The 57671-nt window shown below is 61.4% G+C and carries 52 protein-coding genes (1 of these 52 running past the window's edge); 26 read left to right on the plus strand and 26 right to left on the minus strand.

The window, feature by feature from the left end:
* Positions 1-66: 66 nt before the first annotated feature.
* From QMX89_RS08425 to QMX89_RS08440, 4 genes are all read right to left on the minus strand, one after another.
* The gene (locus QMX89_RS08425; RefSeq protein ID WP_282347785.1) at positions 67-2913 is read right to left on the minus strand and encodes a valine--tRNA ligase; all 2847 of its coding nucleotides are present in this window, start codon (positions 2911-2913) and stop codon (positions 67-69) included.
* 220 nt (positions 2914-3133) lie between these two features.
* On the minus strand, positions 3134-3511 hold the full coding sequence (locus QMX89_RS08430; RefSeq protein ID WP_049861827.1) for a hypothetical protein: 378 nt from the start codon (positions 3509-3511) through the stop codon (positions 3134-3136).
* Between the two features lie 7 nt (positions 3512-3518).
* The gene (locus tag QMX89_RS08435; RefSeq protein WP_056844948.1) at positions 3519-3947 is read right to left on the minus strand and encodes a DNA polymerase III subunit chi; all 429 of its coding nucleotides are present in this window, start codon (positions 3945-3947) and stop codon (positions 3519-3521) included.
* Positions 3948-4070: 123 nt separating this feature from the next.
* Positions 4071-5561: a leucyl aminopeptidase gene (locus QMX89_RS08440; protein WP_122741391.1), complete on the minus strand. Its 1491-nt coding sequence runs from the start codon at positions 5559-5561 to the stop codon at positions 4071-4073.
* Positions 5562-5824: 263 nt separating this feature from the next.
* On the opposite strand from QMX89_RS08440, the gene lptF reads away from it, so the two are divergent.
* Positions 5825-6943 (plus strand): LPS export ABC transporter permease LptF, encoded by a 1119-nt coding sequence (gene lptF, locus QMX89_RS08445; protein ID WP_090356332.1) that lies wholly within the window; start codon positions 5825-5827, stop codon positions 6941-6943.
* Positions 6936-7997, plus strand: a complete 1062-nt coding sequence (gene lptG / locus QMX89_RS08450; protein WP_282347792.1) for an LPS export ABC transporter permease LptG — start codon at positions 6936-6938, stop codon at positions 7995-7997. Before lptF ends, lptG begins: the two co-directional genes overlap by 8 nt.
* A gap of 30 nt (positions 7998-8027) precedes the next feature.
* On the opposite strand, the gene QMX89_RS08455 is transcribed toward lptG, so the two are convergent.
* From QMX89_RS08455 to gap, 12 genes are all read right to left on the minus strand, one after another.
* The gene (locus QMX89_RS08455) at positions 8028-8522 is read right to left on the minus strand and encodes an RDD family protein (protein WP_282347793.1); all 495 of its coding nucleotides are present in this window, start codon (positions 8520-8522) and stop codon (positions 8028-8030) included.
* 95 nt (positions 8523-8617) lie between these two features.
* Positions 8618-8830 carry a cold-shock protein gene (locus QMX89_RS08460; protein ID WP_049861833.1) on the minus strand — a complete coding sequence of 71 codons (213 nt, stop codon included), beginning with the start codon at positions 8828-8830 and terminating at the stop codon, positions 8618-8620.
* Between the two features lie 420 nt (positions 8831-9250).
* On the minus strand, positions 9251-10375 hold the full coding sequence (gcvT, locus tag QMX89_RS08465; RefSeq protein ID WP_282347794.1) for a glycine cleavage system aminomethyltransferase GcvT: 1125 nt from the start codon (positions 10373-10375) through the stop codon (positions 9251-9253).
* Positions 10376-10429: 54 nt separating this feature from the next.
* On the minus strand, positions 10430-13291 hold the full coding sequence (gene gcvP, locus QMX89_RS08470) for an aminomethyl-transferring glycine dehydrogenase (RefSeq protein ID WP_282347795.1): 2862 nt from the start codon (positions 13289-13291) through the stop codon (positions 10430-10432).
* 9 nt (positions 13292-13300) lie between these two features.
* The gene (gene gcvH / locus QMX89_RS08475) at positions 13301-13678 is read right to left on the minus strand and encodes a glycine cleavage system protein GcvH (RefSeq protein ID WP_056844953.1); all 378 of its coding nucleotides are present in this window, start codon (positions 13676-13678) and stop codon (positions 13301-13303) included.
* Between the two features lie 337 nt (positions 13679-14015).
* The gene (locus QMX89_RS08480; RefSeq protein WP_056844954.1) at positions 14016-15524 is read right to left on the minus strand and encodes a sigma-54-dependent transcriptional regulator; all 1509 of its coding nucleotides are present in this window, start codon (positions 15522-15524) and stop codon (positions 14016-14018) included.
* A gap of 78 nt (positions 15525-15602) precedes the next feature.
* Positions 15603-16004, minus strand: a complete 402-nt coding sequence (locus tag QMX89_RS08485) for a YbaN family protein (protein ID WP_282347796.1) — start codon at positions 16002-16004, stop codon at positions 15603-15605.
* A 20-nt stretch (positions 16005-16024) separates the two neighbouring features.
* Positions 16025-16642, minus strand: a complete 618-nt coding sequence (locus tag QMX89_RS08490) for a biliverdin-producing heme oxygenase (protein WP_282347797.1) — start codon at positions 16640-16642, stop codon at positions 16025-16027.
* A 113-nt stretch (positions 16643-16755) separates the two neighbouring features.
* A complete protein-coding gene (locus tag QMX89_RS08495) occupies positions 16756-19314 on the minus strand; it encodes a TonB-dependent receptor (RefSeq protein ID WP_282347798.1) in 2559 nt (852 codons plus the stop codon).
* A 153-nt stretch (positions 19315-19467) separates the two neighbouring features.
* A complete protein-coding gene (locus QMX89_RS08500; RefSeq protein ID WP_282347854.1) occupies positions 19468-20361 on the minus strand; it encodes a FecR domain-containing protein in 894 nt (297 codons plus the stop codon).
* 41 nt (positions 20362-20402) lie between these two features.
* Complete coding sequence (locus QMX89_RS08505; RefSeq protein WP_282347799.1) at positions 20403-20924, minus strand: sigma-70 family RNA polymerase sigma factor; 522 nt, start codon at positions 20922-20924, stop codon at positions 20403-20405.
* Between the two features lie 126 nt (positions 20925-21050).
* Positions 21051-22052, minus strand: coding sequence for a type I glyceraldehyde-3-phosphate dehydrogenase (gene gap, locus QMX89_RS08510; protein WP_049861843.1), 1002 nt, complete (start codon positions 22050-22052; stop codon positions 21051-21053).
* Between the two features lie 273 nt (positions 22053-22325).
* Here gap and edd point away from each other — a divergent pair, with 273 nt between their 5' ends.
* The 9 genes from edd to QMX89_RS08555 all read left to right on the plus strand — a co-directional run bounded on the left by edd (position 22326) and on the right by QMX89_RS08555 (position 33233).
* A complete protein-coding gene (gene edd / locus QMX89_RS08515; protein ID WP_282347801.1) occupies positions 22326-24152 on the plus strand; it encodes a phosphogluconate dehydratase in 1827 nt (608 codons plus the stop codon).
* Complete coding sequence (locus tag QMX89_RS08520) at positions 24149-25102, plus strand: glucokinase (RefSeq protein WP_090356355.1); 954 nt, start codon at positions 24149-24151, stop codon at positions 25100-25102. The genes edd and QMX89_RS08520 overlap by 4 nt, the downstream gene beginning before the upstream one ends.
* A 65-nt stretch (positions 25103-25167) precedes the next feature.
* Positions 25168-25899 (plus strand): response regulator transcription factor, encoded by a 732-nt coding sequence (locus QMX89_RS08525; protein ID WP_090356358.1) that lies wholly within the window; start codon positions 25168-25170, stop codon positions 25897-25899.
* Between the two features lie 22 nt (positions 25900-25921).
* Positions 25922-27328 carry an ATP-binding protein gene (locus tag QMX89_RS08530; RefSeq protein ID WP_282347856.1) on the plus strand — a complete coding sequence of 469 codons (1407 nt, stop codon included), beginning with the start codon at positions 25922-25924 and terminating at the stop codon, positions 27326-27328.
* A gap of 167 nt (positions 27329-27495) precedes the next feature.
* Positions 27496-28782: an ABC transporter substrate-binding protein gene (locus QMX89_RS08535; protein WP_043186421.1), complete on the plus strand. Its 1287-nt coding sequence runs from the start codon at positions 27496-27498 to the stop codon at positions 28780-28782.
* A 107-nt stretch (positions 28783-28889) separates the two neighbouring features.
* Positions 28890-29798 (plus strand): sugar ABC transporter permease, encoded by a 909-nt coding sequence (locus tag QMX89_RS08540; protein WP_049861849.1) that lies wholly within the window; start codon positions 28890-28892, stop codon positions 29796-29798.
* Positions 29791-30636: a carbohydrate ABC transporter permease gene (locus QMX89_RS08545; RefSeq protein ID WP_056844962.1), complete on the plus strand. Its 846-nt coding sequence runs from the start codon at positions 29791-29793 to the stop codon at positions 30634-30636. The genes QMX89_RS08540 and QMX89_RS08545 overlap by 8 nt, the downstream gene beginning before the upstream one ends.
* A 2-nt stretch (positions 30637-30638) precedes the next feature.
* The gene (gene ugpC, locus QMX89_RS08550; RefSeq protein ID WP_282347806.1) at positions 30639-31799 is read left to right on the plus strand and encodes a sn-glycerol-3-phosphate ABC transporter ATP-binding protein UgpC; all 1161 of its coding nucleotides are present in this window, start codon (positions 30639-30641) and stop codon (positions 31797-31799) included.
* A gap of 81 nt (positions 31800-31880) precedes the next feature.
* Positions 31881-33233 carry a carbohydrate porin gene (locus QMX89_RS08555; RefSeq protein ID WP_049861852.1) on the plus strand — a complete coding sequence of 451 codons (1353 nt, stop codon included), beginning with the start codon at positions 31881-31883 and terminating at the stop codon, positions 33231-33233.
* Positions 33234-33513: 280 nt separating this feature from the next.
* Here the strand turns inward: QMX89_RS08555 and hexR are convergent, their stop codons facing one another.
* Positions 33514-34374 (minus strand): DNA-binding transcriptional regulator HexR, encoded by an 861-nt coding sequence (gene hexR / locus QMX89_RS08560; protein WP_177327977.1) that lies wholly within the window; start codon positions 34372-34374, stop codon positions 33514-33516.
* Between the two features lie 211 nt (positions 34375-34585).
* Here hexR and zwf point away from each other — a divergent pair, with 211 nt between their 5' ends.
* From zwf to QMX89_RS08575, 3 genes are read left to right on the plus strand one after another with little or no spacing between them, the layout of a single operon-like run.
* Positions 34586-36055: a glucose-6-phosphate dehydrogenase gene (gene zwf, locus QMX89_RS08565; RefSeq protein ID WP_056844964.1), complete on the plus strand. Its 1470-nt coding sequence runs from the start codon at positions 34586-34588 to the stop codon at positions 36053-36055.
* Positions 36042-36755, plus strand: a complete 714-nt coding sequence (gene pgl / locus QMX89_RS08570; RefSeq protein WP_282347807.1) for a 6-phosphogluconolactonase — start codon at positions 36042-36044, stop codon at positions 36753-36755. The genes zwf and pgl overlap by 14 nt, the downstream gene beginning before the upstream one ends.
* Positions 36752-37438 carry a bifunctional 4-hydroxy-2-oxoglutarate aldolase/2-dehydro-3-deoxy-phosphogluconate aldolase gene (locus QMX89_RS08575; RefSeq protein ID WP_282347808.1) on the plus strand — a complete coding sequence of 229 codons (687 nt, stop codon included), beginning with the start codon at positions 36752-36754 and terminating at the stop codon, positions 37436-37438. The genes pgl and QMX89_RS08575 overlap by 4 nt, the downstream gene beginning before the upstream one ends.
* 86 nt (positions 37439-37524) lie before the next feature.
* On the opposite strand, the gene QMX89_RS08580 is transcribed toward QMX89_RS08575, so the two are convergent.
* Positions 37525-37767 (minus strand): DUF3820 family protein, encoded by a 243-nt coding sequence (locus tag QMX89_RS08580; protein ID WP_049861856.1) that lies wholly within the window; start codon positions 37765-37767, stop codon positions 37525-37527.
* 232 nt (positions 37768-37999) lie between these two features.
* On the opposite strand from QMX89_RS08580, the gene QMX89_RS08585 reads away from it, so the two are divergent.
* Complete coding sequence (locus QMX89_RS08585) at positions 38000-38458, plus strand: PA2169 family four-helix-bundle protein (RefSeq protein WP_049861857.1); 459 nt, start codon at positions 38000-38002, stop codon at positions 38456-38458.
* A 57-nt stretch (positions 38459-38515) separates the two neighbouring features.
* Here the strand turns inward: QMX89_RS08585 and QMX89_RS08590 are convergent, their stop codons facing one another.
* Together QMX89_RS08590 and QMX89_RS08595 are read right to left on the minus strand one after the other, a co-directional pair.
* Positions 38516-41611, minus strand: coding sequence for a multidrug efflux RND transporter permease subunit (locus QMX89_RS08590; RefSeq protein ID WP_282347812.1), 3096 nt, complete (start codon positions 41609-41611; stop codon positions 38516-38518).
* Entirely contained in the window at positions 41608-42756 is a 1149-nt protein-coding gene (locus tag QMX89_RS08595) for an efflux RND transporter periplasmic adaptor subunit (protein ID WP_282347813.1), read from the minus strand. Before QMX89_RS08595 ends, QMX89_RS08590 begins: the two co-directional genes overlap by 4 nt.
* Before the next feature lie 275 nt (positions 42757-43031).
* Between QMX89_RS08595 and QMX89_RS08600 the strand changes: the two genes are divergently transcribed.
* Positions 43032-43322, plus strand: coding sequence for a hypothetical protein (locus QMX89_RS08600; RefSeq protein ID WP_282347814.1), 291 nt, complete (start codon positions 43032-43034; stop codon positions 43320-43322).
* 2 nt (positions 43323-43324) lie between these two features.
* Here QMX89_RS08600 and QMX89_RS08605 read toward each other — a convergent pair whose 3' ends face one another.
* Positions 43325-43639, minus strand: a complete 315-nt coding sequence (locus QMX89_RS08605) for a hypothetical protein (RefSeq protein WP_282347816.1) — start codon at positions 43637-43639, stop codon at positions 43325-43327.
* Positions 43640-43767: 128 nt separating this feature from the next.
* The gene (locus QMX89_RS08610) at positions 43768-44667 is read right to left on the minus strand and encodes a chemotaxis protein (RefSeq protein WP_049861862.1); all 900 of its coding nucleotides are present in this window, start codon (positions 44665-44667) and stop codon (positions 43768-43770) included.
* Between the two features lie 288 nt (positions 44668-44955).
* Here QMX89_RS08610 and QMX89_RS08615 point away from each other — a divergent pair, with 288 nt between their 5' ends.
* The 7 genes from QMX89_RS08615 to alaC all read left to right on the plus strand — a co-directional run bounded on the left by QMX89_RS08615 (position 44956) and on the right by alaC (position 52387).
* Entirely contained in the window at positions 44956-45462 is a 507-nt protein-coding gene (locus QMX89_RS08615; RefSeq protein ID WP_049861863.1) for a disulfide bond formation protein B, read from the plus strand.
* A 573-nt stretch (positions 45463-46035) separates the two neighbouring features.
* Entirely contained in the window at positions 46036-46971 is a 936-nt protein-coding gene (cyoA, locus tag QMX89_RS08620; RefSeq protein WP_049861864.1) for a ubiquinol oxidase subunit II, read from the plus strand.
* Between the two features lie 3 nt (positions 46972-46974).
* Positions 46975-48990, plus strand: coding sequence for a cytochrome o ubiquinol oxidase subunit I (gene cyoB / locus QMX89_RS08625; RefSeq protein WP_282347818.1), 2016 nt, complete (start codon positions 46975-46977; stop codon positions 48988-48990).
* A 3-nt stretch (positions 48991-48993) separates the two neighbouring features.
* Positions 48994-49623 (plus strand): cytochrome o ubiquinol oxidase subunit III, encoded by a 630-nt coding sequence (locus tag QMX89_RS08630; protein WP_282347819.1) that lies wholly within the window; start codon positions 48994-48996, stop codon positions 49621-49623.
* Positions 49624-49956 carry a cytochrome o ubiquinol oxidase subunit IV gene (gene cyoD, locus QMX89_RS08635; RefSeq protein WP_049861867.1) on the plus strand — a complete coding sequence of 111 codons (333 nt, stop codon included), beginning with the start codon at positions 49624-49626 and terminating at the stop codon, positions 49954-49956. It begins immediately after the preceding gene.
* A gap of 10 nt (positions 49957-49966) precedes the next feature.
* Positions 49967-50854 (plus strand): heme o synthase, encoded by an 888-nt coding sequence (gene cyoE, locus QMX89_RS08640; RefSeq protein ID WP_282347820.1) that lies wholly within the window; start codon positions 49967-49969, stop codon positions 50852-50854.
* Between the two features lie 324 nt (positions 50855-51178).
* Positions 51179-52387 (plus strand): alanine transaminase, encoded by a 1209-nt coding sequence (alaC, locus tag QMX89_RS08645; protein ID WP_049861869.1) that lies wholly within the window; start codon positions 51179-51181, stop codon positions 52385-52387.
* Here the strand turns inward: alaC and QMX89_RS08650 are convergent.
* Entirely contained in the window at positions 52384-53031 is a 648-nt protein-coding gene (locus QMX89_RS08650) for a DJ-1/PfpI family protein (protein ID WP_056844973.1), read from the minus strand. The two genes, alaC and QMX89_RS08650, sit on opposite strands and share 4 nt — an antisense overlap.
* A gap of 314 nt (positions 53032-53345) precedes the next feature.
* Between QMX89_RS08650 and QMX89_RS08655 the strand changes: the two genes are divergently transcribed.
* Complete coding sequence (locus QMX89_RS08655; RefSeq protein ID WP_049861871.1) at positions 53346-54131, plus strand: substrate-binding domain-containing protein; 786 nt, start codon at positions 53346-53348, stop codon at positions 54129-54131.
* Between the two features lie 26 nt (positions 54132-54157).
* Here QMX89_RS08655 and QMX89_RS08660 read toward each other — a convergent pair whose 3' ends face one another.
* Positions 54158-55072 (minus strand): class I SAM-dependent methyltransferase, encoded by a 915-nt coding sequence (locus QMX89_RS08660; RefSeq protein ID WP_349012256.1) that lies wholly within the window; start codon positions 55070-55072, stop codon positions 54158-54160.
* Between the two features lie 90 nt (positions 55073-55162).
* A complete protein-coding gene (locus QMX89_RS08665; protein ID WP_282347824.1) occupies positions 55163-56065 on the minus strand; it encodes a LysR substrate-binding domain-containing protein in 903 nt (300 codons plus the stop codon).
* 124 nt (positions 56066-56189) lie between these two features.
* On the opposite strand from QMX89_RS08665, the gene QMX89_RS08670 reads away from it, so the two are divergent.
* A complete protein-coding gene (locus tag QMX89_RS08670) occupies positions 56190-56966 on the plus strand; it encodes a 2OG-Fe dioxygenase family protein (RefSeq protein WP_122741417.1) in 777 nt (258 codons plus the stop codon).
* 12 nt (positions 56967-56978) lie between these two features.
* On the plus strand, positions 56979-57596 hold the full coding sequence (locus QMX89_RS08675; RefSeq protein WP_056844975.1) for a LysE family translocator: 618 nt from the start codon (positions 56979-56981) through the stop codon (positions 57594-57596).
* A 47-nt stretch (positions 57597-57643) separates the two neighbouring features.
* Here QMX89_RS08675 and QMX89_RS08680 read toward each other — a convergent pair whose 3' ends face one another.
* Positions 57644-57671, minus strand: partial view of an alkaline phosphatase D family protein gene (locus QMX89_RS08680; RefSeq protein WP_122741418.1) — the 3' portion only. The gene runs 1526 nt beyond the window's last position; 28 of the gene's 1554 nt are visible here — the last part of the coding sequence; the start codon falls outside the window, past its right edge; the stop codon is at positions 57644-57646.

The raw sequence follows: 57671 nt of genomic DNA on the forward strand, positions 1-57671 counted from the left end.
GGCAGAGCCCGCTCCCATAACGACCTGTGGGAGCGGGCTCTGCCCGCGAAGAGGCCAGCAGACGGATTACAGGCTGGCGATCCGCGCGTGCTGTTCGGCCAGCTTGGTCAGTGCCTGTTCGGCTTCGGCCAGTTTGGCGCGCTCTTTGTCGATGACGGCGGGGGGGGCCTTGTCGACGAAGGCTGCATTGGACAGCTTGCCGCCCACGCGAGCGACTTCACCGTTCAGGCGCTGGATTTCCTTGTCCAGGCGAGCCAGTTCGGCGTCCTTGTCGATCAGCCCGGCCATCGGCACCAGCACTTCCATTTCACCGACCAGCGCAGTAGCGCTCAGAGGCGCTTCCTGGCCATCGTCCAGCACGGTGATGGACTCCAGCTTGGCGAGCTTCTTGAGCAAGGCATCGTTTTCCTGCAGACGACGCTGATCCTGGCTGCCGGTGTTGTTGAGGAACAACGCCAGTGGCTTGCCCGGACCGATGTTCATCTCGCCGCGAATGTTGCGCACGCCGAGCATCAGGCCCTTGAGCCACTCGATATCGTCTTCGGCGGCGGTGTCGATACGGCTTTCATTGGCCACCGGCCAAGGCTGCAGCATGATCGTCTTGCCCTGCACACCGGCGAGCGGCGCCAGGCGCTGCCAGATTTCTTCGGTGATGAACGGCATGAACGGATGCGCCAGGCGCAACGCCACTTCCAGCACGCGCACCAGGGTACGACGGGTACCGCGCTGGCGCTCCACCGGAGCGTTCTCGTCCCACAGCACCGGCTTGGACAGCTCCAGGTACCAGTCGCAATACTGGTTCCAGATGAACTCGTAGAGCGCCTGGGCGGCCAGGTCGAAACGGAACTGGTCCAGGTGACGGGTCACTTCGGCTTCGGTGCGCTGCAACTGCGAGATGATCCAGCGATCAGCCAGCGAGAGCTCGTAGGCCTCACCGTTCTGGCCGCAGTCCTCGCCCTTGTCGAGCACATAGCGCGCGGCGTTCCAGATCTTGTTACAGAAGTTGCGATAGCCCTCGACACGGCCCATGTCGAACTTGATGTCGCGGCCGGTGGACGCCAGCGAACAGAAGGTGAAGCGCAGGGCGTCGGTGCCGTAGCTGGCGATGCCGCCTTCGAACTCGTCGCGGGTCTGCTTCTCGATCTTCTTCGCCAGCTTGGGCTGCATCATGCCGCTGGTGCGCTTTTCAACCAGGGCTTCGAGCTCGATACCGTCGATGATGTCCAGCGGGTCGAGCACGTTGCCCTTGGACTTGGACATCTTCTGACCCTGGCCATCACGCACCAGGCCATGCACGTAGACCGTCTTGAACGGTACCTGCGGCGTGCCGTTCTCGTCCTTGACCAGGTGCATGGTCAACATGATCATCCGGGCGACCCAGAAGAAGATGATGTCGAAGCCGGTGACCAGCACGTCGGTGCTGTGGAATTTCTTCAGGAACTCGGTCTGCTCCGGCCAGCCCAGGGTGGAGAAGGTCCACAGGCCCGAGCTGAACCAGGTGTCCAGCACGTCGTTGTCCTGATTGAGCGTCACCTCGTCGCCCAAGCCGTGCTTGCTGCGCACTTCGGCTTCGCTGCGGCCGACGTAGACCTTGCCGGACTCGTCGTACCAGGCCGGGATGCGATGGCCCCACCAGAGCTGACGGCTGATGCACCAGTCCTGGATATCGCGCATCCAGGAGAAGTACATGTTTTCGTACTGCTTGGGCACGAAGGCGATGCGGCCGTCTTCCACAGCGGCGATGGCAGGTTCGGCCAACGGCTTGGTGGACACGTACCACTGGTCGGTCAGCCAGGGCTCGATGACGGTGCCGGAGCGATCGCCCTTCGGCACTTTCAAAGCGTGGTCATCGACGCTGACCAGCAGGCCGGCGGCGTCGAACGCGGCGACGATCTGCTTGCGGGCCTCGAAGCGCTCCAGGCCGGCGTATTCGCCAGGCAAGGTGCCATCGACGCTGTCGTTCAGGGTACCGTCGAGGTTGAACACCTGAGCGCTGGGCAGAACGTTGGCATTCTTGTCGAAGATGTTGAGCAACGGCAGGTTGTGCCGCTTGCCGACTTCGTAGTCGTTGAAATCGTGGGCCGGGGTGATCTTCACGCAGCCGGTGCCGAACTCGGGGTCGCAATAATCATCGGCGATGATCGGAATGCGACGGCCTACCAAGGGCAGTTCGACGAACTTGCCGATCAATGCCTGGTAACGCTCGTCGTTCGGGTTCACCGCGACCGCGGCGTCGCCGAGCATGGTTTCCGGACGTGTGGTGGCGACGATCAGGTAGTCGTTGCCTTCGGCGGTTTTCGCGCCGTCTGCCAGCGGGTACTTGAGGTTCCAGAGGAAACCTTTTTCATCGTGGTTTTCCACTTCCAGGTCGGAGATGGCCGTGTGCAGCTTGGTGTCCCAGTTGACCAGGCGCTTGCCGCGGTAGATCAGGCCGTCTTCGTGCAGGCGCACGAAGGCTTCCTTGACCGCTTCGGACAGGCCGTCATCCATGGTGAAACGTTCGCGGCTCCAGTCGACCGACGAGCCGAGGCGACGGATCTGGCGGCTGATGTTGCCACCGGACTGGTCTTTCCATTCCCAGATCTTTTCCAGGAATTTTTCCCGGCCCAGATCATGGCGATTCAGGCCCTGGGCTTCGATCTGGCGCTCGACCAGCATCTGCGTGGCGATACCGGCGTGGTCGGTACCCGGCTGCCACAGGGTGTTGCGACCCTGCATGCGGCGGAAACGGATCAGGGCGTCCATGATCGCGTTGTTGAAGCCGTGGCCCATATGCAGGCTGCCGGTAACGTTCGGCGGCGGGATCATGATGGTGTAGGAGTCGCCGGCACCTTGCGGGGCGAAGTAGTTCTCGGTCTCCCAGGTCTGGTACCAGGAAGTTTCGATAGCGTGCGGCTGGTAGGTCTTATCCATGCGCGGCGGGACCCTATAAGGCATTTATTCAAAGAAAGCCGGGAAGTATAGCGGGGATATGGCGGCTATGGGAGGGAGGCGGGCTGCGTAGGAGCGGTCCGTGGCCGCGATGGGCGCAATTCGGTATGGCTGACACACCGTAGCGCCTGTTTCGCGGCCGAGGACCGCTCCTACGGTGGTAGGCGAGCGGTCTGTGGCTGCGAAGGGCGGGGGAAGGGGATCAGGGCTGGTTCAGCAACCGTTCCATGCGGGCCTCGAGGCGGCGCTTGATTTCGGTTTCGATGTGCGGTGCGAAATCGTCGATCACATCCTGCATGATCAACTGAGCGGCGGCGCGCAGTTCGGCGTCCAGGTGCAGCAGGGTGTCCTGGCGGTTCTGCGCGGGGGTAGGGGCAACGGTTGCCGCCGCTGGCGCTTCGGCAGCGGCCTCGGGCTCGTCGTGCAGTTCGAACAGCAACGGCACATCCGGCTCGCTGCGAACCACGGCGTCGGTCAGCAGCGGTGGCTGCAGGGTGTCGTCGCCGAGCAGCTTGCGGATCGATTCGAGGTCGTCCAGCAGGTGTACGGATTTGGGCAAAGGCTTGGTGTTGTTGTCCATCGTGTGCTCAAAGTCGCGATAAGCGGTGGTCTTGCAGAGGATAGCCTTGTTCACGGTAGAAGCGAAAACTCTCCCGGGCGGCCTGACGAATAGCAGGGTCTTCTACCACTATTTCAGCGATACGGGCGAACTGCCCGGCAAAGCTCGGTACGCTCAAGGCCAGGTTGATCAGCAGGTCGTCATGGCCCGCCGCCTGTGCAGCGATGCCCAATGTAACGGGCGAGTGCGGATCGTCCTCCGCCAGGCTGTGGGGGACGAAGCTTTCACCCTTGAAGCTCCACAGGCGTGCATCCAGTGCCTCGCGCTGGGCAGCGTCGGTGCAATGGACGTACACCCGATGGCCCAGGCGCCAGGCTTTTTCGCCCAGTTTGCAGGCGAAGTCCAGGCGTGCGGCGGGCAGGGGCGTGGGCAGAACATAGAAGTCGACTTGGGGCATGGCGTGTTCCTGGTGCTTGAGACCGCGTCGCCCTTTTCGCGGGCAGAGCCCGCTCCCACAGGAAGCATGCTTGTGTGGAAGCAGGGCTCTGCCCGCGAAAAGGACAGACGCGGACTTGAGGCATTACACCCCGGCGCGATCCAGCAGGTACTGGGTGAGCAGAGGCACAGGACGACCGGTGGCGCCCTTGTCCTTGCCGCCGCTGACCCACGCCGTACCGGCGATGTCCAGGTGCGCCCACTCATAGGCTTTGGTGAAGCGGGACAGGAAGCAGCCGGCAGTGATGGCACCGCCCTTCGGCCCACCGATGTTGGCGATGTCGGCGAACGGGCTGTCCAGTTGCTCCTGGTACTCCTCGAACAGCGGCAGCTGCCAGCAACGATCGTCCGCCTGCTTGCCCGCTTCCAGTAACTGGCCGACCAGGGCTTCGTTGTTGCTCATCAGGCCGGTGGTATGGCCACCCAGGGCAACGACGCAGGCGCCGGTCAGGGTCGCGATGTCGATCACCGCGCGCGGGTTGAAACGCTCGGCGTAGGTCAGCGCATCGCACAGCACCAGACGGCCTTCGGCGTCGGTGTTGAGGATCTCCACGGTCTGGCCGCTCATGGTCTCGACGATGTCGCCAGGGCGTGTCGCACGGTCACTGGGCATGTTCTCGGCGCAGGCCATCAGGCACACCAGGTTGATCGGCAGTTCCAGTTCCAGCACGGCGCGCAGGGTGCCGAACACGCTGGCCGCACCGCACATGTCGTACTTCATCTCGTCCATGCCGGCCGCTGGCTTGATGCTGATGCCACCGGTGTCGAAGGTGATGCCTTTACCCACCAGCACGTACGGCTGCTCGGATTTCTTTGCGCCCTGATAGTTGAGCACGATCAGGCGTGGCGGCTGTGCGCTGCCCTGGGCGACGGCCAGGAACGCGCCCATGCCCAGTTCCTTGAGCTTCTTCTCGTCGTGGATCTCGACCTTGAGGTTCTTGTGCGCCTTGCTCAGGCTCTTGGCGGCTTCGGCCAGGAAGCTGGGGTGGCACAGGTTGGGCGGCAGATTGCCCAGGTCCTTGGTGAAGCTCATGCCGCTGGCGATGGCCTTGGCATGGGTCACGGCGCGCTCGACGTCGGCCTGGCTGGATTTCTGGGTCAGCAGGGTGATTTTCTGCAGAGCACGCGGATCGGCTTTCTTGCTCTTGAAGCGATCGAACACGTATTCGCCATCGATCAGAGTCTCTGCCAGCAGGCGGGTTCGGCCGTAGGCGTCACGACCCTTGACGGTCAGCTCGTCGAAAGCGAACACGGCATCGCTGCCGCCCAGGTTCTTCAATGCGCCGTAGGCAGCGCTGGCCAGCTTGCGCCATGGGCGGTCGGCCAGTTCTTCGTCCTTGCCGCTGCCCACCAGCAGCAGGCGTTCGGCCTTGAGTGCAGGTACGCCCGGCAGCAACAGGGTCTGGCCGGCACGACCGACGATGTCGCCACGCTTGAGTGCCGCGCTGATCAAACCGCCGCTCAGGCCGTCGATCTTGCTGGCAATGGCGCCCAGTGCGCGCTCTTCGCCGATGGCGACGACGAGGGTCGCGGTTTTAATCGATTCGGCAGCAACGCTCTTTACAACCAATTCCATATCCAGAACCCCTGATTCTAGGTCGATGCTTGCGCAAGACGGTTCGCGCGAAAGCGTCCAGTTTGACCCCAGCCCCAGCCCCCTCGCAACCTTTGCATGGTGGTAATTGTCCATCCAATGCCGCTGTTAAGTGACAGGCACAGCCTTTCACAGGATAATGCGGCGACTTTTTTACCTGGCCCGCTCCTGCGGGCCGGCCCCTGTCCTGGCTGCTACGTTCCCCTGTCGGGCTGCCTGCGCGCGACGACCCTGGAGTGTCTGGTTTGATCGTTTTCCGTTATCTGTCCCGTGAGGTCATGATCACAATGAGCGCCGTGAGTGCGGTGCTCCTGGTGATCATCATGAGCGGGCGCTTCATCAAGTACCTGGCCCAGGCGGCGTCAGGGATCCTCGACCCCGGCGTGCTGTTCATGATCATGGGCTTCCGCCTGCCGGGCTTCCTGCAGCTGATCCTGCCGCTGGGCCTGTTTCTGGGCATCCTGCTGGCGTACGGGCGCCTGTACCTGGAAAGCGAGATGACCGTGCTGTCCGCCACCGGCATGAGCCAGCAGCGACTGCTGGCGATCACCATGGCCCCGGCGGCGCTGGTCGCCCTACTGGTGGCCTGGCTGAGCCTGAGCCTCGCCCCGCAAGGCGTCGCCCAGGTCGCCACGATCATCAACCAGCAGGACGCCATGACCGAGTTCGACACTTTGGTGCCGGGTCGCTTCCAGGCGTTGCGCGATGGCACGCGGGTCACCTATACCCAGAGCCTCTCGGAAAACCGCGTCGACCTCAGCGGTGTGTTCATCTCCGAGAAGCGCATGTCCCAGGACAAGTCCAAGGATCGTGGCATTTCCGTGCTCGTGGCCGAGAAGGGCCGCCAGGAAGTGCGTGCCGACGGCAACCGATACCTGATCCTGGAAAACGGCTTCCGTTACGACGGCAACCCGGGCGAGGCCAACTACCGCGCCATCCAGTACGACACCTACGGTGTGCTTCTGCCCAAGCCGGACGTGAGCAGTGACATCACCGATCGCGAAGCCATCCCCACCGGCGAGCTGTGGGGCAGCAATGACCCACGGCCTCGCGCCGAACTGCAGTGGCGCCTGTCGCTGCCCATACTGGTGTTCATCGTGACTCTGATGGCAGTCCCGTTGTCGCGGGTCAACCCGCGCCAGGGCCGCTTCCTCAAATTGCTACCGGCGATCCTTCTGTACATGGCCTATCTGACCCTGCTCATCGCCGCGCGCAGCGCCATGGAAAAAGGCCGGCTGCCCGCAGCCCTTGGCATGTGGTGGGTGCACGCGCTGTTCCTGGCCATCGGCCTGCTGTTGATGTATTGGGAACCCATGAAGCTGGCCCGTGCCAGCCGCCGAGCCAAGGGGGTGACCCATGGTTAAGCTCGATCGTTACATCGGCAAGAGCGTCGCGGTCGCGATTCTGGCCGTGCTGGGGATCATCCTCGGGCTGGCCTCGCTGTTCGCCTTCATCGACGAGATGGGCGACATCAGCGACACCTACACCTTGGTCGATGCCGGCAAGTACGTTGCCCTGACGGCGCCGCGACGGGTCTACGACATGCTGCCGATGGCGGCCCTGATCGGCTGTCTGATCGGCCTCGGCAGCCTGGCCAGCAGCAGCGAACTGACCATCATGCGCGCGGCCGGCGTGTCGGTGGGGCGCATCGTCTGGGCAGTGATGAAGCCCATGCTGGTGTTGATGATCGTGGGCGTGCTGGTGGGTGAATACGTTGCCCCGCCTGCAGAAGACAAGGCTCAGGCCGAGCGCTCCCTGGCTCAGGGCAGCGGTGATGCGCAGAGCGGCAAGCACGGCATGTGGCACCGCCAGGGTGACGAATTCATCCACATCAACACGGTCCAGCCGCGAGGCCTGCTGTACGGGGTCACCCGTTACCGCTTCGACGACCAGCGCCACATGCTCAGCGCCAGCTTTGCCCGCAAGGCGCAATACGATGGTGATCATTGGCAGTTGAGTGATGTCACTACCACGCTGTTCCACAGCGATCGCAGCGAAGTGGTCAAGGCTCCCGAAGAGCGTTGGGATGTTTCCCTGACTCCACAGCTGCTGAGTACGGTCATTGTCGCACCCGAAGCGCTGTCGATTTCCGGTCTGTGGGGCTACATCCACTACCTCGCCGAGCAAGGGCTGAACAACGGTCAGTACTGGTTGGCGTTCTGGGTGAAGGTCCTGCAACCGCTGGTCACGGCAGCGCTGGTGTTGATGGCCATCTCGTTCATCTTCGGCCCGTTGCGTTCGGTCACCCTGGGCCAGCGCGTGTTCACCGGCGTGCTGGTGGGCTTCGTGTTCCGCATCGCCCAGGACCTGCTCGGGCCATCGAGCCTGGTATTCGGCTTCCCACCGCTGCTGGCAGTGGTGCTGCCTGCAGCGATCTGCGCCGTGGCAGGGATCTGGCTGTTGCGACGCGCCGGTTAGCGCAAGCACAGCCACACAGAAAACCGGCCCTCAGTGGCCGGTTTTTCGTTGGGCCATCCGCACCACCTGGCTGCGCGATCCCAGATCGTGCCAGGTGCGCTGACGTCGATCGAACAGCATCCACCACCAGCCGATCCCCAGGCATAGCCACGACAATATCGCCAGGACAAACCGCAGCGCCGCCTGGCCCAGGCCGAGCGGGCTACCGTCGGCACTTTGCACGCGGATACCCCAGGCCTGCATGCCCAGGGTCTGCCCGGCACGGGTCCAGAAACAGGCGAAGAAGGCGAACGACAGACTTGCCAGCAGCAGTGAAAGCCATTGGTCATGATCCAAGGCGCCTGCCTCGGACAGGGCGCGCAGGTGAGCTTCGCCATACCAGAGCACTTGTCCCAGCTTGTACAGCGTGGTGGCGACCATCAGCAGGGCTACCAACAGGATCAGATCGTAGGCCGCCGCAGCCAGCCGGCGAGCCAAGGTTGCCGGCATCGGCTGATGTATGGCGTTCACGGCATCGGGTGCCATCGAGAATCCTTGGAAGGGGAGGCAGTCGACGCTTGTCGAGCGGCCACAAAAAAGCCCCAGGCTATCAGCGCTGGGGCTTTTGGGCGACGCTCGAATCAAGCCTCGGCTTGAACCTCGTCGGCCTGCAGGCCTTTCTGGCCCTGCACGGATACGAAGGTGACCTTTTGGCCTTCCTTCAGGCTCTTGAAGCCGTTGCCTTGAATGGCGCGGAAGTGAACGAACAGGTCTGGACCGCTTTCAGGCGTAATGAAACCGAAACCTTTTTCGTCGTTGAACCACTTGACGGTACCGCTTTGACGATTCGACATAGCTTAATTTCCTTGAAACCTAGAAGTATTAACAGCGTCTTTCACATGAAAGAGTACTGGGCTGATTTGCAGGAAAGTTAAGAGACGTCGAACGGGTTGTAGCAGTCATCAGCGCTACTGCCCAGGTCACGATCCAAGCGACCCATGCAAACACAGTGGAGAAACTTTACGCTAACTTCAGCGAGAAAAACAAGCCCTCGCAACCGCCGCGTTCGGACCTTTTTGTGCCGCATTTCAGGCCCTGTTCGGGGCGTTGCCCCAAGTTCGTGCACAAGGTGCATACACTTGACGTCATTGAGTTAAAACAACGGAAACAGTGCAATAAGATGTGTTGGAACTATGACGCTTTAGCTTCGCGTCATAGTTTTTATCTACCAGAGACGGCTGTTAGCCAGAGTCCATCGATGCGCCAGGTTGCAATCAGCCCCGATAATAGCGTTGCGGCACGAACGGCATCTTGGCAACTTTCACGGGCACGGGCTTGCCACGCACGATGGCACTGAGCGTAGTGTCCAGCGTCGCTGCGCTGGCCTCCACATAGCCCATGGCAACCGGAGCATCCAGGGTCGGGCCGAAACCGCCACTGCAGACGCGACCGACTTCAACGCCTTCGGCATTCAGGATGGGAGCACCCTCGCGTACGGGTGTGCGTTCTTGAGGCAGCAGGCCGACGCGCTTGCGTGCAACGCCTTCGTGTTGCTGCGCGAAGATGATCTCGGCACCCGGGAAACCTCCGGCACGGGCACCGTCGGCGCGGCGCGTCTTGGAAATGGCCCAGAGCAGGCTGGCCTCGATGGGCGAGGTATCGCTGTCCATGTCATGGCCGTACAGACACAGGCCTGCTTCGAGTCGCAGCGAATCCCGTGCGCCCAGGCCAATGGATTCCACTTCAGCCTCGGCCAGCAGCGCGCGCGCCAGGGCTTCGGCCTGGGCGTTTGGCACGGAAATCTCGAAACCGTCTTCGCCGGTGTAGCCCGAGCGACTCACGTAGCAGTCCACGCCGAGCAGCTCGACGCTGGCGAATTGCATGAACGTCATCTGCGCGACCTTCGGGGCCAGACGTGCCAGCACCGTGACCGCCGCCGGACCCTGAAGCGCCAGCAGCGCACGTGAATCGAACAAGGCTTCGATCGTGCAACGGCCGCTCAGATGCTGTTGCAGGTGGGCCAGGTCCTGGTCCTTGCAGGCGGCGTTGACGACCAGCATCAGGGTGTCGTTGCCCAGGTTCGCCACCATCAGGTCGTCGAGAATGCCGCCCTGTTCGTTGGTGAACAGCGCATAGCGCTGCAGGCCCACCGGCAGGTCGATGATGTCCACCGGCACCAGCGTTTCAAGGGCCTTGGCGGCGTCGGCACCGGTCAGGCGAATCTGGCCCATGTGCGACACATCGAACAGGCCGGCCTGGGCGCGGGTGTGTCGATGTTCTTTCATGACGCCCAGTGGGTACTGCACCGGCATGTCGTAGCCGGCGAAGGGCACCATGCGTGCGCCCAGTTCCAGGTGCAGCGCATGCAGCGGGGTGGTTTGCAGGGGGGTATCGGACATAGTCATTCCTCGCGCAGCAGGGCGCGCGGCAATCAAGGCCGCGCACCGCCGTCATCACGCTTGCTGATAGGCTTCGATGGAAGGGCAGGCACACACCAGGTTGCGGTCGCCGAAAACGTTGTCGACCCGGCCAACGGGTGGCCAGTACTTGTTTTCCAGCAGGGTCGGCAGCGGGTAGACCGCCTGTTCACGACTGTAGGCGTGGGTCCATTCGCCGACCAACTCGGCGGCCGTGTGCGGCGCATTCTTCAGCGGGTTGTCGTCGCGATCCAGACGGCCTTCCTCGACCGCGCGAATTTCTTCGCGGATCTGGATCATGGCGTTGCAGAAGCGGTCGAGCTCTTCCATCGATTCGCTTTCGGTCGGCTCGATCATCAGGGTGCCCGCCACCGGGAACGACATGGTCGGGGCGTGGAAGCCGAAGTCGATCAAGCGCTTGGCGACGTCGTCGACGCTTATGCCGCTGCTGTCCTTGAGCGGACGCACGTCGAGGATGCACTCGTGAGCCACCAGGCCGTTGCTGCCGGCGTACAGAATCGGGTAGTGCTGCTCCAGGCGCCGGGCGATGTAGTTGGCGTTGAGGATGGCCACCTGGGAGGCGCGCTTGAGGCCGTCGCCGCCCATCATGCGGATGTACATCCAGGTGATCGGCAGGATGCTGGCGCTGCCGAACGGCGCTGCACAGACGGCGCCTTCCTTGCGCTCCAGGGCCGCATGGCCGGGCAGGAACGGAGCCAGGTGCGCTTTCACGCCGATCGGGCCGACACCCGGACCGCCACCGCCATGGGGAATGCAGAAGGTCTTGTGCAGGTTCAGGTGGGACACGTCGCCGCCGAACTTGCCCGGCGCGCACAGGCCCACCATGGCATTCATGTTGGCGCCATCGATATACACCTGGCCACCGTGGTCGTGGATGATCGCGCAGATCTCGCGGATACCTTCCTCGAACACGCCATGGGTGGACGGGTAGGTGATCATCAGGGCTGCCAGCTTGTCGCTGTGCTCGATGGCCTTGGCGCGCAGGTCTTCGATGTCGACGTTGCCGCGCGCGTCGCAGGCGGTGACCACCACGCGCATCCCGGCCATGTGCGCCGTGGCCGGATTGGTGCCGTGGGCCGAAGACGGAATCAGGCAGATGTCGCGATGCGCTTCGCCACGGCTTTGGTGGTAGGCCCGAATCGCCAGCAGCCCGGCGTATTCACCCTGGGAACCGGCGTTGGGCTGCAGGGACACGGAGTCGTAACCGGTGGCGGCGCACAGCATGCTCTCCAGCTCGTCGGTCAGCAGTTGATAGCCCTGGCTCTGCGCAGCCGGTGCGAAAGGGTGCAACTGGCCAAATTCGGCCCAGGTCACCGGGATCATCTCGCTGGCGGCGTTGAGCTTCATGGTGCAGGAGCCCAGCGGGATCATGGTGCGATCCAGGGCCAGGTCCTTGTCGGCCAGGCGGCGCAGATAGCGCATCAGCTCGGTTTCCGAGTGATAGCGGTTGAAGACCGGATGTTGCAGGATCGCCGACTGACGCAGCAGGGCTTCGGGCAGTTGATCGGTGACTTCGTCGGCCAGGGCCTGGAAGGTCACCTGGGTGCTTTCGTTGTGGAACAGTGCAAACAGTGCTTCCACATCGGCCTGGCGGGTGGTCTCGTCCAGCGAGATGCCCACGCGCTCGGCATCGACCTCGCGCAAGTTGATACCCGCGGCACGGGCCTGCTCATGCAGGCGCTCGGTCGCGTTGCCAGTGGCGAGGGTGAGGGTGTCGAAGAAATGCTGCTGCTCGACGCGCACGCCCAGTTGCGTCAGGCCGCGCGCCAGGATGGCGGTCAGCTGATGGGTGCGCCGAGCGATCTGGATCAGGCCGGCCGGGCCGTGGTAGACCGCGTACATGCTGGCGATGTTGGCCAGCAGGACCTGCGCCGTGCAGATGTTGCTGGTGGCCTTCTCGCGGCGGATATGCTGCTCGCGAGTCTGCATGGCCAGGCGCAGGGCGCTCTTGCCGTGGCGGTCCACGGACACGCCGACCAGACGGCCTGGCATGTCGCGTTTGAAGCTGTCGCGGGTGGAGAAGTACGCCGCATGCGGGCCGCCGAAACCCAACGGCACGCCAAAACGCTGGGCGCTGCCGATGGCCACGTCGGCACCGAATTCACCCGGCGGGCTGAGCAGGGTCAAGGCCAGCAGGTCCGCGGCCACGGCCACCAGAGCGTTGCCGGCGTGGAAGCGCTCGACCAGTTCGCGGTAATCGAAAATGTCGCCGTTGCTGGCGGGGTACTGCAGCAGTGCGCCAAAGAAGCCGTCGGTGTCGGCGAGCTCGTGCTCGTCGCCGACGACCACCTCGATGCCCAAGGGCTCGGCGCGGGTGATCAGTACGGCCAGGGTCTGCGGATGGCAGTGGCTGGAGGCGAAGAAACGCTGGCTGCCCTTGTTCTTGCTCAGGCGTTTGCAGAAGGTCATGGCTTCGGCGGCCGCGGTCGCTTCGTCGAGCAGCGAGGCATTGGCGATGGGCAAGCCGGTCAGGTCGCTGATCAGGGTCTGGAAGTTCAGCAGCGCTTCCAGGCGGCCTTGGGAGATTTCCGGCTGATACGGCGTGTAGGCCGTGTACCACGCAGGGTTTTCCAGCAGGTTGCGCAGAATCGGCGCTGGCGTGTGGGTGTTGTAATAGCCCTGGCCGATGTAGTTCTTGAACAGCTGGTTCTGCTGGGCAATGGCCTTGATGGCGGCCAAGGCATCGGCTTCGCTCTGCCCGGCAGACAGACCAAGCACGCTGGTGCCCTTGATGCTTTCGGGGATGACGCTGGCGCTAAGCGCGTCCAGGTTCTCGTAGCCGAGAAAATCGAGCATGGCCTGCTCGTCGGCAGGGCCGGGGCCGATGTGGCGAGCGATGAATTCGTTGTCGGTGTGCAGTGCAATGGCGCGAGTCATGGTCGATCCTCAGCCTTGGGCGGCGATCAGATTGTCGTAGGCGGGCTGGTCGAGCAAGGCGTGAACCTGATCGAGGTCATCGGGGATGAAACGGAAGAACCAGCCCTGTGCCAGGGGGTCCTGGTTGACCAGTTCCGGGGCGGCATCGAGCGCTGCGTTGACCTCGACGATCTCGCCGTCGAGCGGCATGTTGATGCTGCTGGCAGCCTTCACCGATTCCAGCACCGAAACCTCGGCATCGCGCGCGTGGTGGGCCAGTTCGGGCAACTGCACGAACACGACATCGCCCAAGGCGTTCTGGGCAAAAGGGGTGATGCCGACTGTGACGCTGCCGTCGGCTTCGAGGCGTAGCCATTCGTGTTCGACGGTGAAACGCAACTCGCTCATGGAAACTCCGCAATGATTTGGGGTTCAGCAATGGCGGTTACTTAGCAAGATGGTTGCCAGATTCCCCAAAGCCACACACTTCAAGGCCTTCAGGCAGCTGCCCCACGTCCAGCAGCAGAGTGGCTGTAACGAAAACGTTACGCACCGCCCTGGTCCATTCCCCGCGACAACCCCTGTAGCAGCGGCGCAAGCCGCGTCGGCGGCCAATGCGGTCTGTCGAATACACCTCGGTGGGCCCAGACGCGGCTTGCGCCGCTGCTACAGGGCGCATCAGACCAGGATGTATTGGATTGCGTACGGTGTATTGGAATCGATACAGCGCAGGCCGTGTCACGTGTCAGGATGCGCTACCGATACCGTATTTGCGTAACCGGTTGGCAATGGCCGTATGTGACGTCTGCAGACGGCTGGCCAATTGGCGGCTCGACGGGTAGCTGGGGTACAGCTTTTCCAACAGCGCTTTTTCGTAGGCACCCACCGCCTGCTCCAGGCTGACCACCTCACCGTCGTTGCGGTGGGTCACGCGGGTGCCGGCAATATCCAGATCACCGATATCCACCGTATTGCTCTCGCAGACGGCAGCGGCGCGAAAGATCACGTTTTGCAACTGCCGGACATTGCCCGGCCAGCGGTTGCCCAGCAAGGCAGGATAAGTGTTCGCTGTCAGTCGGCACATCGGCCGTTGAATCTGGGTGCAGGCCTGCTGCATGAAATAACGCGCCAGCAACAGGATGTCCTCCCCGCGCTCGCGCAGCGGCGGCACATTCAGGTTGAGCACGTTGAGGCGGTAGAACAAGTCTTCCCGAAACGCCCCTTCGGCCACCATCTGCTCCAGATTGCGGTGGGTGGCGCTGAGGATGCGCACATTGACCTTGACCTCGCGGTCGCCGCCGACCCGGCGAAAGCTGCCGTCGTTGAGAAAACGCAGCAGCTTGGCTTGCAGGTACGGCGACATTTCACCGATTTCATCGAGGAACACCGTGCCCTGGTGGGCCAACTCCATCAGCCCCGGCTTGCCGCCTCGCTGGGCACCCGTGAAGGCGCCGGGGGCGTAGCCGAACAGCTCGCTCTCGGCGAGGTTCTCCGGCAGCGCGGCACAATTGAGAGCCAGGAACGGCGCCCCATGGCGCGCGCTGACGGCATGGCAGGCACGTGCCACCAGTTCCTTGCCGGTGCCGGTTTCGCCCTGGATCAATAAAGGCGCATCCAGGGCCGCAACGCGTTGCGCTCGAGCCTTCAGCGCACGAATGGGTGCAGAGTCACCCAGCAGCGAGTCGAATCCCTCGGCATGGTCGTGGTGCAGGGCGGCCAGCCGTTCACCCATGCGGTTGGGCGGGTACAGCGTCAGCAAGGCACCTGCGTCGGTGATGGGTGTGGCATCGAGCAGCAGCGTCTGACCATTCAGATTGACCTCGCGCAGTGGCAGTCGGAACCCCTGTTCCAACAGGGAACCGAGCAGGGCCGGATCAGCGAACAGATCGGCCACCGACTGCCCGGCCGGCTCGCGACCATACAGCTCGACCAAGGCCGGGTTGGCCAGCAGAACATTGCCGGCACTGTCCAGCGCCAGCACTGGATCGGCCATGGCGGCCAGCAGGGCTTCGAGCTGCAGATGCCGGCGCTGTCCGGGCAGGATGTCGACCACACGCACGTCTTCCACGCCCTTTACCCGGAACAGGGCATCGTGCAGCTCTTCCAGGACCAGCGGGCTGAGCGTCGGCGCATCGATGTAGACGTTGGGTGGGACCATCTCGACGGCATCGAGGTTGAGATTGCGGGCGCCAAGCAATGCCAGCACTTCCTGGGTGATGCCGACACGGTCGATGAAGCTGACGTGGATACGCATGGGGTTCGTGCATTCTGGACAGCGGAGGCAGGCAGTATGCCTTGCCATGGCTCAAAGCTGTAGGGCCGAGGCTGTGGGTCAGCGCTCGGCAGTGACGCGTTCGGGTCGCGACCAGATCCACAGGTTCACGAGCACCATGCCAGCGATGGCAGCGTAGACCGGCCAGTGTTGCTTGAGGGTGAACCACATCACCAGCGAGCAGATCACCATGCTGACGGTGGCGCTGACCTTGGTCCGGCGGGTGATCACCTTGCCATTGCGCCAGTTGTGCAGCATGGGACCGAACAACCTGTGGTTCTCAAGCCAGGCACTGAGCCGCGGCGAGCTTTTGGTTGCCGCCCACGCGGCCAGCAGGATGAACTCGGTGGTGGGCAACCCCGGCACCACGATCGCGATCAGCCCGATGATCAGGCTGGTATAGGCCAGCAGGCCGTAAAGCACGCGGGCCATCTTTGAGGGGAGCGGGCGAGGGTTGTCCATGAGTTCCATACAGTCGGGTTTCAAGCCGGCGCCGTGTCCCGATGATCGGCGTAGGTGTGTTGCAGCAGCACCTGCAAGCGCGCGAACGCGTCGTTGGCCGCCTGGTCGGCTTCCGCTTCTTCGCTCGGGCTGAAGGGCAGGGCATCGAAGATTGCGTTGAAGGCTTTCCAGCCCTTGCCGCGTCCGCCTTCGGGTTCGGCCAGATGACGCGCACCGAAACTCTCCGTGTAGCCCAGGGCGTTGGCCCGCTTGATCAGGATAGCGGCGCCGAGTTTAGACCCTTCGGAGACACGAATCCAGGTCAGCGCCGTCGCCAGGCTGGGCTCGCTGAGGGCGCCCGGAACAGGTTGCGGAATGGCCACGCCCAGATCGATCAGGTCGGCCTTGGCCGCCTCTGCGCGGCAGCGCCCCGGCAGGTCGGGAAACAAGGCGATCAGGGCCGGATCGTTGTACAGGTGCTGCAGCTCCGACTGGAACAGGTACTGCATCTGCAGAAAGCGCCCATAGCTTTCCGGCGTATCGAAAGGGGCGTAGCGGGCCACGGTATTTTCCAGGCTGTCGTGCAACGCCTGGCTGATCGCGCGCAAGCGGGCGGAGCGCAGCGGGGCGTGGTCCTGAGGGTGCTCGGTGACGGTCATTGCGAGTTCCTTGAAAAATGCGGTGCGGTGTAGACGAGACGAATCGACTCACAGCGGACCGTAAAAAAATCTCACCACAGGGGCAGCGGTTATCTGCCCCTACAGTGCCATTATCAGATGTCCCAAACCAGATTGATCGCGAAATTACGACCGGGAGCCGTGAGACGGTCGAGGTTGGCGGGTGATGTCACCGCCGCTTCGCCCACGCCGTCATAACTGCGTACGTCGTCCCATAGCCAGTATTTCTTGTCGGTGAGGTTGTACAGGCCGGCGTTGACGGTGACGTCGTCGGTGACCTTGTAGTAACCGGACAGGTCGAGGATGCCGAATCCAGGCGTTTTGAACACGCCGTTGCCGTCCGGCGACTTGAACGCGCTGCTGTCCACGCGGTTCTGCCGCTTGACCAGTGTCCAGCTAAGCAGGCCGCCGAATTGCTGCTGCTCGTAACCCAGGCCGAAGACACCCTTGAGCGGATTGACGCTGTTGATCGGTTGGCCGTTGTCTTCGTTCTTGCCATGGGCGTAGGCGATGGAGCCCTGGCTGTAGAGACCTTGCGGTGCGCCGAAGCTGTCCATGTTCAAGCGGCCCTTGAGCTCGACGCCGTTGATGGTGGCGTGCTTGATATTGTTGCTTTGGAACACTGCGGACGTCGCCCCGGGGGTGACCGCATCTTCGTTGATAAAGTCACGATACTGGTTGTAGAACACCGCGATGTCGAAAGTGCCGGCTTCGAATTTGCCGCGCAGACCGGTTTCATAGCTTCTGCTTTTCTCTGGATCCAGGTCCGGGTTGGGCTGGACCGTATAACCGGCGCCCAGGTTTTCGAAGCGACCGTACAGCGCCTTGGCCGAGGGCGTGCGGAAGCCTTCGGCATACTGCCCGTACCAGGTGTAGTGGTCATCGAAGTCGTAGGTCACGCCCATCGTGGGTGACAACCGGTGCCAGTTCCGATCGCTGTCGGTCACGGTGTACTCGCCCTTGGGGTTGACCGTGCGCAGGAACTCATCGGTCAGGCGGGGCTTGAGCTGGGTGTAGTCATAGCGAGCGCTGGGCCGGAAGGTCCACTGGTTCCAGCGGATCTCGTCCTGGGCGAACAGGCTGTAGGAGTTGATGGTCGGGTCGGGGAAGTCGCTGGACTTGACGAGGCGATCGGTCGAACTGTCAGCGCCGATGGACCGGCAACTGCCCATCACGGTCAGGCAGGTCCCGTAGCCGCTGCGCGAGCCGGTGACCTTCTGCTGGCGGATGTTCGTGCCGTAGGTCAGCAGGTGATCGGTTTGTCCCACCTGAAAGGCCTTGTCCAGTTGCAGGTCGAACACCCACTGGCGCTCTTTGTACAGGGTGTCACGCGTTCGCAGCACATCGCGTGCGCGCGGAACGACATAGTGCTCTTCGGTGTGCTGGTCGGTCTTGGCGATCTGGTAGTTCAGGCTCCACTTGATGTGATCGGCCACGACGCTGTCCAGGCCGAAGTCGTGGTTCAAGCCGAAGCGCTCGCGGGTGACCGTGTCATTGCCACCGCGCGATCGATAGAAATTCAGCGGGCTGCCATTGGCATACGGGCCGCCATAGGCGCTTTTCAGGTCGACATCACGGTCGTCCTTGTACTTTTCATAGGTAAGCCCGAACCGAGCGTCGTCGGCGTAGTTCCAGCCCAGCTTGGCCAGAACGTTGGTGGAGCGCACATCCTTGGGGTCGGCCGCGGTGCGGCTCAGTCCGGTACTGTTGTGATCTGCGTGGGACTCGGTTTCATGCCCGTTGCGCTGGCTCACATGCAGCAAGGCGTCGAGGTCACCCGTACGGCCGGCCACGGTGGCCGAGTTCAGCCAGCTCTCGTCCGCCGAGCTGTAGCCGGTCTTCAGGCGCGCGCCGATGTCCTTGCCCGGCTTGATGATGTCTTCCGGGTCCAGGGTGTAATAGCTGACCACCCCACCGATGGCGCTGCTGCCGTACAGCGACGACGCCGGCCCGCGCAGGATTTCCACGCGTTTGACGATTTCCGGGTCGACGTAGTTGCGCTCGGTCTGGGCATAGGGGCCGTTGAAGAAGCTGTCCGGCACTTCGACGCCATCGACCTGAGTGAGGATGCGGTCGCCATCGATGCCGCGAATGTTGTAGCCGGTGATGCCACTGCGCAGGCCGGTGCCGCCCGCTGAGACGCCCGGTTCGTAGCGCACCACATCCTGAATCGTGTTGACGTTGTCGCGGTCCAGCTGCGTGCGGCCCTGCACGCTGACCGTGCTCGGTACGCTGTCGGCGCTCTGTTCCTGGCGGGTGGCGCTGACGGTCACCTGTTGCAGGGCAATCACGGCACCCGTCGGACTGCGCTCGAGCACGACATTGTTGGCGCTGATTTTCCGGTAGCGCAGCGATGTGCCCGCGAGCAGGCGATCCAGTGCCTGTTCCGGCGTCAGGTTGCCACGTGCGCCGGGTGAGACAACGTCCCGAGCGAGCTCGGCGGGCAGTCCGACCTGCCATCCCGTCGTGGTGCTGAAGCCGTTCAAGGCCGATGTCAGAGGTTGCTGGGCGATGCTGAAGGAGTGACTGACGCTGTTGCGGGCGCTGCTTGGTGTCGGCTCTGCAGCGCTGCCCACGGCAGGCACGGCGGCCAGCAGCAGGGCAGCGGCGAGCACCGAGTGGTGGAACGTTGGACGAGTGAAACCTGTGGACATCGAAAGCGCTCCCTGTCGCGTGTCGTTATAGTGTCACTGGTTCGAATGCGAATCAGTTGCATTGGCTATGACTAGACGGATGGGGAAGCGCTACAGCGTAAAAATAATTATGCGGATTATGCAGGGTGTTGGTTCATGGCACTGACGTGTCTGTCAGTTCAGGATGACCAGTGCCGGAAACTCCCGCACCTGCGCCGACGTTACCTGGGCCAGCGAGCGAACCACATCGAGTGGATTGTCCAGGCGGTAATTGCCGGTCACCGCCACCTGCTCGAGTTTCTTGTCGGTATTGATGATCCACCCTGGGTAATAGCGTCGAAGTTCGGCGAGCACCTCGCCCATGGGGCAGTTCTCGAAGATCAGCCGGCCCTGGACCCAGGCCAGATCCTTCTGCGGATCAAGCCGCTCGCGCGTGCCGAATCCCTTGGGGCCGATGCGGATACTGTCGCCGGCGTTCAGGCGGACCTTCTCGTCATGGCTGGCACTGAGGTCGACGTTGCCGCGCTGCACCCGCACTTGCGCCTGGCCATCGTGATAGCTCACGGCGAAAGCGCTGTCGAGCACATCGGCACGCACCGGGCCGGCTCGCACCTGCAACGGTTGTTGGCGGCTGGGCGGCACCTCGAAAAACGCTTCGCCTTCGTACAGGCGCGCGTTGCGTTGGCGGGTGTCGATTCGGCTGGAAAAGGCCGAATCGGTGTTGAGCAGCACCTTGGAGCCGTCCTCCAGTTCCAGGTGCTGGCGTTCGCCGACCTGGGTCAGATGAGCGGCCTGTACGCGCAGCGGCAGCTGGGTGAAATTGAGTACACCGACCACCAGCGTCGCGGCGGTGGCGAGAGGTTTCCAATGCCGCCGCCAGGCCGGCGTTCGGCGCTGCGTTTGCAGGGCCACGGCGGCGTCCTGCACCGGCGCCCCGTGCCACACGGCGCGGGCTTGCTCGAACGCAGCGGCATGTTCGGGGTCGGCCAGCAGCCAGGTCTCGAATGCCCTCTGCTCGGCGGGGTCGGCGCAGGGCTGAACGATCAGCCAATCGATGGCTTGCTCCATGACGGGCGTCAATGGCGCCTGTTCTGGTGAATGCTGCCAGTTCACGGGTGTTGCTCCAGGCGCTGTGCGACGCCGATACAGATCGCCATGATCAATTTCAATTCCTTCTGTACGGTGCTTGCCGAGACGTGCAGTTCCTCGGCAATTTCCACATAACTGCTGCCATGCACTCGGCTCAATATGAAAATGCGCTGCTGGCGCGGCGTCAGTCGGCCAAGGCTCAGGGTCAGCCTGGCCAGCAGGCGCTCGGCATGAGCCGCCTCATCTGGAGTGCTGCTCACTGCTGCAATGCTTTGTAGCACGTCGAGGGGCACATCTTCGACCATGGTCCGCTCCTGCACCCGCCGTGAGCGCAGATAATCCAGTGCCAGATTGCGCGCTGTCTGGAACACGAAAGGTTCGAGGTGCTCGATGGGTCGCTCGCCCAGGGCACGGTTGACCCTCAGGTAGGTTTCCTGAAGCAGGTCTTCGGCGGTGCTGGGGTTGCGTACCATGCGCTGAAGGGTGCGCAGCAGACTCAAGCGTTGGGAGAGGAAAACGGAATTGAAGCGTGATTGACTCACGGAAGTGCCCGACCGGAAAGCAGCAGATGATAATGCTTCTCATCTGCTCATCTAGTCAAGTCGCGATCTTTGCAGGAGGTATCGCGGCTGGAGACGGCATCAACCGCATCCAGCCGCTATGGGGCCTTACTTGGCGTTGATCAGCGCCAGGCAGTTGTCGAGCATGCGGTTCGAGAAGCCCCACTCGTTGTCGTACCAGGCCATGACCTTGACCAGCTTGCCGTTGACCTTGGTGTGGTTGGCATCGAAGATCGACGACAGCGGGTTGTGGTTGAAGTCGGTCGAAACCAGCGGCAGGGTGTTGTAACCCAGCACCTTGGACTGCTCGGCGGCCGCCTGCATCAGCGCGTTGATTTCGTCACGGCTGACTTCGCGCGACAGGTTCAGGGTCAGGTCGACCAGCGATACGTTGATCACCGGGACGCGTACCGCCATGCCGGTCAGTTTGCCGGCAAGTTCGGGCAGCACCAGGCCCACTGCCTCGGCAGCACCGGTCTTGCTGGGGATCATCGACTGGGTGGCCGAGCGCGCGCGGTAGGGGTCGCTGTGGTACACGTCGATCAGGTTCTGGTCGTTGGTGTAGGCATGGATCGTGGTCATCAGACCCTGCTCGATGCCCAGCTCGCGATGCAGCACCTGGGCAACCGGCGCCAGGCAGTTGGTGGTGCACGAGGCGTTGGAGATCACCTCGTGGGACTGGCGCAGCACTTCATGGTTGACGCCATAGACCACCGTGGCGTCGGCGCCCTTGGCCGGGGCCGAGATGATCACCTTGCGCGCGCCGGCGGTCAGGTGCGCCGCGGCCTTCTCGCGGTCGGTGAACAGGCCGGTGCATTCGAACACCACGTCGATGTTCTCGGCCTTCCACGGCAGCTCGGCCGGGTTGCGGATGGCGCTCACCGAGATGCGATCGCCATTGACCGTCAGGCCTTCCTTGTCGTGCTCCACCGTGCCGTCGAAGGTGCCATGCACCGTGTCGTACTTGAGCAGGTGGGCGTTGATCGCGCTGTCGCCCAGGTCGTTGATGGCGACGACTTGCAGGTCCTGGCGGTAGCCTTGGGTATAGAGTGCCCGCAGGACGTTGCGGCCGATGCGGCCAAAACCGTTGATTGCTATGCGAATGGTCATGAGTGATTCCTGTAATCAGATTGGGTGATTCCCCTTGGATCAGGTCCGGGCAAGCAGGTCACGTAATCTGTTTTGTTGTTGGAATTACAAGATTATTCGCATAGAAATAGAAAACAAGCCTTTTTAGTGGCAATATTTTGTTCTATCTACAACGAGTGACCGGTACAACCCTTCCTTCACATCGATTCTGCCTGCAGGGCTTTGAGCCCTGGCACAGGTCGTAGTTCGGACAGAGTGTTGCAGAGGTCGCCCCCAAAGCCTGGAGTTCTTCACATGCATCCCCGCGTCCTTGAGGTCACCCAACGGCTGATCGCGCGTAGCCAAGCTACCCGCGAGCACTACCTGCAACTGATCGACAGCGCTGCCAGCGACGGCCCCATGCGGGGCAAGCTGCAGTGTGCGAACTTTGCCCATGGAGTAGCGGGGTGCGGCAGCGAAGACAAGCACCAACTGCGCATGATGAACGCGACCAACATCGCAATTGTTTCGTCATATAACGACATGCTCTCGGCGCATCAGCCTTACGAAACCTACCCCGAACAGCTCAAGCAGGCCCTGCGTGAAATCGGCTCGGTCGGCCAGTTCGCCGGCGGCGTGCCGGCCATGTGTGATGGTGTGACCCAGGGCGAGCCCGGCATGGAACTGAGCCTGGCCAGCCGCGAGACCATTGCACTGTCCACAGCCGTCGCGCTGTCGCACAACATGTTCGACGGTGCGCTGATGCTCGGTATCTGCGACAAGATCGTGCCGGGTTTGATGATGGGGGCCCTGCGTTTTGGCCATCTACCCATGATCTTCGTCCCCGGCGGACCAATGCCGTCGGGCATTTCCAACAAGGAAAAGGCCGATGTCCGGCAGCGCTATGCCGAGGGCAAGGCCAGCCGTGAGGAGTTGCTCGAATCGGAGATGAAGTCCTACCACAGTCCGGGCACCTGCACCTTCTATGGCACGGCCAACACCAATCAGCTGCTCATGGAGGTGCTCGGCCTGCACCTGCCGGGCGCCTCGTTCGTCAATCCCAATACGCCGCTGCGCGATGCGCTGACCCATGAGGCGGCTCATCAGGTGACGCGCCTGACCAAAGCCAATGGTGAGTTCACGCCCATCGGTCGCATCGTCGACGAAAAGTCACTGGTGAATTCGATCGTCGCCCTGCACGCCACGGGTGGTTCGACCAACCACACCCTGCACATGCCGGCGATCGCCATGGCAGCAGGCATCATCCTGACCTGGCAGGACATGGCCGACCTTTCCGAAGTCGTGCCCACCCTGTCCAACGTCTACCCGAACGGCAAGGCCGACATCAACCATTTCCAGGCCGCTGGCGGCATGGCGTTCCTGATTCGCGAGCTGCTCGGTGCAGGCCTGTTGCACGAGGATGTCAACACCGTGGCCGGCCATGGCCTGAGCCGCTATACCCGCGAGCCGTTTCTGGAAGACGGCCGTCTGGTCTGGCGCGAAGGGCCCGTGGCGAGCCTCGACGAGAGCATCCTGCGCCCGGTGGCACGCCCGTTTTCGGCCGAGGGCGGATTGCGTGTGATGGAAGGCAACCTGGGCCGTGGCGTCATGAAAGTGTCTGCCGTGGCTCTGGAGAATCAAGTGGTGGAGGCGCCCTGCCGCGTGTTCCAGGACCAGCAGGAACTGGCCGATGCGTTCAAGGCCGGCGAACTGGAAAAGGATTTCGTCGCTGTCATGCGCTTCCAGGGCCCGCGCTCCAACGGCATGCCGGAACTGCACAAGATGACGCCATTTCTTGGCGTGCTGCAGGACCGCGGCTTCAAGGTCGCGCTGGTCACCGACGGGCGCATGTCCGGCGCGTCCGGCAAGATTCCCGCCGCGATTCACGTCAGCCCCGAAGCGGCCAGTGGCGGACCGTTGGCCTTGGTGCGCGATGGCGATATCATCCGGGTCGACGGTGTCGAAGGTACCTTGCAGGTGCGCGTCGATGCCCAGACGCTGGCCAGCCGCACCCCGGCGGTCGGCACCTTGGCCAATGGCGTAGGTTGCGGGCGTGAACTGTTCGGGTTCATGCGCCAGGCCTTCAGCTCGGCCGAGCAAGGCGCCAGTGCCTTCACTTCGGGGTTGGAGATTTTGCGATGACACTCGCCCTCATTGGCGATATTGGCGGTACCAACGCACGTTTCGCCATCTGGGAGAATGACGCATTGCATTCGGTCCGGGTCTTCGCGACGGCGGACTACACCAGCCCCGAGCACGCGATCGGCGTGTACATGGCCGACCTCAAACTGCAGAAAGGCGATATCGGTGCCGCGTGCCTGGCGGTGGCCGGCCCGGTGGACGGTGACGAATTTCGCTTCACCAACAGCCATTGGCGCCTGAGCCGCAAGGCGTTCTGCCAGACCCTGCAGGTGGGCCACCTGCTGCTGATCAACGATTTCACGGCCATGGCCTTGGGCATGACCCGCCTGCAGCCCGACGAGTATCAGCTGGTGTGCGAAGGGGAGGCCGACCCTGCACGTCCGGCCGTGGTCATCGGTCCGGGTACCGGCCTGGGGGTGGGCACCTTGATCGGCCTGCGCAACGGCTGGATGGCGCTGCCGGGGGAGGGCGGCCACGTCGACCTGCCGGTTGGCAGCCCCCGCGAAGCTCAGCTGCGGGCGCACATCGAAGCGCAGATCGGTCACGTCAGTGCCGAAACGATTCTGAGCGGTGGCGGCTTGTTGAGGTTGTATCAAACTGTGTGCGAAGTGGACGGCCACGAACCATCCTGCGACTCACCTGCGCAAGTCACCGAAGCCGGTCTGGCCGGCGATCCCGTCGCCCGCGAAACCCTGGAGCAATTCTGTCGCTTTCTCGGCCGGGTGGCGGGCAACAATGTGCTGACCGTGGGCGGTCGCGGCGGTGTGTACATCGTCGGCGGCGTGATCCCGCGCTTCCTGGATATCTTCATGCAGAGCGGTTTCGCCGAGAGCTTCGCCGACAAGGGCTGCATGAGCGATTACTTCAAGGGCATTCCCGTATGGGTGGTCACAGCCGAGTTCTCCGGGCTGCTGGGCGCTGGCGTGGCCTTGCAACAGGCGCAAGCTTGAGCGTTTAATCAGCCCTTGAAAAAAGCCGGGCGTATCGACCCGGCAATGACAACAAGGACGCCCACGTGAGCACTGTCGGCAAATCGATCCTGCTGGTCGATGACGATCAGGAAATCCGCGAACTGCTGGACACCTACCTGAGCCGCGCCGGCTTTGCCGTGCGCACCACGGCCGACGGAGCGGGCTTTCGCGAAGCCCTGAGCGCCGAGGTCGGCACCGACCTGGTAATTCTCGACGTCATGCTGCCCGATGAAGACGGCTTCAGCCTGTGCCGCTGGATCCGCCAGCATCCGCGCATGGCCCAAGTGCCGATCATCATGCTGACGGCCAGCTCCGATGAAGCGGACCGGGTAATCGGTCTCGAATTGGGCGCCGATGACTATCTGGGCAAACCGTTCAGCCCTCGCGAGCTGCAAGCGCGCATCAAGGCGCTGCTGCGGCGCAGCCAGTTCGCCAGCGAGCGTAGCGAGCGCAGCGGCGAGGTGCTCGGCTTCGACGAGTGGCGGCTCGATACCGTGAGCCACCGGTTGTTTCACACCGATGGCGAGGAGGTGTTCCTGTCCGGTGCCGACTTCGCCTTGCTCAAACTGTTTCTCGATCATCCCCAGCAGATTCTCGACCGCGACACCATCGGCAACGCCACACGCGGGCGCGAGCCGATGCCTCTGGACCGCATCGTCGACATGGCGGTCAGCCGTCTCCGCCAGCGCCTGCGCGACAACGACAAACCGCCCCGGTTGATCCGCACGGTGCGCGGCAGCGGTTACCTGCTGGCGGCCCACGTTGCGCCTGTTTAAACCACGCTCGCTGCTGGGCCGCATGCTCTTGCTGACACTGCTGGCGGTGCTGCTGGCGCAGGGGTTGTCCAGCGTGATCTGGTTGTCGCAGTTGCGGGCCACTCAGCTCGAAGGACTGGTTACCAGCGCGCGCAGCCTGGCGCATTCGATGGCGGCCAGCGTCAGCTATTTTCGTTCGCTGCCACTGGCCTATCGGCCGCTGGTGCTGGATCAGCTGCGCAGCATGGGCGGTACGCGCTTTTTCGTATCACTCAATGACAAGCCCCTGGGCATGCAGTTGCTCGAACCGACCGCACGCAAGACCGCGGTAATCGAGGCGGTGTCTGCGGTCCTCAGATCCCAGCTGGGCAGCGACGTGGATATATCGGTGACCTTCGTCAGCCCCGATGATCTGCGCATCTTCAACAGCGGCCTGAAGCTGGACGAACTGCCGCGTTCCTGGGCGCACTACGCCCTGACCCTGGAGCCGGTGAATCCACCGGTGCTGGTCACCCAGATTCGCCTGGGGCCGAGCGAATGGCTGTACATCGCTTCACTGTTGCCCGAACCCTACACGACCCTGGAAGAAGAGGGACTGCCGGCCCAGCAGATCTGGTTCATCGCCCTCACCAGCGGTTTCCTGTTGCTGTTCATCGGCGTGCTGGTGCACTGGCAGAGTCGTCCTCTCAAACGTCTGGCTCGCGCCGCACGGGAGTTGTCGTTGGGCGAGGTCAACAACCAGCCGCCCATGGAAGGAGGCGGCATCGAAGTGGTGGAAGTGGCGCGGGCGCTGAATGCCATGCGCGAGCGCATCAGCCGCTACCTGACCGAACGCAGCCAGTTGTTCAGCGCTATCTCCCATGACTTGCGCACGCCCATCACCCGCTTGCGGCTGCGCGTCGAACTGCTCGACGATCCCACCCTGGAGGCCAAGTTCGGCCGCGACCTGGACGAGCTGGAATTGCTGGTCAAGGGCGCACTGCAATGCGTGAAAGACACCGACATCCACGAGAACATCGAGCGGGTCGATCTCGATCAGGTCCTCGACTGTCTGGTGGAACCTTATCTGGCGCCGCACGGCAATGGCCGTGTGACCCTGGAAGGTCAGGCGCGCCGACCCTACGCCGGCAAGCCGCTGGCCATCAAGCGCTGCATCGGCAACCTGATCGACAACGCCCTGAAGTACGGTGACCGCGCGCACCTGTCCATCCATGACGATGCGCAGGCCTTCGTGCTGTACGTCGACGATGAGGGCCCCGGTGTACCCGAGCAACGGTTACAGAAGGTCTTCGAGCCGCACTTTCGCCTGGCCGGCACCCAGCAGGGCTATGGGCTGGGGCTGGGCATCGCGCGCAACATCGCTCACAGCCACGGTGGCGAGGTGACGTTGCAGAATCTTCCGGCCGGTGGCTTGCGGGTGACATTGGTCTTGCCGCGCAAGACAGTGTGAGCGGTCTGCGTGTTTCTGCACACCAACTGGCCTGGCGATCATGAATGTCACCAGTCTGTGACATTTCCCTATCCCTTCGTTACCTGCACCCCACTTGGCGGTGTTTACACTCTCACGCAACGCAAGCATCAGACTTGCCTCTGCATAACAACAAAAAAGGAAGTCCCATGAACAAGCTCTCTCGCCTCGCCCTCGTTGTTTCCTTCGCCTCCCTGTTCCCGCTCAGTGCCATGGCTGCCGATTCCAAAGGTTCGGTGGAAGTGGTCCATTGGTGGACGTCAGGCGGTGAAAAAGCGGCGGTCGACGTGCTCAAGGCGCAGGTCGAGAAAGATGGCTTCACCTGGAAAGACGGGGCCGTAGCCGGTGGCGGCGGTTCGACTGCCATGACCGTGCTCAAGAGCCGCGCCGTGGCCGGCAACCCGCCTGGTGTAGCCCAGATCAAAGGCCCGGACATCCAGGAATGGGCGTCGACCGGCCTGCTCGACACCGACGTGCTGAAAGACGTCGCCAAGTCGGAAAAGTGGGACAGTCTGCTCGACAAGAAAGTCTCCGATACCGTGAAGTACGACGGTGATTACGTCGCCGTGCCGGTGAATATTCACCGCGTGAACTGGCTGTGGATCAACCCGGAAGTGTTCAAGAAAGCCGGTATCACCAAGAACCCGACCACTCTCGAAGAATTCTACGCCGCGGGCGACAAGCTCAAGGCTGCAGGTTTCATCCCTCTGGCCCATGGTGGTCAGCCTTGGCAGGACAGCACCGTGTTCGAAGCGGTAGTGCTTTCGGTCATGGGTGTCGATGGTTACAAAAAGGCCCTGGTCGACCTGGACAACGCCGCGCTGACTGGCCCGGAAATGGTCAAGGCGCTGACCGAGTTGAAGAAAGTCGCGACCTACATGGACGCCGACGGCAAAGGTCAGGACTGGAACCTGGAAGCGGCCAAAGTCATCAACGGCAAGGCCGGCATGCAGATCATGGGTGACTGGGCCAAGTCCGAATGGACCGCCGCCAAGAAAGTCGCTGGCAAGGACTACGAGTGCGTGGCCTTCCCGGGCACCGACAAGGCGTTCACCTACAACATCGACTCGCTGGCCGTGTTCAAGCAGAAGGACGCAGGCACTGCGGCCGGTCAGCAGGACATCGCCAAAGTCGTGCTGGGTGAGAACTTCCAGAAAGTCTTCAGCATCAACAAAGGCTCGATCCCGGTTCGCAACGACATGTTGAACAACATGGAGCAACTCGGTTTCGATTCCTGCGCACAGACCGCTGCCAAGGACTTCCTGGCGGACGCCAAGTCCGGCGGCCTGCAACCGAGCATGGCGCACAACATGGCGACCACGCTGGCCGTGCAAGGCGCGTTCTTCGATGTCGTGACCAACTACATCAACGACCCGAAAGCAGACCCGGCCGACACTGCCAAGAAGCTCGGCGCAGCGGTCAAGTCTTCCAAATAAGCCGTAGCGGCAAGCTGCAAGCTGCAAGTCAGAGCACTGCCCTGCTTATCTTGCAGCTTGAAACTTGTAGCGCGTAGCTGCCCTTTTCTTTCTCGATGGATTTCCCCATGAGCTCTGTTGCTGCGTTCAGCAAAGCCTCGCCGTTCGATGCATTGCAACGCTGGCTGCCAAAACTGGTGCTGGCGCCGAGCATGTTCATCGTACTGGTGGGCTTCTATGGCTACATCCTGTGGACGTTCGTGCTGTCGTTCACCACGTCGACGTTCCTGCCGACCTATAAGTGGGCGGGCCTTGCGCAGTACGCGCGGTTGTTCGACAACGACCGCTGGTGGGTCGCGAGCAAGAACCTCGCCGTGTTCGGTGGCATGTTCATCGGCATCACGCTGGTGATCGGTGTGTTGCTGGCGGTGTTCCTCGACCAGCGCATCCGTCGCGAAGGCTTTATCCGCACCATTTACCTGTACCCGATGGCACTTTCGATGATCGTCACCGGTACCGCGTGGAAATGGCTGCTCAACCCGGGCATGGGCCTGGACAAATTGCTGCGTGACTGGGGCTGGGAAGGCTTCCGTCTCGACTGGCTGATCGACCCCGATCGCGTGGTCTACTGCCTTGTGATAGCGGCGGTGTGGCAAGCCTCGGGCTTTATCATGGCGATGTTCCTCGCTGGCCTGCGTGGTGTCGATCAATCGATCATTCGTGCCGCGCAGATCGATGGCGCGAGCATGCCGACGATCTACTGGAAAGTGGTGCTGCCGAGTCTGCGTCCGGTGTTCTTCAGTGCGGTGATGATTCTGGCGCACATCGCGATCAAGAGTTTCGACCTGGTCGCGGCGATGACCGCCGGTGGTCCGGGTTATTCCTCCGACCTGCCGGCGATGTTCATGTATTCCTTCACCTTCAGTCGCGGCCAGATGGGCATGGGCTCGGCCAGTGCGATTCTGATGCTCGGTGCGATCCTCGCGATCATCGTGCCTTACCTGTATTCCGAGCTGAGGACCAAGCGCAATGACTGATCTCGCAGCCAAACCCGCCATCAGCCTGAGTCGCATCGCGATCTACGCAGTGCTGATCCTCGCCGTATTGCTTTATCTGGTGCCGCTGGTGGTCATGTTGCTGACCAGCTTCAAGACCCCGGAAGACATCAGCACCGGCAACCTGCTGAGCTGGCCGACCGTGGTCAGCGGCATCGGCTGGGTCAAGGCCTGGGCCACGGTTGACGGTTACTTCTGGAACTCGATCAAGATCACCGTACCGGCCGTGATCATCTCTACCGCCATCGGGGCACTGAACGGCTACGTGCTGTCGATGTGGCGCTTCCGCGGTTCGCAGTTGTTCTTCGGTCTGCTGTTGTTCGGCTGCTTCCTGCCGTTCCAGACGGTGCTGCTGCCGGCCTCGTTCACGCTCGGCAAGATCGGGCTGGCGAGCACTACCACCGGCCTGGTGCTTGTCCACGTGGTTTACGGTCTGGCGTTCACCACGCTGTTTTTCCGTAACTACTACGTGAGCATTCCCGACGCGCTGGTTAAAGCCGCACGTCTGGACGGCGCGGGTTTCTTCACGATTTTCCGCCGCATCATTCTGCCGATGTCGACGCCGATCATCATGGTGTGCCTGATCTGGCAATTCACCCAGATCTGGAACGACTTCCTGTTCGGTGTGGTGTTCTCCAGCGGTGATTCGCAACCGATCACGGTGGCGCTGAACAACCTGGTCAACACCAGCACCGGCGCCAAGGAATACAACGTGGACATGGCGGCGGCGATGATCGCCGGTTTGCCGACCCTGCTGGTCTATGTGGTCGCAGGCAAGTATTTCGTGCGCGGGCTGACAGCCGGCGCAGTCAAGGGGTAATCATGGCTACGCTCGAACTTCGCAACGTCAACAAGACCTACGGTCCCGGCCTGCCGGACACGCTGAAGAACATCGAACTGTCGATCAAGGACGGGGAGTTCCTGATCCTCGTCGGCCCGTCGGGGTGCGGCAAGTCGACCCTGATGAACTGCATCGCCGGTCTGGAAAGCATCACCGGCGGCGCGATCATGATTGGTGATCAGGACGTCAGTGGCATGAGCCCGAAGGATCGTGACATCGCCATGGTGTTCCAGTCCTACGCGCTGTACCCGACCATGAGCGTGCGCGAGAACATCGAATTCGGCTTGAAGATCCGCAAGATGCCGCAGTCGGCGATCGATGAAGAAGTCGCGCGCGTGGCCAAGCTGCTGCAGATCGAACACCTGCTCAACCGCAAACCGGGTCAGCTCTCCGGTGGTCAGCAACAGCGTGTGGCGATGGGCCGTGCCTTGGCGCGTCGGCCGAAGATTTATCTGTTCGACGAACCGCTGTCCAACCTCGACGCCAAACTGCGCGTCGAGATGCGCACTGAAATGAAACTGATGCACCAGCGCCTGAAGACCACCACGGTCTACGTCACCCACGACCAGATCGAGGCCATGACCCTGGGCGACAAGGTGGCGGTCATGAAGGATGGGATCATCCAGCAGTTCGGCACGCCACAACAGATCTACAACGATCCGGCCAACCTGTTCGTGGCCAGCTTCATCGGCTCGCCGCCGATGAATTTCATCCCTCTGCGCCTGACGCGTCAGGACGGCCGTCTGGTGGCGTTGCTCGACAGCGGCCAGGCGCGCTGCGAGCTACCGCTGGGTATCACCGACGCGGGGCTGGAGGATCGCGAGATCATCCTCGGTATTCGCCCCGAGCAGATCGCCCTGGCGAGCGAACAGACCACGGGGTTGCCGGTGTTGCGCGCCGAAGTACAGATCACCGAGCCGACCGGGCCGGACACCCTGGTCTTCGTCACGGTGAACCAGACCAAGGTCTGCTGCCGACTGGCGCCGGATGATGCACCGACGCCAGGCGCGACCCTGAACCTGTTGCTGGACCCGAGCAAGGTCCTGCTTTTCGACGCGGCCAGTGGCGAGCGCCTCGGCACAACGCGCTCCGTGGAAGATGCTGCACCCTTGGGCAACGTGACCCAGTTCAAAGGACGCTGAATAGCGATACCGGCAGGCGGCCTGTCGCCTGTCATTGGCAAGACTGTACAACACGTCAATAACAATAAAAGAGGAAGCGGGATGAACAGCAGACTTATCAACAAACCCAGACTGATCGGCCAATTGTCGATGCTTGGCGCCTTGAGTCTGGCCGGTAGCGTGCACGCCGCCGGCGCCTTCACCGAAGAGTCGCCGTGGATGACCGGCGATTGGGGTGGAGCGCGTACCGAGTTGCTGGAAAAGGGGTACGATTTTTCGCTGGAGTATGTGGGGGAGGTTGGTAGCAACCTGAACGGTGGCTACAACGACGACACCACCGCACGCTACAGCGACCAGTTCGCCCTGGGCGTGAAGATGGACCTGGAAAAGATCCTGGGCTGGAACGACGCCGAGTTCAAGCTGGCCATTACCGAACGTAGCGGTCGCAACATTTCCAACGACCGGATCGGCGATCCGCGTGCCGGGACCTTGAGTTCCTCCCAGGAAGTCTGGGGCAGGGGGCAGACCTGGCGGCTGACGCAGATGTGGTACAAGCAGGGCTATTTCGACAACAAGCTCAACGTCAAGATCGGTCGATTTGGTCCGGGCGAGGAATTCAACAGCTTCCCGTGCGACTTCCAGAACCTGGCCTTCTGCGGTTCGCAGGTCGGCAACTGGGTGGGCAACATCTGGTACAACTGGCCGGTCAGCCAGTGGGCCTTGCGCATCAAGTACAACATCACGCCGGAAGTGTACGCGCAGGTGGGTGTGTTCGAGCAGAACCCTTCGTACCTGGAAACCGGCAACGGCTTCAAGCTCAGCGGCAGCGGCACCAAAGGCATGATCCTGCCGGTCGAACTGGTGTGGACGCCCAAGCTCAACGATCTACCGGGCGAGTACCGTCTGGGCTACTACTACAGCACGGCCAAGGCCGACGACGTCTATGAAGACGGCAATGGCCAGGCAGCAGCCGTGTCCGGCGCCAGTTACAAGTCCCACAGCAGCAAGCATGGCGCCTGGATCGTGGCACAGCAGCAGTTGACCAGCCATAACGGCAGCGCTGCCCGTGGTCTGAGCATCTTCGCCAACGCCACCGTGCACGACAAGGACACCAACTTCGTCGACAACTACCAGCAGATCGGCCTGACCTACATGGGGCCCTTCGACGCTCGGCCCAAGGATGACATCGGCGTGGGCATCGCCCGCATCCACGTCAACGACGACGTACGCAAGAATCGTCGCCTGGTCAACGATCTGAACAATGTCGACGACTACGACAACCCCACCTACCTGCCGATCCAGGACACCGAATACAACGCCGAGATCTACTACGGGTTCCACGTCACCAACTGGCTGACCGTGCGGCCCAACGTGCAGTACATCAAGCACCCGGGCGGCGTGAATCAGGTGGACGATGCACTGGTGGCCGGCCTGAAGATTCAGTCCAAGTTCTGATTTGTGGTGTGCTCTTTACGGGTGACTTCGGTCGCCCGTTTTTTTACCCGGTGACGGACTCCCCGTAGGAGCGGTCATCGGCCGCGAAAGGCACACCACGGTACATCTGATCCACCGCGGCGCACTTTTCGCGGCCACTGGCCGCTCCTACAGATCCGTATTCAACCCGGTGACGGGCTCACCGTAGGAGCGGTCGTCGGCCGCGAAAGCCAGGGCACAGTCCATCTGCTTCACCGCAACGCACTTTTCGCGGCCACTGGCCGCTCCTGCAGATCCGTATTCAGTCCAGCCCATCTCCTGCCGGATAGCGGCTGACATTCAGGCTTTCCTTGATCTTCCTCAGGTGCGGTTGGAAATCCACGCCGCGTCGTAGCGTCATGCCCGTGGCCAGTACATCGAGCACGGTCAGTTGCACGATGCGCGAGGTCATCGGCATGTAAATATCCGTGTCTTCTGGCAGGGGTATGTTCAGACTGACACTGCTGGCCTTGGCCAGGGGCGAGCCCGCGGCGGTCAGGCCCAGCACCGAGGCGCCGTTTTCCCGCGCCAGGCGAGCCACTTCCACCAGTTCGCGGGTGCGCCCAGTGTAGGAAATGATCACGAACAGCTCACCGGTGTGGGCCACCGAGGCCAGCATTCGCTGCATGAGGACATCGGCATGTGCCGACACCGCCAGGTTGAAGCGGAAGAACTTGTGCTGCGCATCGAGCGCCACCGGCGCCGATGCGCCGAGGCCGAAGAAATGGATCTGCCGCGCCTGGATCAGCATGTCCACGGCGCGGCTGACCAAGGCCGGATCGAGTTGCTGGCAGGCGCTGTCCAACGAGGCAATGGCGCTGCCGAAAATCTTCTGAGTGTAGGCTGCAGGATCGTCGTCGGCTTCCACCGCGCGACTGACATAAGCCGCGCCGCTGGCCAGGCTTTGCGCCAGTTGCAGCTTCAGCTCGGGGTAGCCACTGACGCCGAAGGAGCGACAGAAGCGGTTCACCGTCGGCTCGCTGACCTTGGCGGCTTGCGCCAGGGCGGCAATACTGAAGCGGGTTGCCTGCTGCGGATTGAGCAGAATGATCTCGGCCACCTTGCGTTCGGCCTTGTTCAGCTCATCGAGGCGGCTCTGGATCTGCTCCAGAAGATTTCGCACACGGTCCATGGTATGTCCTTGGGTCTACTGCAGCCAGCGAGCATGTCTGGCTAGGCTGTCTTCACGGGTGGCTTATCCTACTGGTGGGCGCAGTGCGCCACCACCCGTATCTGTTTGAAGGGGCAAATGTTGTGGTTATTACTACATTCTGCCTTGAATCGCGCCCTGAAAAAGGGTATTTCTACGTCAACTTGATAGAAGAACAAACATCATGCCCTCAATGACCGCAGGATCATGCACCTTTGCCCTCTTTGGCGCCTTGGGCGACCTGGCATTGCGCAAGCTGTTTCCAGCGCTGTATCAACTCGATCGCGCGCAGTTGCTGCACGCCGATACCCGCATTCTCGCGCTGGCTCGCGAACCCGGTGACGAGGCCCACCACCTGGGTGTCATCGAAGCCGGACTGCGCAAATTCGTTTCCGAGGCGCAGCTCGAGCCTGAATCACTGCAGCGTTTTCTGGCCCGTCTGAGCTACGTGCACGTGGACTTTCTGGACGCCGACACCTACGTTGCGCTGGCCGAGAAAGTCGGCGATGCCGAGCAATTGATCGCCTACTTCGCCACGCCGGCTGCCGTGTACGGCGCCATCTGCGAAAACCTGCACAAGGTCGGCCTGACCGAGCGCACCCGCGCCGTGCTGGAAAAACCGATTGGCCACGACCTGGAATCCTCGCGCCGGGTCAACGACGCCGTGGCGCAGTACTTCCCCGAAAACCGGGTCTACCGAATCGACCACTACCTGGGCAAGGAGACGGTGCAGAACCTCATTGCCCTGCGCTTCGCCAACAGCCTGTTCGAAACCCAGTGGAACCAGAACTACATTTCCCACGTGGAAATCACCGTGGCGGAAAAGGTCGGTATCGAAGGGCGTTGGGGGTATTTCGACCAGGCCGGTCAGCTGCGCGACATGATCCAGAACCACCTGTTGCAGCTGCTGTGCCTGATCGCCATGGATCCACCGGCCGATCTGTCCGCCGACAGTATCCGCGACGAGAAAGTGAAGGTTCTCAAGGCGCTCGCGCCGTTCACTGCCGATGGGCTGACCCAGCAAGTGGTCCGGGGTCAGTACATCGCGGGCTATAGCGAAGGCCGGCCCGTGCCGGGGTATCTGGAAGAGGAAAACTCCAACACCCAGAGCGACACCGAAACGTTCGTCGCGCTGCGCGCCGATATTCGCAACTGGCGCTGGGCCGGCGTGCCGTTCTACCTGCGCACCGGCAAGCGCATGCCGCAGAAACTGTCGCAGATCGTCATCCACTTCAAAGAGCCGCCGCATTACATCTTCGCTCCCGAGCAGCGCCTGCAGATCAGCAACAAGCTGATCATCCGCCTGCAACCGGACGAAGGCATATCGCTGCGGGTGATGACCAAGGAACAAGGCCTGGACAAGGGCATGCAACTGCGCAGCGGGCCGTTGCAACTGAATTTCTCCGACACCTATCGCAGTGCGCGTATTCCAGATGCGTACGAGCGGTTGCTGCTGGAGGTCATGCAGGGCAATCAGAACCTGTTTGTCCGCAAAGATGAAATCGAATATGCGTGGACGTGGTGCGATCAGCTGATCGCCGGCTGGAAGAAGTCCGGCGATGCCCCCAAGCCGTACGCGGCAGGTTCCTGGGGGCCGATGAGCTCGATTGCCCTGATCACACGCGATGGGAGATCCTGGTATGGCGATATCTGATTTACAGTTCCCCGAAGGGGTGAAGGTTCACGACTGCGTGAGCGCTCCCCTGTTGGCCGAAGCCTTGGCCGGCAAGGTGGCCGAACAATTGCGCGAGGCCATCGAACGTCAGAACGTGGCGACCCTGGTGGTTTCCGGCGGACGCAGTCCGGTGGCGTTCTTCGAATGCCTGGCGCGTCAGAGCCTGGACTGGTCGCGCGTGGTGATTTCCCTGGCCGACGAGCGTTGGGTGCCCATCGAGCATGCCGACAGCAACGCCGGTCTGCTCAAGCGTCACCTGTTGGTCGGCGCGGTGGAGCAGGCTCGTTTCGTCAGCTTGTACCAGACCACTTCCAGCCAGGAGGAGGCAGCTGCAGTGGCCGATGACCTGCTCGGCCAATTGCCACCGATCGATGTGCTGGTACTGGGCATGGGCGATGACGGGCACACCGCGTCGCTGTTTCCCGACAGCCCCAACCTCGAACAGGCTCTGGCACTGGACAGCGAGCGTCGCTGCTGGCCGATGCTGGCGCCCAGCGTACCCCATCAACGCCTGAGCATGAGCCGCGCGCTGCTGGCCTCGGCCCGCTTCAAGGTGTTGTCGGTACAGGGCGAAAGCAAGTTGAGCACATTGCGCACCGCACTGGCTGGCGACGATGTCACGCAGATGCCGATCCGCGCCTTCCTGCACTCCGCGTTGGATATCTACTGGTGTCAATGAATCAAGGAACCGCCGCAATGATCACCACCGAACAACAGCAACGCATGGTCGACAAGGCTGCCCAGATCGACGCCCTGGCGGCGCGTGCGCGAATCCTGCCCGTCATCACCATCGCGCGTGAAGAAGACATTCTGCCGCTCGCCGATGCGCTGGCGGCCGGCGGTCTGACCGTGCTGGAAGTGACCCTGCGTTCGGCGCTCGGCCTGAAGGCCATTCAGGTGCTGCGCGAGCAACGCCCCGAACTGCTGGTGGGCGCAGGCACCGTACTGACTCGGGAAATGCTGGCCGCAACCGAGCAGGCCGGCTCTCAGTTCACCGTTACCCCCGGCGTGACCCAGGACATGCTCGAGGCCGGTGTGGAAAGCTCGCTGCCCTTGCTGCCGGGTATCAGCAGCCCGTCCGAATTGATGATGGGTTACGCGCTGGGGTATCGCCGCTTCAAGCTGTTCCCGGCCGAGGTGAGCGGTGGTGTTGCTGCCATCAAGGCGCTGGGCGGACCTTTCCCGGAGGTACGCTTCTGCCCAACGGGCGGCGTGGGTCCAGGCAACATCAACAGCTACATGGGGCAGTCCAACGTGATGTGCGTGGGCGGCTCGTGGATGCTCGACAGCAAATGGATTGAAAACCGCGATTGGGCACGCATTCAGGAGTGCAGCGCGCAAGCACTGGCTCTGCTCGATTGATCAGACTTCGTTAGGCGCTTCATGGCTGTCTTCAGTGCGCTTGGTCGGCGCACTTTTTTTTGCCTGGAACAAAGCTCTCAAGGTGTCTAGCGGCCATCGGCAATGCGCGGCTTGCCATGTTTGGCACGCAGCGGATCGAGCAGGTCGGACAAACCGTTGTGATCGATTTCCTGCATGAGGGCCAGCAGGCCACCCAGCTCTCCCTTGGGAAAACCCTCGCGTGCGAACCAGTTCAGATAATGCCCTGGCAGATCGGCAATCACCCGGCCCTTGTACTTGCCGAAGGGCATTGCAAATGTCACCAGGGATTCGAGTTTTTCGGGGTTCATGGGCAGGTCTTCGCAACGAGTTTCATTTCATGGACAAGCTGACAAAGGTTACATGCATTCTGCACGAGCGCATAATTCGCGATCATGCATAAAGAGGGTAGGGTCGGCGGCTGGTTAATCGCAAACCACTGATCTATAAGACAATAACCAATAACATCGATTTGGCACGAAGCCTGCTCTTGCTCATCCATCCCCAACCCGGTTTCCGATTTTTCTCAGGAATTGAACAAAGATGAATGGTCCCACCAAAAGCGTGATTTCGATTCTCAACAATCTGATCGAAACCTGCAAAGACGGTCAGGAAGGCTTCAAGACGTGCGCCGAAGACATCAAGAACCCCGAGCTCAAGGCGCTGTTCACCAAGCACGCGCACGAATGCGCTGAGGCGGCTGGCGAGTTGCAAGCCGAAGTGATCGCTCTGGGCGGTACCCCTGAAGACTCCACCAGCCTGAGCGGTGACCTGCACCGCCGTTGGGTCGACGTCAAATCGATTTTTACAGGCAAGGATGAAGAAGCGGTCTTGAACGAAGCCGAGCGTGGCGAAGATGTGGCACTCGCGGCCTATAAGGATGCCTTGGCCCAGCCACTGCCTGCCCACGTTCATTCCATCATCGAGCGTCAGCAGCAGGGCGTGCAACGCAATCACGACGAGATCAAGGCGCTGCGCAATATCGCTCGCGCCCATAGCTGAGTAGGTTTGAGCAATAGAAGAACGCCCGCGTATCGGGCGTTTTTTTATGGGTGGTGTTCAGTGGCTGGCAGGCAGTGCGGGTGTCCGCGAACCGTCGGTGCGGTGAAACAGCCGCTCCAGTTGCAGATAGATCACCGGGGTGGTGAACAGCGTCAGCACCTGGCTGATGAGCAGGCCGCCCACCACCGCAATACCCAGCGGCTGGCGCAACTCCGCACCGGCGCCGTAGCCGAACATCAACGGCAACGCACCCAGCAGTGCAGCCAGGGTGGTCATGATGATCGGGCGAAATCGCGTCAGGCAGGCTTTGTGTATCGCTTCACGCGGGGGCAGTCCTTGGATACGTTGCGCCTGCAGGGCGAAGTCGATCATCAGAATGCCGTTCTTCTTGACGATGCCGATCAGCAAGACCAGGCCGATCAAACCCATGATCGAGAAATCTTGTCCCCACAGCCATAGCAGCAACAGGGCACCGAGCCCGGCCGAAGGCAGGGTCGAGATGATCGTCAGGGGGTGGACGAAGCTTTCGTACAGCACGCCCAGGATGATATAGACCGCCACCAGCGCGGCCAGAATCAGCCAAGGTTGGCTGGCCAGTGAGCTTTGAAAGGCCTGGGCTGCACCCTGGAAACTGCCGGAGATGGCAGCGGGCATGCCCAGTTCCGCCTCCGTGCGTTCGAGCAACGCCACGGCTTCGCCCAACGCAACGCCTGGCGCCAGATTGAAAGACAGGTTGGCAGCGGGAAACAGACCGTCGTGACTGATCGACAAGGGGCCCTGAGTGGGCGGCTCCACTCGGGCGACGGCCGAGAGCGGTACCATTTCACCACTCAGCGCTGAGCGCAGATAGAAGTACTGCAGGCTCTGGGCCTTGCCGCGTTGGTCCGCCTTGAGCTCCAGAATGACCTTGTACTGATTGGTCTCGGTCTGGAATTCGTTGATCTGGCGCTGACCGAACGCATCGTACAGCGCCTGATCGATGTCGCTGGCGGTCAGGCCGAAGCGTGCTGCGGCCACGCGATCGATGCTGATCTGCGTCACGCTGCCGCCCAGCTGCAAGTCGTTGGACAGGTCGCGAAAAGCCGGGTTGGCCCGCAGCCGCTCGGTCAGGCGCTGGGTCCACAGGTTCAGGGTAGGCCCGTCATTGCTTTTGAGTACGTATTGGTACTGACTACGGCTGGGCCCGGCGCTGAGGTTGATGTCCTGCCCGGCACGCAGGTACAGCACCACGCCCGGGACCTGCGCCAGTTGCGGCCGCAGGCGGTCGATGAACTCGCTGGCCGACACGTCTCGCTCGCCCTGGTTCTTCAAGCCGATCCAGAACCGTCCAGTAGCAATGGTCTGGTTGCTGCCTGTCACGCCGACAGCGTGGGAATAAGCCCGGACCGCCGGATCTGCGCCGACGATGCGGGCCAGAGCGAGGTGTTTTTCCTGCATGTCCTTATAGGAAATGTCCGCCGCCGCCTCGGTTGTGCCCAGCACGAAACCGGTGTCCTGCACCGGGAAGAACCCTTTCGGGATGAGCACGTAGCCTGCGACTGAAAGGCCCACGGTCACGGCGAACACGGCCAGGGTGACGCGCTGGTGCGCCAGCGCGCGTATCAGCCCCTTGTCATACCAGTCCAGCAGACGCGCACCGAAATCGGCGCGCGTGGCGTACGCGGGTCGGCGCATGAACAGCGCGCACAAGGTCGGTGCCAGGGTCAGGGAAACCACGACCGAAATCAGAATGGTCGAGGTCGCCGTCAACGCAAACTCCTTGAACAGCCGCCCGACCACGCCCCCCATGAACAGCAGCGGAATGAACGCGGCGATCAGCGAAAAACTGATCGACACCACCGTGAAGCTGATTTCGCTGGCACCCTTTATCGCCGCTTCGCGCATGCCATCGCCGGCTTCCAGATGGCGATGGATGTTCTCCACCACGACGATCGCGTCGTCGACCACGAAGCCGACGCTGATCACGATCGCCACCAGCGTCAGATTGTTCAGGCTGAAACCCATCAGGTACATGGCGGCGAATGTCGCGACCAGAGACACACCCAGCACGCTCGACACGATCAGCGTGGCTGACAGCTGGCGCAGGAACAGGGCCATGACCGCCACGACCAGCAATACGGCGATCAGCAGCGTCAGCTCGACTTCGTGCAGGGAAGCCCGGATGGTCTGGGTGCGGTCGTTGAGCACGGTGACGTCTACGGTCGCCGGCAGCATCTCCTGCAAGCGTGGCATGGCGGTGAGGATGCGGTCGACGGTGTCGACGATATTGGCGCCCGGCTGACGGAAAATCGTTAGGTTCAACCCCGGTTGATCACCGGACCAGGATTGCACGTAGGCATTCTCCGCGCCCTGGATCACCGTGGCGACATCCTTGAGCTGCACCGGCGCACCGTCACGGTAGGCCACCACCAGTTGCGCGTATTCATCGGCCTCGAACAGTTGATCGTTGGTGGCCAGTGTCGAAACGCTGGTGTCGCCGTACAGAGCGCCCTTGGCCAGGTTCAAGCTGGTCTGCTGGATGGCGCCGCGCAGGTCGGCCAAGGTCAGTTCTAAAGCAGCCAGGCGCTCGGGAGCCGCCTGCACACGAATCGCCGGGCGTTGCTGGCCGGTGATGTAGACCTGGCCGACGCCCTCGATCTGGCTCAGTTGCCGGGCCAACAGCGTTTCGGTGTAGTCACTCAACACGTGGGTGGGCATTTGCGCCGAGCTCACGCTGAGGATCAGCACCGGGCTGTCACCCGGGTTGACCTTGCGCCAGGTTGGCAGGTTGGGCATGTCCTGCGGCAGACGTCCAGCTGCAGTATTGATTGCCGCCTGGACCTCTTGCGCGGCGGTGTCGATGCTTTTGCTCAGGCTGAATTGCAGGATCAGATTGGTCGATCCCAGTGCGCTGCTGGAGGTCATCTGGGTCATGCCGGGGATGGCGCTGAATTGCACTTCCAAAGGTGTAGCGACCGAAGACGCCATGGTCTGCGGACTGGCGCCGGGCAACTGGGCGTTCACCTGAATGGTCGGGAAATCCGCTTCGGGCAGCGGCGCGATTGCCAGCCGGGTAAAGGCCAGGCCACCGAGCAACACCAGGGCAAAGGTCAGCAGAACGGTGGCCACCGGGTGGTCGATGCACCAGGCGCTGACCGAGCGCCCGGTGCTCATGGCGCGGTCGCTGCGTTGCCCGTCGCCGGCTCGACAAGCTGTACTGGAGCGCCTGGCCTCAATCTTGACTGCCCGTCACTGACCAGCACGTCACCAGCCGCCACGCCTTCTATCAGGCTCTGCGTGGAGTTCTGGTAAAGCACCTGCACCGGAACCTGCTCGACCTTGGCGTCAGTCACACGGTAGACGTAATGGCCGTCGATCCCGCGCTGGACCACTGCCAATGGCACTACCAAGGCATTGCGCTCGACCCCGACCTGCAATCCGACACTCACCAGCTGACCTGGCCACAAAGTGTGTTTGCCGTTATGAAATTCAGCCTTGGCGCGAATGGTACCGGTGCTTGCCGCAATCTGGTTGTCGAGCAGGGTGAGGTGGCCTTCACCGACCTGCGTGCCCGTCTCGGTGTCGCCATTTATGTACGCGCGCACCACCGCTGGCTGCGGCTTGTCCAGCAGCGACTGCAGGGTGGCCAGTTCCTGCTGCGGCAGCGAGAACTCGACAGCGATGGGGTCGATCTGAGTCACCGTGAACAAGCCTTCGGCATCACTGACGCGCAGGAAATTGCCGGGATCCACGCGTCGAATCCCGACCCGACCGGTCACCGGCGAACGAATCTGGGTATAGGACAACTGCACTTGCGCCGCAGCGATGGCGGCCTTGTTGCCTTGCAGGGTTGCGGTGAGCTGGTCGAACAGGGCTTGTTGTTCGTCGAGCACCTGTCGGGAAATACCGTTGTCACGGCTCAGGTCCTTGTAGCGGCGCAGGTTGATGCCTGCCACTTGCAACTGCGCCTGGCTCTGACTGGCTTGCGCTTGAGCTTGAGCCAGGCTGGCGCGAATGGCGCGATCGTCGATGCTGGCAAGCGCATCTCCTTTGTTCACCCATTGGCCTTCTTTCACCGCGACCTGGTCAAGAATACCGTCGACCTGTGCACGCACGGTCACGCTGTGCAGGGAAAGCACCGAACCGATACCGGTGAGGTAGCGCGGCACATCGGCCTGCACCACGCTGACCACGCGCACCGGAACGGCCTGGGCCGATGACGGTTGGGTGGGTGAGGTGCGCTTGAACAGCCATGCCGCGACGACCACGACGACGAGCAGCAGACCTGCCACGAGCAGGGGGCGGATGGCTATGCGCATGCGGATCGGACACCGGCAGGGGGGAAGATCGGGCAGTTTGACCTTAGTCGCGCTGCCTTGCCAAGCCCAGGCCTGTGGGTGGTCGGCCCTAGGCAGCCGACGCCCATGGGGCTATTGCGGTTCGCCTAGGAAAAAATCGCTCAGATCCAGAGGCGTTTAACCGTTAGACCCGTCGGGTTTTTCCTACAAGGTGTGCTGAATAGACCTATGGAACTGCCCAGTTGATCACCAGAGACTTCTTTCCTTACAACAAGTCGATAAATGAAGGAAGGCCAGTGATCGTTATGGACTGTGTGAAGTATGGCAAAGGATTGCTGCTGGCGAGTCTGATCCCCGTGATGCTGGCCTTGCTGTACGTCAGCACGTTGCCGGCGGCGATCAAGTGCTGCGCCTTTCAACTGGCCCTCGCCTTGGGCATGCTGTTGGTGTTATCGACACGCCAGCCATGGATTAGGGTGCTGGTGGTTGTTTCATTCATGCTCAAGTTCGCAGCGCTGGAAGCACTCGACGAGAAAGCCGGCAGCATGCCGTTTGTCAGCATCCTCTATGCATTCATTCTGCTTTGACGTTATTTGCCCTGTACCGAATCCCACTGAGTGACGAATGCCTTGCGGCTTTGCTTGTGGTACAGACACAGCTCGGCGCCAGGCTGATTCTTCATGTGCGCCTGTGGATAACGGCCTTGGATGAGCACTGCGGTGTAACCCACGCGGTCTTCGAATTCGGCAGGCGCGCTGGCCACCCGGGCCTGTTTCAATGTGGTGGCTTTCAAGCAGCTGCTCGCGACGCGTTTGTCGTGTTCCGCCCAGGCTTGGTCGGTCGACGCCATCGCTTGAGTGGTGGCGCCGCCGAGCGTGAGCAAAAGGGTCAGGTGGGTTTTCATGGTCAGGGAGCCTCAGCGGTGTAAACGGGCACCCATTATGCCTGGGTACCTTCCATCCATGTCCCGTTCATCCAGGCACCGCTGACCTCACGGCGTTGATGCTCAGGTACCTTTGTGCCGCAGCGGGCTCAGCGCGCCTGTTCGGCGACGAAACGCGCTGCGGTGATCAGGCAGCCGGTCAGTTCGGGGGAGGAGAATTTCGTCAGCACGGCATTGGCGCCGGCCAGCCGAGCCTTCTCGCTGTTCATCGTACTGTCCAGCGAGGTGTGCAGCAGAACGTACAGATCCTTGAAGTCCGGTGTTTCTCGCAAAGTGCGGGTCAGCGCGTAGCCGTCCATTTCCGACATCTCGATATCCGATACCAGCACATTGATCTGCGCCTCGGTGCCCTGCAGTTCCAGCAGGCAGTCGATCGCCTCGCGGGCGCTGCGCGCCGTCCGACATTCGATGCCCAGGGTGCGCAAGGTGATGAGCGACTGTTGCAACGCCACGTGGCTGTCGTCCACGACCAGGATGTTGGCGTTGGCCAGGCAGCGGGCATCGGCGTCGCTCAAGCGCTGGGGTTCGCCCTGCAGGCGCGCCGGGGCAATGCCGTGGATGACTTTCTCGATGTCCAGTACCTGCACCAGCGCACCGTCCACCTGGGTCACCCCGGTAATGAACGACTTGGTACCCGAGCCGTAGGGTGGCGGACGGATATCGGTGCTCAGGCAATGCACTATGCGGCTGACGGCCTGAACGTGCAGGCCCTGCTTGGAGCGACTGACGTCCGTGACGATCAGGCACCCGCCGGACGGATCGAGCAAGGGTTGCTCACCGATCGCTCGGCTCAGGTCGATGACGGACAACGCCTGGCCCCGCAGGGTTGCCACCCCTTTGACGTGGGGATGTGCTTCGGGGAGTCGGGTCAGGGCAGGGCAGGGGATGATCTCGCTGACCTTGAGCAGGTTAATGGCCATCAACTTGCCGCTGCGCAAGGTGAACAACAGCAAGGAAAGGGAGTCTGCGCGGGCGTTCTGGGTTGCCATGTGAACCTTCTTGATGGAGCCGATGCGGGGCGGCGAACGACCCGCCCAAGGAGTGCGTTGCCTATGTATCGACTCGACACGCACAGGCTTTAACGAGATCGTCGTGCTGGCTGCCACGCTTGGCTTAACGTCGGTTTAATCACGCGCGCCATACTGTGTGCGGGTTGGCAGAAATTTCTGGTTACACCGTATTTCCAGAGTTTTCCTACAGTCCTCTTGGCAACCCAGCGTGTAGACTGGCGCCCATCTAAAAACCTGCCCGTTCTGACCTGTGAAGGGAAAGCTGCAATGAATGAAGTCAACCTGCGCCTGAACCGCGAGCGACGTTTCCTGGTATTGCTGGGCGTGATCTGCCTGGCCTTGATCGGTGGGGCGCTGTACATGCAGATCGTGTTGGGCGAGGCACCTTGCCCATTGTGCATCCTGCAACGCTATGCCTTGCTTTTCATTGCCCTGTTCGCCTTCATCGGCGCGGCGATGCGCGGCCGTACCGGTGTGACGGTATGCGAAGGGTTGGTGGTGCTCAGCGCCGTGGGCGGCATTGCGGCGGCCGGGCGTCATGCATGGGTATTGGCCAATCCCTCGGTCAGTTGCGGCCTCGACACGCTGCAACCGATCGTCGACGGGTTGCCCCTGGCCGATCTGATGCCCAGCGTGTTTCAGGTCCAGGGTTTCTGCTCGACACCTTACCCACCGGTGCTTGGCCTGTCGCTGGCGCAGTGGGCGCTGGTGGCTTTTGTGATGACGGCTATCCTTGTACCCGTGGGCATCTATCGCAATCGCACACGCGCCTGATGGCGCCGGGGGTATCGGCCTCGTCATTATTCGTGCCGGAAGTCGATTCCGCCTTCGGCGTGTAACGGCGAAGATGCGACAACCTGTCGTCGGCGATTTCGCGAAAGCCCCTAAAATACGGGCCTTCGCAAGGGTTTTCAGGGGTGCGACATCGTGTCGCAAGGCTTTGAAAGTGCGTCGGATTGTTGCATAATTTGGAAATACCTGTTGCTGGATTAGTCGTAGTCAATGGGTAAAGGGCTCACTACAATCGCGGAAATTTCAGCAGGTCAGTGCCTCAAAAAGGGCAGGTCGGTGGCGCTTTTGCACCATTGGCAGGCACTTTTCATACCGTTGGTACGGCTTGGCTGAACCCTTGAGTGGTCCGTGCACTCAAGGGAAAGAGTCTGCAATCCTCTGGGTTGCACAAGTCATGACAGCTGCACCGTTCCAGACCGGTCTTGTCACCCCGCAGCAACTGCGAGCCTGGCATGTCCGTATTCAATCCCGATATAAATGCTGGCGCTTGGCAGGTTGAAGTGTTGGCTACCAAAACACAATTGCATTGAAGCAAGCTGCTCTAGAGGTCGTGAGATGAGTAAAAAGCGTTACCCCAGACTGTTTGGCATACTGCCCTTTTTAGGCATGCTTTTTCTCGGCGGGTGCAAGTGGACCCTGATCGACTCGAAAGGGCAGGTGGGCATCGACGAACGCAACCTGATCTACATCGCCACCGGGCTGATGTTGCTGGTGGTGATCCCGGTCATCGTCATGGCGCTTGCGTTCGCCTGGAAGTACCGTGCCTCCAACAAGGAAGCCACCTACACGCCTGAATGGGCGCACTCCACAAAGATCGAACTGGTGGTGTGGGGCATCCCGCTGCTGATCATCATCGCGCTGGGCTACGTGACCTACGTGTCGACTCATCACCTGGATCCGTACCGTCCGCTGGATTCCGAGCACAAGCCGGTCACCATCCAGGTCGTTGCGATGGACTGGAAATGGTTGTTCATCTATCCGGAACAAGGCATTGCCACGGTCAACAAGATCGTCTTCCCGGCCAACGTACCGGTCAACTTCCGCATCACCTCCGACTCGGTCATGAACTCTTTCTTCATTCCGCAGCTGGGCGGCCAGATCTACGCAATGGCCGGCATGCAGACGCAGTTGCACCTGATCGCCAATGAAAACGGCGAGTTCGACGGCATCTCCGCGAACTACAGCGGTGCAGGCTTCACCGGCATGAAATTCAAAGCAGTCGCTACGACCCAGGCTGATTTCGATGCATGGGTCAGTGAAGTGAAGAGCGCGCCTAAGCAGCTCGATGCAGCTACCTACGAAGCGCTGGCCAAACCTAGCGAGAAAAATCCGGTCGAGCTGTATTCCTCGTACGTCCCGAACCTGTTCCAGACCATCATCGACAAGTATGAAGGCATGAACCCAGGTAAAGGCGTCAGCCACGAGGGGAAGCAAGCCTCGAACGAAGGGATGGACATGGGCAAGAATTCAGCTGCTGGGGCAGAGGAGTAAAAGATGTTCGGTAAACTTAGTCTGGAAGCGGTGCCCTTCCACGAGCCGATAGTGATGGTGACACTCGCCGTCGTTGCGGTGCTCGGGGCGGTGGTGTTCGGTCTGATCACCTACTACAAGAAGTGGACGTACCTGTGGACCGAGTGGTTCACGTCGGTCGACCACAAGAAAATCGGCGTGATGTACATCGCCGTTGCCATGGTCATGCTGCTGCGCGGCTTTGCCGACGCCATCATGATGCGCTCGCAGCTTGCGGTCGCCACGGGCGGTTCCACCGGCTTCCTGCCACCGGAACACTACGACCAGATCTTCACCGCTCACGGTGTGATCATGATCATCTTCATGGCCATGCCATTCATGATCGGTCTGATGAACATTGTCGTGCCGCTGCAGATCGGCGCTCGCGACGTGGCTTTCCCGTTCCTGAACTCGGTCAGCTTCTGGCTGTTCGTGGTCGGCGTGCTGCTGGTCAACATCTCTCTGGGTGTCGGCGAGTTCGCCAAGACCGGCTGGGTGGCGTATCCGCCGTTGGCGGGGTTGCAATACAGTCCGGGGGTAGGTGTCGACTACTACATCTGGGCACTGCAGATATCCGGCTTGGGTACCTTGCTCACAGGCGTCAACTTCATCGTCACCATCTTGAAGATGCGTGCGCCTGGCATGACTTTGATGAAAATGCCGGTGTTCACCTGGAACTGCCTGTGCACCGCGGTCCTGATCGCTGCTTCGTTCCCGATCCTCACCGCTGTTCTGTTCATGCTGACCCTTGACCGCTACTTGGGCTTCCACTTCTTCACCAACGAGCTTGGTGGGAACCCGATGATGTATGTCAACTTGTTCTGGGCCTGGGGCCACCCCGAGGTTTACATCCTGATCCTGCCGGCCTTCGGTGTGTTCTCGGAAGTAACCTCGACGTTCTGTAAAAAGCGTCTGTTCGGCTACGTCTCCCTGGTATGGGCAACGATCGCCATTACCGTGCTGTCGTTCGTGGTCTGGCTGCACCACTTCTTCACCATGGGTTCGGGGGCCAACGTCAACGCCTTCTTCGGCATCATGACAATGGTCATCGCGATTCCGACCGGTGTGAAGATCTTCACCTGGCTGTTCACCATGTACCGTGGCCGCATCGAGTTCACCACTCCGATGTTGTGGACCATCGGCTTCATCGTGACCTTCAGCATCGGCGGCATGACTGGCGTACTGCTGGCGGTACCGGGCGCTGACTTCGTCCTGCACAACAGCCTGTTCCTGATCGCTCACTTCCACAACGTGATCATCGGTGGTGCGGTATTCGGTTACCTGGCCGGCTTCGCCTTCTGGTTCCCGAAAGCGTTTGGCTTCAAGCTCAACGAGCGTCTGGGCAAGTACTCGTTCTGGTGCTGGCTGGTCGGTTTCTACCTGGCGTTCATGCCGTTGTACGTGCTGGGCTTCATGGGCATGACCCGTCGCCTGAACCATACAGACAACCCAGAGTGGACGCCTTGGCTGTACGTGGCTTTCGTCGGTGCACTGTTCGTCGCCGCCGGTATCTTCTTCCAGCTGCTGCAACTCTATGTATCGATCCGCGATCGTCACAAGAATCAGGACGTTTCGGGCGACCCATGGGATGGCCGTACCTTGGAGTGGTCGACTTCGTCGCCACCACCGTTCTACAACTTCGCCGAGCAGCCAGTGGTTTCCGACCTGGACGCTTACTGGGGCATGAAAGAGCGTGGTGAAGCCACTGCCAACGCCGCGGACTACAAGCAGATTCACATGCCGCGCAACACCGGTATGGGCGTGCTGATGTCGTTCTTCGGTCTGATCCTGGGCTTCGCCGCCATCTGGCACATCTGGTGGGCGGCTGCGATCGGCCTGGCCGGCATGGTCATCACCCTGATCGTGCGCAGCTATGACGACGACATCGACTACTACGTACCGGCTGAAGAAGTCGCTCGTATCGAAGGTGAACGCATGGCTCGCCTGGCAAACGCTGCACGAGTTGATTCTCGTCTGAACTCCACGGTGGAGAAGGCTTAAACAATGTCTAACGCAACCTTAAACGCGGAAGTGGCTCACCAACACGAGCACGGTCACGACGATCACGATCATCACGATTCCGGGGGCATGACTGTCTTTGGTTTCTGGATCTACCTGATGACCGACTGCATCCTGTTCGCGTCGATCTTCGCCGCCTACGCAGTACTGGTTAACAACGTCGCCGGTGGCCCGTCGGGCCACGACATCTTCGAGCTGCCCTTCGTGGCAGCCGAGACTGCACTGCTGCTGTTCAGCTCCATCACGTATGGCTTCGCCATGCTGGCGCTGCACAGCAACGACAAAGGCGGCGTGATGAAGTGGTTGTTCGTCACGTTCCTGCTGGGTGCAGGCTTCATCGCGATGGAGATCTACGAGTTCCACAAGCTGATCGAAGAGGGCTTCGGCCCGCAGCGCAGCGGCTTTCTGACCGGGTTCTTCACCCTGGTCGGAACCCACGGCCTGCACGTGACCAGCGGCTTGATCTGGATGGCGGTGCTGATCGCCCAGATCAAATCCAAAGGCCTGACCGCAACCAACAACACGCGCATGAGCTGCCTGAGCCTGTTCTGGCACTTCCTGGACGTGGTCTGGATCTGCGTGTTCACCGTCGTCTATCTGATGGGAGCTCTGTAAATGGCAAACCCTCATACCACTTCGGCCGGTAGCAGCCACGGTAGCTACAAGTCGTACATGATCGGTTTCGTGCTGTCGGTCATCCTGACCGCGATTCCGTTCGGTCTGGTGATGTTCCCGACGCTGTCCAAGGAAGCCACGCTGTGGATCGTGCTGATCTTCGCGGTGGTCCAGGTGCTGGTTCACCTGGTTTACTTCCTGCACCTGGACCGCACGTCCGAACAGCGCTGGAACGTGATCGCCTTCGTCTTCTCGGCGTTGATCATCGCGTTCCTGGTCGGTCTGTCGCTGTGGATCATGTTCAGCATCCATCACTTCATGATGGCGAAGTAAGGAACCCGGCATGTCCGTTAAGCACTTTATCCAAATCACCAAACCGGGGATCATTTTCGGTAACGTGCTTTCCGTGGCAGGTGGGTTCTTCCTGGCCTCTCAAGGGCATGTCGACATTGGGCTGTTTCTGGCTACAGTGATCGGTACATCGCTGGTGGTGGCATCGGGCTGTGCATTCAACAACTGCATCGACCGCGACATCGACGTGAAGATGGAACGCACCAAGAACCGCGCATTGGTCCAGGGGCAGATTTCGGTGAAGGTCGCATTGATCTTCGCCACACTGCTCGGGGTCGCCGGGATGGTCATGCTGTACGCCTTGGCCAACCCTCTGGCGGCGTTGTGCGGTCTGATCGGCTTCGTGATCTATGTAGGGTTCTATAGCCTCTACCTGAAGCGCAAGTCGGTGCATGGTACGTTGGTCGGCAGTCTGTCCGGTGCCATGCCTCCGGTGATCGGTTACGTGGCAGTCAGCAACAGCTTCGATCTGGCGGCGTTGACGTTGCTGGTGATGTTCAGCCTGTGGCAGATGCCTCATTCGTATGCCATCGCGATCTTCCGCTTCAATGATTATCTGGCAGCTTCGATTCCAGTGTTGCCGGTGAAGCGCGGAATCGTGGTGGCCAAGAAGCACATCCTGCTCTACATCCTGGCTTTCCTGCTGGCGACGCTGATGCTGACCTTGGGTGGCTATGCCGGGATGAGCTATCTGGCAGTGGCGGCGGCCATGGGCATGTATTGGTTGTATATGGCCTGGACGGGCTACAAGGCGGTTGATGATCGAGTCTGGGCGCGCAAGCTGTTCGTGTTCTCGATCTTCACCATCACTGCCTTGAGCGTGATGATGTCGCTGGATTTCAAGGTGCCTAGTGAGTTGCTGCTGACTTACGCGCCCTGATTTTGCTGCAGCGATAAAAAAGCCCCGAATCGAATAGATCCGGGGCTTTTTTTTGGGCAGAGGTTGGGTCCGTGGTGCGGCCTTCGCGGGCAGAGCCCGCTCCCACAGGGACTTTCGTGGAACCGGGCTCTGCCCGCAAGGGCCGTACCCCAGACCCGGCCCTCATCTGTGGGAGCGGGGCGGGCGGCGAGCCCTCTGCCCGCGAAGGGCGCACCGCATATTCCGCTTTACAGCCCCGCATCGGCCCGATTATCGTTCGACCTGGCCACCGCAGTGGCCAACGTCGCTCGGACGGTTCCGGGCGCTTACGTCTCCGAGGAAATCATGGCCGAACCTGTTCGCCCGCGCCGCTTTGCGCGCATCGATCGTCTCCCCCCTTATGTGTTCAACATCACTGCCGAATTGAAGATGGCTGCGCGTCGGCGCGGCGAAGACATCATCGACCTGAGCATGGGTAATCCCGACGGCGCCACGCCGCCCCACATCGTCGACAAACTGGTGACCGTTGCCCAGCGCGAAGACACCCACGGCTACTCCACTTCCCGTGGCATCCCGCGGCTGCGTCGGGCGATCTCGCGCTGGTACAAAGACCGCTATCAGGTCGATATCGACCCTGAAGACGAAGCCATCGTCACCATTGGTTCGAAGGAGGGCCTGGCCCACCTGATGCTGGCGACCCTCGACCAGGGCGATACCGTTCTGGTGCCCAACCCCAGCTACCCTATTCACATCTACGGTGCAGTGATCGCCGGTGCCCAGGTACGCTCGGTGCCGCTGGTGCCCGGTGTGGATTTCTTCAACGAGCTGGAACGGGCGATCCGCGAGTCCATTCCCAAGCCGAAGATGATGATCCTGGGCTTTCCTTCCAACCCGACCGCGCAATGCGTGGAACTGGATTTCTTCGAGCGGGTGGTAGCACTCGCCAAGCGCTACGACGTTTTGGTGGTGCACGACCTGGCCTACGCCGACATCGTCTACGACGGCTGGAAGGCGCCTTCGATCATGCAGGTACCGGGCGCCAAGGACATCGCCGTCGAGTTCTTCACGCTGTCCAAAAGTTACAACATGGCAGGATGGCGAATCGGCTTCATGGTCGGCAATCCCGAGCTGGTCAACGCTCTGGCCCGGATCAAGAGCTATCACGACTACGGCACGTTCACACCCCTGCAGGTGGCGGCCATCGCCGCACTCGAAGGCGATCAGCAGTGTGTGAAAGACATCGCCGAACAGTACCGCCAGCGTCGCAACGTGCTGGTCAAAGGTCTTCACGAGCTGGGTTGGATGGTGGAAACCCCCAAGGCTTCGATGTACGTCTGGGCGAAGATTCCCGAGGACTACGCCCATCTTGGTTCGCTCGAATTCGCCAAGAAGCTGTTGGCCGAAGCCAAGGTCTGCGTCTCGCCTGGCATCGGGTTCGGTGACTATGGCGATGATCACGTGCGCTTTGCCCTGATCGAAAACCAGGATCGCATACGCCAGGCCGTACGTGGCATCCGCCAGATGTTCCGGGCCGACAAGGCGGATCGTTCCTAGCCTGGCAGGTCGCGCCACTCGTACTGCATCTGGCGCGCGGTGATGCGCGCTGCGTCACCGCCCAGCAGCCTCGCCACCAGATGCAGGCTCATGTCGATACCGGCGGAGATCCCGGCACTGGTGACCAGGCTGCCGGCGTCGACATAGGGTACATTTTCCTGCACGTCCAGGTCCGGGTAGCCTTCACGGAGTTCCTGGATGTCGGCCCAATGGGTGGTCACGCTGTGTCCTTGCAGCAGGCCAGCCTTGGCCAGAATCAACGCCCCGCTGCACACCGACGTCAGCAAGCCTGTCGACGATGCCATCCGGCGCACCCAAGCCAGGGTCTGCGGATCATTTACGGGCTGATCGATCACACCACCCGGCACTATCAGAACGTCGCAAGGTAGTTCGTCATCGAACTGCGCATCGGGCTGCACCCGCAGGTCGTAGCGCGCAGTAAGCAGCTCGCGACTGGCCGCGACTGTGCTGACGAGAAACGGTGGATGAGCACTGAGGCCGTCGCGCAAGGCGATGCGCGTGGCGACACTGAACACCTCGTAAGGTCCTGCGAAGTCGAGGATTTCGATACCGGGATACAGCAGGATGACCACCTGCAAGGGGCGGTCGAAAATCTGCAGTTCGGGGGGCAGGGCGTTGGGCATACGTTCACTCCAGTCTGGAGCAGGCATGATCGGTCCGGAGCTTGCGTGGGTAAATGACAGTTACCCCACAGATCCTGCCAATGCATCGTGCGACGCATTGCCGTAATGAGCGCTCGACTGTCCGGAGAAATTGTTTCGCCAAGTTGCAGTTGCCCGAGAACACCTTTTTAAATGGCAACCTGATCCTGGCTTTTGGCCGATTACGCGTAAACTGATCATTCCTCGCGAGGCGGTTGACCTTCACTGCACTCGTTCGCTTCGCCTCTGGCCAGTCATCGGCCAGGCTTCATCTTCAGTTTCAGGATCATATTGTCATGACCAAACGGCTCACCAGCGCTCTGCTGGCTTGTGTATTACTCGGCTCCAGCGCCGCCCACGCGCAGAAAGCGCCCCCACCGGTTCAGCTGTCGTTGCTCGGCTCCGGTGGTGTGGTCAGCGCCATGCAGACCATCGTCGTCGAATATGAAAAGGCCACTGGGGTCAAAGTCACCGTGTTGCCTTCGCCCGCCATCGGCGACAACCCCATGGCGATCTCCAGTCGACTGGAGCGCGGCGAGCGTGCGGACTTGGTGCTTACCGAAGACGCGGCCCTGAACAAACTCATTCAATTGGGTGAAGTGCAGCGCGAGCCACGGGTGGATGTTGGCAAGTCGTTCATTGCCATGGCGGTACGCCAGGGCGAGGCCAAGCCTGACATCGGCAGTGTCGACGCCTTTCGCAAGACGTTGCTTGACGCCCGTTCGCTGGCCTATTCCAACAGTACCAGTGGCCTGTACCTGTCGCATCTGTTGTTCCCGCGCATGAAGCTCACCGAGCAGCTTCGCGATAAAAGCAGCCTGGTCGACAACGAACCGGTGGGGGCGGCCGTCGCTCGGGGCGATGTGCAATTGGGGTTCCAGCAATTGAGCGAGCTCAAGGCGGTACCGGGTATCGACATCGTCGGTCTGATTCCCGATGCGGTGCAGAAGATGACGCTGTATTCAGGTGGCGTTACGCGTACCAGCGCTCACCCTGAAGAGGCCGCGGCGCTGCTGCAGTACTTGAGCACCCCGGCGGCCCGGCTGGCAATTGAGGAAAGCGGGCTGACGCCGGTGCACTGACCGGCCCCGGCCGCTCGCTATGGGCGCTAGAGAAACCTGACAGTGTGAAAGGCCACCGTGTTGTAGGGCACGGTGATTTCCTGTTTGTCCTTGAGATCCGGATGTGTGGCGATGATTTCGCGCACTTTCTGGAAAATCGGTTCCTGCTGCTCTGGGGCAAGGGCAGAAATGAAGCTGATCGAGCGTACCCGGTTGAGGATGACGTCCTCTGGCGTACCGGTGTACGTATGGGTGAACCGCTTTTCCACTAAGGGCGTGAATCCGCTGTGAGGGAATGATTCCCGCCATTTCTGGGTATAGAACCGTGGGCTGTCTCCGGCCACATCGCTCACGATGTCCGCGATCTGGCGCACCCAGTCGTGGCTGGTGTCGCGCAGGTTCCAGATCATCCCCAAGCGTCCTCTGGGTTTCAGCACGCGGTAGATTTCCGCCATGCTGGCAGCATTGGCGAACCAATGGAAGGAGTGAGCGCAGACCACGGCGTCCACCGACCCACTTTTGAGGGGGATTTCCTCGGCAGCTCCTTCGAGGACCTTCACGTAGGGGTTGTCGGCCCAGTTGTGTTCCAGCTGTGCACGCATCGCCGCAACAGGCTCGACGGCGAACACTTCGGCGCCGGCCTCGAGCAGTCGCGGAATGAACTTGCCGGTGCCTGACCCCAGGTCGAGTACCGTTGTGTGGGGTGGGTCCCATTTGCTGTGCGGCTTGATCTGAATCGTCTCGCGCAACCAGTTGTCGAGCTCCTTTGGGTAGTCCGGACGGCCCTTGTCGAAGGCGTCGGCCCCCTGCAGGTAGCCCTTTGCAGCCGTCGATGGAAGGATGCCCTGGAGCTTTTCGGTCAAGTTCTTGATTTGCAGAATATCGCCTAGGTTTTTCACGTTCGCCCCTCGCACGCTTGCTGGCGCTGTCGTAGTCGCCAGGCTGATGGAACAGCGGAACACCCAACCAGCCTCGGTGGGCGTTATAAGACAAAGCGTAGCGCAAGGTGGACGAGGCGGTGGTTAATTCCTGCTGCACCAGACGAGGCCGGATCAGAGGGGGGTGGCAGACGTGCCTTCAAGCCCTTGGGCCACCGATGCCTGCGCCTGGAGCTCCAGCCACTGACGAAAAACCCTGCATTTCCGGCTTTCTTCGGTCGACCGCGCCGACAGCAGGAAATACCCGGACCCGTCGCGTACAAAGCCGAAGGGTGCGACCAGTTGGCCCGAGGCGAGCTCTTCTTCCACCATCATCATCGACGCCATGCTCACGCCCAGGCCTGCAGTGGCCGCCTGAAGGCACAAGTAGAAGTGCTCGTAATCGATGGTCGTGACATCGCAGGCCACTTTCTGCACCAGACGCAACCACTGCTCCCAGGCCGCGGGTCGTGTTCGGCTGCGAAGCAGGTGCACGCCGCTCAATCGTCCGGCCGGCCCTGCCAGGCTGGGCGCGCACACCGGGCCCACCCATTCCGGACACAGTGCGCTGCTGTGCACGGTGTCATCCCAGTGGAAATCATCGCGTCGGATGGCCAGGTCTGCGCTACACCGAGAGAAATCGATCGGTCCGCCCGCTGCCAGCAATTGAATCTGGATGTCCGGATGCGCCTTGTTGAAGGCGGGCAGGCGTGGAATCAGCCATTTCATTGCGATGGTCGGCTCGCAGGACAACACCAGAATGTCTTCGCCGGCTTTCTGCTGTACCTGACGAACCGCCTGTTCCAGCTGCTCGAACATCGGTTGGGTCACCTCATGCAGCAGACGTCCGGCATGGTTGAGAAACACCGCACGGTTGCGTCGCTCGAAGAGCTCTACGCCCAATGCATCTTCAAGCGAGCGAATCTGGCGGCTCACAGCGCCATGAGTGACGTGCAGTTGCTCTGCGGCCTTGATGAAACTCTGCGTTTGCGCGGCAGCGTTGAAAAAACGGAAGGAAGCGAGGGGCGGGAGGCTCATACGGGCAACGAAATCTCACAGGTTTCGATGACTATAAATCGTTTTTTTCAGCCCAGGCAAAACTCCATGATGGCGCTCGTTGCCGAGGATTCTGGCGACCTGACTAATAAAATGGAGAAAATCCATGGACAATATTCATAAGCGTGCAGTGCCCATTGGCAATCTTGCTCCCCAGCTTTATACGCCACTGATCGCCGAAGTCTGCGATACCGTAAACCGCAATGGGTTTGTTTTTCTGCAACCGCCCATGGTCGCAGCCTTGCTGAACAGTGCCGTACCCGGCTTCGTCCAGGGCTGGGAAGACTTCCGGCTCTCATGGGGTCATCTGGACCAGGACGCGTTCATGGGCGACGGTGGTACCTATCGCTTCCGCCGTTACGCCACCTTCTTCACCGAGCAGGGCAGTCGCCACTGGCAGCCCAGTCCTCACCAACCGCATTACCAGACCACTGTGCACAACCCACTCAATGGCGGCATTGTCCGGCACTTTGCCCCGATCCCGACCGAGCTCTGCGAAGGCCTGGTTTTTTCGGCGGTGATGGATCTGTGTTGCGCCTGCTTCAACGTGCTGGCGCCACACTGCGCATGGCATATCGAAGTTCATCAGTTCCGCATCGATGCGTCCGCGGGCGCCGCCTCTCCCACGCCCGAAGGTGTGCACCGGGACGGCGTCGACTTTGTATTCATGCTGATGGTCAACAGGGTCAATGTCGTGGAGGGCGAAACGTCCATCTACGATAACGACCAGCGGCTGCTGGCCAGGCATTCGATGATCCATGAACTGGAGGCTGCGCTGCTCAATGACGCACAGGTCCGGCACGGTGTCAGCGCCATCATCCCGATACACCCCGATCGACCTGCCCACCGCGATGTACTGGTCGTTACTTTCAAGAAACGCTGACGGAATGTGGTCATGAACGAATTACTGGCAGTAGCCCTGATTACCGTATTGGCTGTCATCAGCCCAGGCCCCGACTTCGCCATGGTCACGCGCAACAGTTATGCCTATGGGCGGCGCAGTGGACTGATCGCGGCATTGGGCATTGCCTGCGGTGTACAGGTGCATGTTTTCTACACCGTGTTCGGTATTGCCGTGATCATCACGCAATCGCCCCTGTTGTTCATGGCCATGAAATGGCTGGGTGCCGGTTATCTCATTTACCTTGGGCTGCGCTCATTGCTCAACACGTCAAAGTTGGCGCTGGATACCGTCGAGGGTGCGACACCGTCTCTGTGGAGCGCTTTCCGAATGGGCTTTTTCACCAATGCGCTCAATCCCAAGACGATGCTGTTCGTGGTGGCGACCTACAGTCAGGTCGTGCAGGCAGGCAGTTCGATGACGACGAACTTTGCGTACGGTCTGTTCATGTCGTTCTCGCACTGGGTGTGGTTCAGCATCGTGGCGCTGTTCTTTTCGTCCGGGCCATTGCGGCGGCGGATGCTGGAGAAACAACGCCTCGTCGATCGCGTGATCGGCACCGCGCTCATCGGGTTGGGCGCGAGCCTGGTGCTGCCGGGCCTTGTTGGCTGAGCCATCGCACCGCAAGCCGTCTGCCATGGCGCTTGCGGTGCAACCGATCAGGCCGGCTGCAGTTTCTTTTCGAAC

Source organism: Pseudomonas sp. PS01301 (genome assembly GCF_029960215.1).
Lineage (GTDB): Bacteria > Pseudomonadota > Gammaproteobacteria > Pseudomonadales > Pseudomonadaceae > Aquipseudomonas > Aquipseudomonas coleopterorum.

Coding starts and splice junctions, on each gene's coding strand:
- QMX89_RS08440 (WP_122741391.1), bottom strand. CDS start 5,561: ATGGAATTGGTTGTAAAGAGCGTTGCTGCCGAATCGATTAAAACCGCG.
- QMX89_RS08530 (WP_282347856.1), top strand. CDS start 25,922: ATGCTCTTGCTGACACTGCTGGCGGTGCTGCTGGCGCAGGGGTTGTCC.
- QMX89_RS08615 (WP_049861863.1), top strand. CDS start 44,956: ATGAATGAAGTCAACCTGCGCCTGAACCGCGAGCGACGTTTCCTGGTA.
- QMX89_RS08585 (WP_049861857.1), top strand. CDS start 38,000: ATGAATGGTCCCACCAAAAGCGTGATTTCGATTCTCAACAATCTGATC.
- edd (WP_282347801.1), top strand. CDS start 22,326: ATGCATCCCCGCGTCCTTGAGGTCACCCAACGGCTGATCGCGCGTAGC.
- QMX89_RS08535 (WP_043186421.1), top strand. CDS start 27,496: ATGAACAAGCTCTCTCGCCTCGCCCTCGTTGTTTCCTTCGCCTCCCTG.
- QMX89_RS08520 (WP_090356355.1), top strand. CDS start 24,149: ATGACACTCGCCCTCATTGGCGATATTGGCGGTACCAACGCACGTTTC.
- QMX89_RS08490 (WP_282347797.1), bottom strand. CDS start 16,642: ATGACCGTCACCGAGCACCCTCAGGACCACGCCCCGCTGCGCTCCGCC.
- QMX89_RS08590 (WP_282347812.1), bottom strand. CDS start 41,611: ATGAGCACCGGGCGCTCGGTCAGCGCCTGGTGCATCGACCACCCGGTG.
- QMX89_RS08495 (WP_282347798.1), bottom strand. CDS start 19,314: ATGTCCACAGGTTTCACTCGTCCAACGTTCCACCACTCGGTGCTCGCC.
- QMX89_RS08650 (WP_056844973.1), bottom strand. CDS start 53,031: ATGCCCAACGCCCTGCCCCCCGAACTGCAGATTTTCGACCGCCCCTTG.
- cyoE (WP_282347820.1), top strand. CDS start 49,967: ATGTCCGTTAAGCACTTTATCCAAATCACCAAACCGGGGATCATTTTC.
- ugpC (WP_282347806.1), top strand. CDS start 30,639: ATGGCTACGCTCGAACTTCGCAACGTCAACAAGACCTACGGTCCCGGC.
- QMX89_RS08630 (WP_282347819.1), top strand. CDS start 48,994: ATGTCTAACGCAACCTTAAACGCGGAAGTGGCTCACCAACACGAGCAC.
- QMX89_RS08610 (WP_049861862.1), bottom strand. CDS start 44,667: ATGGCAACCCAGAACGCCCGCGCAGACTCCCTTTCCTTGCTGTTGTTC.
- lptG (WP_282347792.1), top strand. CDS start 6,936: ATGGTTAAGCTCGATCGTTACATCGGCAAGAGCGTCGCGGTCGCGATT.
- QMX89_RS08580 (WP_049861856.1), bottom strand. CDS start 37,767: ATGAACCCCGAAAAACTCGAATCCCTGGTGACATTTGCAATGCCCTTC.
- QMX89_RS08605 (WP_282347816.1), bottom strand. CDS start 43,639: ATGAAAACCCACCTGACCCTTTTGCTCACGCTCGGCGGCGCCACCACT.
- QMX89_RS08425 (WP_282347785.1), bottom strand. CDS start 2,913: ATGGATAAGACCTACCAGCCGCACGCTATCGAAACTTCCTGGTACCAG.
- pgl (WP_282347807.1), top strand. CDS start 36,042: ATGGCGATATCTGATTTACAGTTCCCCGAAGGGGTGAAGGTTCACGAC.
- QMX89_RS08485 (WP_282347796.1), bottom strand. CDS start 16,004: ATGGACAACCCTCGCCCGCTCCCCTCAAAGATGGCCCGCGTGCTTTAC.
- alaC (WP_049861869.1), top strand. CDS start 51,179: ATGGCCGAACCTGTTCGCCCGCGCCGCTTTGCGCGCATCGATCGTCTC.
- gcvT (WP_282347794.1), bottom strand. CDS start 10,375: ATGTCCGATACCCCCCTGCAAACCACCCCGCTGCATGCGCTGCACCTG.
- gcvH (WP_056844953.1), bottom strand. CDS start 13,678: ATGAGCGAGTTGCGTTTCACCGTCGAACACGAATGGCTACGCCTCGAA.
- QMX89_RS08655 (WP_049861871.1), top strand. CDS start 53,346: ATGACCAAACGGCTCACCAGCGCTCTGCTGGCTTGTGTATTACTCGGC.
- gap (WP_049861843.1), bottom strand. CDS start 22,052: ATGACCATTCGCATAGCAATCAACGGTTTTGGCCGCATCGGCCGCAAC.
- QMX89_RS08435 (WP_056844948.1), bottom strand. CDS start 3,947: ATGCCCCAAGTCGACTTCTATGTTCTGCCCACGCCCCTGCCCGCCGCA.
- QMX89_RS08670 (WP_122741417.1), top strand. CDS start 56,190: ATGGACAATATTCATAAGCGTGCAGTGCCCATTGGCAATCTTGCTCCC.
- cyoA (WP_049861864.1), top strand. CDS start 46,036: ATGAGTAAAAAGCGTTACCCCAGACTGTTTGGCATACTGCCCTTTTTA.
- QMX89_RS08460 (WP_049861833.1), bottom strand. CDS start 8,830: ATGTCGAATCGTCAAAGCGGTACCGTCAAGTGGTTCAACGACGAAAAA.
- QMX89_RS08500 (WP_282347854.1), bottom strand. CDS start 20,361: ATGGAGCAAGCCATCGATTGGCTGATCGTTCAGCCCTGCGCCGACCCC.
- QMX89_RS08545 (WP_056844962.1), top strand. CDS start 29,791: ATGACTGATCTCGCAGCCAAACCCGCCATCAGCCTGAGTCGCATCGCG.
- cyoB (WP_282347818.1), top strand. CDS start 46,975: ATGTTCGGTAAACTTAGTCTGGAAGCGGTGCCCTTCCACGAGCCGATA.
- QMX89_RS08480 (WP_056844954.1), bottom strand. CDS start 15,524: ATGCGTATCCACGTCAGCTTCATCGACCGTGTCGGCATCACCCAGGAA.
- QMX89_RS08665 (WP_282347824.1), bottom strand. CDS start 56,065: ATGAGCCTCCCGCCCCTCGCTTCCTTCCGTTTTTTCAACGCTGCCGCG.
- QMX89_RS08555 (WP_049861852.1), top strand. CDS start 31,881: ATGAACAGCAGACTTATCAACAAACCCAGACTGATCGGCCAATTGTCG.
- cyoD (WP_049861867.1), top strand. CDS start 49,624: ATGGCAAACCCTCATACCACTTCGGCCGGTAGCAGCCACGGTAGCTAC.
- QMX89_RS08430 (WP_049861827.1), bottom strand. CDS start 3,511: ATGGACAACAACACCAAGCCTTTGCCCAAATCCGTACACCTGCTGGAC.
- QMX89_RS08675 (WP_056844975.1), top strand. CDS start 56,979: ATGAACGAATTACTGGCAGTAGCCCTGATTACCGTATTGGCTGTCATC.
- QMX89_RS08595 (WP_282347813.1), bottom strand. CDS start 42,756: ATGCGCATAGCCATCCGCCCCCTGCTCGTGGCAGGTCTGCTGCTCGTC.
- QMX89_RS08575 (WP_282347808.1), top strand. CDS start 36,752: ATGAATCAAGGAACCGCCGCAATGATCACCACCGAACAACAGCAACGC.
- zwf (WP_056844964.1), top strand. CDS start 34,586: ATGCCCTCAATGACCGCAGGATCATGCACCTTTGCCCTCTTTGGCGCC.
- QMX89_RS08455 (WP_282347793.1), bottom strand. CDS start 8,522: ATGGCACCCGATGCCGTGAACGCCATACATCAGCCGATGCCGGCAACC.
- QMX89_RS08540 (WP_049861849.1), top strand. CDS start 28,890: ATGAGCTCTGTTGCTGCGTTCAGCAAAGCCTCGCCGTTCGATGCATTG.
- gcvP (WP_282347795.1), bottom strand. CDS start 13,291: ATGACTCGCGCCATTGCACTGCACACCGACAACGAATTCATCGCTCGC.